Source organism: Ligilactobacillus aviarius subsp. aviarius DSM 20655, assembly GCF_001436315.1.
Lineage (GTDB): Bacteria > Bacillota > Bacilli > Lactobacillales > Lactobacillaceae > Ligilactobacillus > Ligilactobacillus aviarius.
Genome location: NZ_AYZA01000024.1, coordinates 203,747 through 261,417, shown reverse-complemented (window position 1 = coordinate 261,417; position 57,671 = coordinate 203,747). Strand labels below are relative to the sequence as shown.

Genomic DNA, 57,671 nt, shown 5'->3' with positions numbered 1-57,671 from the left:
GCAAGCGGAACGGATAATCTGCCTTATCCGTTTCTTCCTTAATGATTTCTTGTGCCCGTTTCATTGCCTTTTTCAATGAGCGAACCTTTTCAAAGGCGACGATCTTGTCACTTTCCTTATCAAAGTGAAGTAACGGTTTAATTTTTAAAACGGTTCCGATAAATGCTGAAGCGTTTGATAACCGGCCACCATGAGCCAAGTTTTTCAAATCGTCAACAACAAAGACCGCATCATATTGTTTTTTAAGCTGTTCAACGGCCGCAACGATCTTTTCGGCATCTTCATTTTGAGCCGCCATCCGTGCAGCTAACTTAACCATCCATCCCATTGGAACTTCAGTAATTGATGAGTCGATCGGGTAAAGTTTGATATTGTCAAGTTGACCCTTTAAGTTATTCAAAGTCGTCATCAAGCCGGAGATCGTTCCTGCAATGTGAATGCTAATAACTGCATCGTAACCTTCATCAGCTAATTGATTATACAAGTTAATCATTTCGCCAACTGGCGGTTGCGATGTGGTCGGAAAGTCCTTTGCATTCCGCATTTTTTCATAGAATTCAGGACGGGTAAGATCAACGCCGTCTTGATATTCGGTTCCATCAATAATGTAAGGAATCGGAACAACTTTAATTCCGTACTTATCAATCGTTTCTTGATCTAAATTTGCTGTACTGTCGGTTACAACAGCAGTTTTCATAAAACTACACCTACTTTATCAATTAATTTAATGTTACTTGACGCATACTTTGAGTCAGACGATTGATTAAAATCTTTAAAAAATTCTTCTCTTCGCCAGTCCACTGCGCAAATACTTTTTGTCCAAATTCTTTAAAATCCGTATTCATTTGTGAAAGAACACGTTGACCAATTTCACTGAGATGGTATTGATAGCTTTTCCGGGTTTTAACGTTGTTTTGATTTGCAACCTTACTGATCTTAACAAACGCCTTGGTCGTTAGTTTACTCAGTTGACGACTCAGCGTTGAAGTATCAAGTCGCAAATCTTCTGCAAGTAATTCTTGCGAATTTTTCCCGTCAGCGATCCGTTGAAGAAGCTGCCATTCGGCAATGGTCAGTTGATTATTCTTTGCCATTTTTTGAACAAACCGTTGATATTCACGTTGTAAATCAAGCAAATTGTCTAATGGTTCTTTCAAAAAGAAAATCACCCCTTCTTTCGTACCTTATTGCATAATACAATCTTTGTAAATATTTTTCAAGACTCTGAAGGCGATTTGTGGATTTTTCTTTGCTTTTTTTCATCAGAACTTTACAATAATAAGTAGCATATTATTATTTTCAGAAAGGATGAGATTTATGGCATTTGACGGAATGTTTACCCACGCAATGGTAAGTGAACTTCGCGAAAAGATCCTTAACGGACGGGTAATGAAGATCTCTCAACCATATCCGAACGAAGTGATTTTGACAATTCGGTTCAACCGGAAAAACTACCCGTTACTTTTATCAGCTCACCCCAACTACGCCCGGATGCAAATTACGCAAATTCCATATAAAAATCCGGCAGTTCCAACTAAATTTACAATGATGTTGCGCAAATATCTTGAAAACGCCAAGCTGACTGCCATTCAACAATTGGAAAATGACCGGGTCGTTTACTTTAGTTTTGAAACGCGAAATGAAATTGGCGACCGCTTACCGCTTTTGCTTTCAATCGAAATCATGAACCGGTATAGTAACGTCATTTTGATCAATCAGCAAAATCAAACGATCATTGATACCATTAAACACGTTGGAATGGATCAAAACCGGTACCGGACATTACTTCCAGGTGCAACTTACCGGCAACCGCCAAAACAGGAAAAACTTGATCCGCTTACTGCTGAAAATTCTCAACAATTGATTGCGCTTGGCCAACAATTTCCTAACCGCGAAGTCCTTGCGCAAAATATTCAAAAAGAATTTCAAGGATTCGGTAAAGTCAGCGCCCTTCAGCTTGCGGATGTTTTCCATCAAAACGATGGTCAAAATGATTCCGAACATTTAACGAGCTTTCTTAAAGCTGCGGATGGCCCAACCCCAAGTTTAACTACTGGTAAACGGCTTGATTTTACATTTACAGCACTTGGAAATGATATTCAAGATATGAGTGCTCAATTTAACTCTTTGAGTGAATTGCTTGATCATTTTTATCGTGAAAAGGCAACCCGTGATCGGGTCCGGCAACAAGGAGCCTTGCTGATCCACGTTGTAAACCAGGAATTGAAAAAGAACCGCAATAAACTGAAAAAACTGCAAAAAGAATTTGCCAATACCCAGCACGCGGATGAATACCGGATAAAAGGCGAATTGCTAACAACATACTTGTATCAGGTTAAACGCGGAATGACCGAAATCACGTTACCGAATTTTTATGATAATGAAAAGCCATTGAAAATTGCGTTATCGAACCAAATCGGTCCTTCGCAAAATGCCCAAAAATACTTTAAAAAATATCAAAAACTTAAAAACGCGATTTCATATTTGAAGGAGCAAATTAAGCTTACTGAAGACGAAATTTCCTATTTTGAAGAGATCCAAACCCAAATTGAGCTTGCTGAACCGCAAGATTTAACTGATATTCAAGTTGAACTTGAAAACGGTGGATACTTACGGAAAAACAATCACCATAAGAAAAATAAACGCCGGGTTAAGATCAACCAACCAGAAATATTCTGGTCAAGTGACGGAACAAGGATCAAGGTTGGGAAGAATAATCTTCAAAATGAAAAGTTGACCTTGCATACTGCTTCAAAGAATGATTACTGGCTTCACGTAAAAAACATTCCAGGATCCCATGTAATCGTTGAAAGCAGTGACCCAAGCGATGAAACGCTGGTTGAAGCCGCTGAATTAGCAGCATACTTCTCAAAATCACGAAACTCCGCCAACGTTCCAGTCGACTATGTGCAAGTTCGGCGAATTCGCAAGCCAAACGGGACCAAACCTGGGTTTGTGATCTATGAAGGTCAAAAAACATTGTATGTTACTCCGACTGAGGAAAAAGTTAATCAATTAAAAACGAAAAACGAGTAATTAAAAAGACTGAGATTTCAAAATCTCAGTCTTTTTATTTCTGATAAATCTGCGGATCGCCATCCTTAAATTTATGCGGTTTAAATTTTTCTGGATGCGCAATCTGAGTTTCACTATCTTCCAACTCTTCTTCAATCTCGTGACGTTCATCTGGCCGATATAGGGAAACAATTTGCTGTAACATCCGGTTAAATCGATCAGTATTGATTCCCTTCAATAACACATTACTGATTTCATAATCATAATCTTTACTGTCGATTTCCATTGAAATGCTATTCTTTCCTGAATACGTTGAAAGAGCTTGAAAATAAATAATTGCATTGATTCGATCATACGGAAAAACCTTTACGCGATGCATTGTTTCCCGAATATACAATGCATTTTGAGTAAAGACGAATCCTTCCTTGCCATTTTGAAAAAAGGAAGTATCAATCAACGCAAGAATCGAAGTCCGCTTCTCCTGCGGGCAAAAAGTCCGCCATGCCCGCGTCAATAATTGGCGTGGAATCTGTGGAACGAGATACGTTTTTACTCCTTGTCCTGAAAGAGCGATTTGTGAAATTGATTTCTGTAAAATTTGACTTAATTCCATATTGATCGCCCACCTCTTACTAAACTTATTCTAAATAAATTGTATCACATTTGAATCCCTAAAATCAGTAAGAAGTGCCGGATTTACAAAGTTTTCAATATTTATTCATTTTTATACATCGGCTCGAAAATTCTCTTCGGAGTTTTCAATATTTTTCCGTCCGCGTTGTAAGATGTAAACACCAATAATTACCAATACAATTCCGACAATTTCGACCCAATTCATACCCATCTTAAAGAAGATGATACTTAAAATTGAAGTTGTGATTGGTTGAACCGCATCCATAATACTGATAACGTCTGACGGAGCATAGTGCGTTGCATATAGTAATAACCCGAACGGGATGATCGTTCCAAGGAAGATAACCGTTAACATTGAAGCAATCAATGTTCCAGTAATCTTCGGTGTTCCGACCCAAACTGGTTGATGCAAGTTAAAGAAGAATCCAGCAATTAAAGTTCCCCATCCAAGAACGACCAATGGCGGGTTATCAGGATCTTTAACGATGTTCCGCGGTAAAACAACATAAAATGCGGCCGTTAACCCTGATCCTAAGCCCCACATCAATGAACTCGTTGAAATTGAAAGTTGGGAGAAGTCCCCCTTGGTTAATGCAAGGAAAACACCGACTAACGCGATAATAAACGCAAATACATCTGACTTATAAGGCATTTGCCGTCTGAAAATCACCGTTCCCAAAACAATAAATAACGGACTCAAATATTGCAAAATGGTTGCGGCTTCGGCATTTCCACCAAATTGAATTGATTTATAGAATGTAAAAAGATTTGCCATCAATCCAAGGATTGCATATGCAAACAGCCAACCGATATTCTTCCATGATTTGAAAACATGAAAGACTTTTCCGCGATACATAATTAAACTAATCAGTAGCAAAATCAGGCCTGCACCAAGTGTCCGTGCTGATAAGAACCAATTTTCAGGAATGTTTTGATTTTGTGAAATGAACTGCAAACACGTTCCTGAAATTCCCCACATCATTGAAGCTGCTGCCGCAATGACGATTCCGCGAGCAACTTTACTGGATTTTTTTGCCATTAACTTTCCCTCCAAATAAAAATAATAACGAATGTATTATAGCATAAAAAGAAATAAAATCTACATTTGATGTTACTTTTTGTTACATGATATTCAAATTTTTTACAAAAAAAGAAGATCACGTTCTTTTACGCGACCTTCAATTGATTTTTCAATAAATTTTAATCTAATTCTTCTTCAACAGCTGGTTCAATGTTGCGACTTGCATGCCGGTAGAAGATCCATCCAACAAGGGCAAAGAAAACTGGCCCAAATGCTGTCCAGAAAGCAGTATATGCATCATGTTGTAATACTGGTTGAATAATCGTAAAGACGATTCCGAAGAAAATCGTGATCCAGCTAACAACACAAATCGTATTCGTTAACTTCCGGTTCTTATAAACTTCGAATGACCGGTTTAAATTCTTGATCCGCTTGAAGAATGGGAATGCAAGAATTAAGAACAAGTACGGAACTGATGAAGTAATGTTATTCATATCTGTTAAAACCGTATAGAATTGTTGGGCACTCTTCCCGCCAAATGAAACGCCGAAGATAATAATTCCCATTACGATGGCTTGCATCCACATTGCAAATGCCGGCATCTTGCGGCTGTTCAACTTCGTAACCTTTTCTGGCCATAAGCGCTTTGGTGAACCAAATAAAATCGTCTTCAATGGGGAGTAAATCAAAACGGTCATTGAACCAAAGACTGACATCATTTCTTCAAATCCGATCAGCCGATCTGTCCATTGTCCCATGATCAATGCTTGGTGAACTGGCAAGTGAAGCACTTCACGTCCAATCGTATAACCTAAATTCTGCATCAAAACCAAAGTGATATTTCCAAGGTTAGTTGAATCGGTTCCCAATACCTTGTGCCAGTTGGCAGTTACTCCCCAAAGAAAAATCCCTAAAGCGTAAATCAAAATCATTCCAATTCCAGCAAGGATAATGCCCTTTGGGAAATTGCGTTCGGGCTTATCGACCCGGTCGATCGTTCCACCCATCGTTTCCATCCCAGCATATGCAAAAACGGCATAAACGAAGAATGAAAGAATCGCAATTGGTGACTTAAACTGCGGATTCGGTGATGAAACGATGGCGTGAGCTGACATTGGCTGAGCTAAGTGGCCATGATTTAAAACCAGCATCAAAATACTTGCGACAATAAATAATCCTGAGATTGCAATGATAACCGCCCCGCTGGCTGAAGCAACCTTTTCGATCTTATCGAATCCCCGAGTTGCCAGCCACGTAATCAAAACTAATAACACGATTCCAATTAATCCAAGGGTTTCCGTTGAATTCATTCCAAAAAGGTGCCAGCTTTGCGTCGTATCCTTTCCAAAGATCAATCCAGAAATTGGAATACAAATCGTTGAGAATTGGGTTACCAATGTAATTACCCATGCAGCATACCAAACAAATGCGCCGATAAAGGCCGGCTTTTCACCGATTGAAACTTCAAGCCATGAGTAGATTCCCCCCTGACTTTCCTTCAATGCTGATCCATATTCAGCAAACATCAATGATGACGGAATGAAGAATAACAATGCACCGGCAATGTACCAGATAATTGCACCGTATCCCATTTGGTAATATGCGGTTGTTACGTTTCCGAGGCCGAAGATCGATGCAAAGATCATCAATACTAAGGCCGTGACTGACATCTTCTTTTGGTTTTCCATAATAAAAAGACTCCTTATATTAAATTAATAATAAAGGCGTCACACTATCAACAAAATTGAGATAAATAAAAAGCCTTACTGCCGGCTGAGCTCACTTCCAACAATAAGACTTGATTTTATTTAATCCCGTGTTGAATAATAGCGCTCCGCAAACAATTGCGACAGTCCGTAATTTCTTAAACTACGTCCCAATGCATTCCCAGCTGTTATCCAACAATGCATTTCGGCAAAATCCCCTTTCAGCTATCTTCAACGTTTAACAGCCACTCAAATAGCTTACTGATGTCATCTGCAACCTCTATTATTTGATTTACTTTGAATTTTAAAACTACTTCCTAAAATTGTCAACCCTAAAAATCAGATTTTTCGTGAATTGCATGTTGGGCTTCATATTCCTTAGCTTCACGAAGATAACCATATTTATCATTCAACCGCGCTAACAACGGGTAATCATGCGTGTGAACTTCACCCGTTTCCATTTGCCGCTGGTAAAGTTCAATATACGGAATGTTCGCGTTTGCCGCCCGCAATAATTCATCGGGATGACTGTATGCGACTTTCCGAAAATCAATTCCACTTATTCCGTCATCATCAATCGTCACGATCAAATATTGCGCCCGTAAATCCTGTTGAAATTTAACGTGGCGGTTAAATGGTTGACCAACGGATCCGGGATTAAGGATGATCTGTTCTTCACTGCTGTACCGCATGATTGGATGGTGAACATGCGCATAAATTGCAAGGTCAAGGTCATCTTCCACAAACAATTTATTAAAGTTTTCCGTTGGCAATGTCGGATACAACTGTTGCCCAAAATTGATTTCAGGAAGATCATGCGTGATTGCGATCCGTACATTATTAATCTGCTTTACGACTCGCATCGGCCAGCGCTTCATGGTTGCCAAAACTTGAGGATCAACTTTTGCAGCCACATCCATTGCAAGCCGTTCCATATAAACTTTGCTTGGCTTTTCAAGTGCGATTTTCCCAGCGGCGCCCCGAATCATCAAGTCATCCCAATTTCCGCGGATATATACATCAGGATTAATTTTTTGCATTAAATCCCATAAATCTTGCGCACCGGACCCCGGAGCGAATAAATCACCTAAAAACCATGATTCAGTTACTCCTTGCTCCTGCATATCCTCATATACCGCTTTTAAAGCCGTATAATTCCCATGAACATCTGAAAAAACTGCTATTTTATGACGCATGATGATCCTCTTTCCTAAATTATTATCTTAGTTAATCATATCACAAACTCAACATTTTCCTTCATCCCTGATTGCGTTAAAATAAATTCAGAATCAATTATGAAGAAGGAATTTCAAATGGCATTACCGAAAAATCAACGTTATGTTCAACCGCAAAATGTACGCGAGGCAATGGAAGTCATTCAAGACCTGTTTAATCAATACCGGCATGAACCATTGACCCAACAGCTTTTAAATTATCATCTAGGATTGATCCAGCGTTTGCAAACTGACATTTATGTAACCGCAGTTAAAGAAAACGACCCCCAACAATTGAAGCAATTAGATGGAATGATCGAAGCCATGAAAACGTGGACGCAAATTCGAACAGCTAACCGACCGTTTAACGCTAAAATGAAGAATTTTAAATTGGTCTCAAGCAACCGGCCGAAATTTAAAAAACACTCGCATAAAATTAAAGGACAGCATAATTTTCATGCTGCCCGGCATTAAAGAGAGGTTGTGATACAAGTCACAGCCTCTTTGTTATGTACGCATAATCGGATTCCAAAACAAACGAGCTGAGTGGTGACGCGAAGCTAATTCGAAAACCTCTGAATCTATGCTCCGCGATTCGTTCGCTTTTCTGCTTCCATCACGCTCGTTTTTACTGTTTTGTCACACCTTCTTTTTATTTATCTTCCGTCTTAACACTTTTAGCTTGTTCATCCGTGACGATTTCTTCAAGATGATCCAGGTACCGTCCAAGGTTATCATATGTTTCGCGGATGACCTTCAATAACGTTGCATCTTGATTTCCAAGTGCACGTTCAGTCTTTAAAAATTGAATAAGCGCAATAATATCGGCAAGCTTAATAACGGTTCCAACAATATCGCCTTCTGCTTCATGCTTGCGTAAGCTTGTAAATTCATCTTTAATTTCAGGGAAATATTTGTTGATTGCAAAATCTTCGGCCTTATCAAGCATTTGCTTTAATCCCGGAACCTGATATTTAACATTGCTTGGAACATCTGATGAAGATGATTCTGCAATGTCGTGGATCAATGCTTGAATCGTGATTTCCCCTTTTAATTCATCATTCAGTTTTAACTTTTTCGCAATTTTAAGTGCGTAATATGCAACGAAAAAGCTGTGTTGCGCAATATTTTCCGCTTTGATCGTGGTGATCGTTGATTGACGGTGAACACTGTTCATGGTTGCTAACTTATCATTGACAATTGCTGCGACAAATTTTTGCATTTCTCCAATTTCCATTCTTTTCAGCCCTTTCTGTCTTTAATGATAGATACTACACATTATTAAATGCAAAATCAAGTGTAGACAAAAAATCGTGCGATCGCACGATTTTTCTATAAGTCATAATCATCTTGTTTATAACCAAATGCTGCAAGATCTGCTTTGCGATCCTTCCAGTTCGGTTGCACTTTAACCCATAATTCAAGGTAAACTTTATCACCAAGCATTAATTCAATATCTTTCCGTGCCCGGATTCCAATTTCTTTCAGCATCTTTCCGCCCTTACCGATAATAATTCCCTTTTGGCTTGGGCGTTCAACAATAATGGTTGCTTGAACGAGAACCTTTTCATCGGTTTCCCGCTTGATCCGATCAACCACGACTGCAACTGAATGCGGAACTTCTTCTCGGGTAAGTTGTAAAACTTTTTCCCGAATTAATTCGCCGGCAATAAACCGTTCAGGATGATCCGTAATCTGATCATCTGGATAATATTGCGGGCCTTCAGGAAGATCAGCCACTAAATTATCGATCAATTCCGGTACATTATTTCCTTGAAGTGCTGAAATTGGGTAAACTTCCTTATAATCAAGGGTGTCTTTATATTCAGTAATAATATCCAGCAGTTTATCCGGGTGAATCTTATCGATTTTATTGATCACTAAATAAATCGGCTTATGAACCTTTTTAAGCCGTTCAATAATGAAATCATCGCCCTTCCCGCGTTTTTGCGTTGCATTGACCATAAAAAGCACCGCGTCAACTTCATTTAACGTTGAAAGGGCTGATTGAACCATAAAATCTCCTAATTGACTATGCGGTTTATGGATCCCGGGAGTATCGATAAAGACAATTTGCGCGTCTTTCCGGGTATAGATCCCTTGAATTTTATTTCGTGTTGTCTGCGCCTTGTCGCTCATAATTGCAATTTTTTCACCAATCACCCGGTTTAAAAACGTTGACTTTCCAACATTTGGTCTTCCAATAATTGCAACAAATCCTGAATGAAATTCTTGATTTTCCATTTTATCCCTCATCTTTAATTAGAATAAAGCAATAATGCGGGGAATAAAAATCAATCCCGCAACGATCACTGCAAAGGCCGCTGCGAGTAAAACCATCCCGGCAGCAATATCCTTTGCCTTTTTTGCAAAGTCGTTTGAATGAAGATGACTTGCTAAATCTGTTAAGTTTTCAATGGCAGTATTCGCTGCCTCAGCAATTAAAACGATTGCTGAAGCCGCAATCAACCATAGCCATTCGCTAATTGGCAAGTGAAAGATCAATCCTGCAATAACGACCAATGATAAGCAGATCAATTCAAATCGAAAATTCCGCTCTTCTTTAAAAAGCGTTATTAAACCATCACATGCATGTCTTAATGAGTGCGAAAATTTTCGATTTTTCCAACTTGTCGCGAATTTATCTTTGAAGTCCATAACCATCCAAAATCTCGTCTTGTAAACTGAACATCTCTTTTTCGTCTTCAGCCTTCATGTGGTCGTATCCATTCAGGTGAAGGAAACCATGAACCGTTAAGAATCCAAGTTCACGATCTTGTGAATGTCCAAGATATTCAGCTTGTTCAGCGACCTTTTCCATTGAGATCATCAAGTCGCCTAAATTTTTTGGCATTTCAAATTCCATGTCAGATGGCAAAATAATATCATCTTCATCGCCATCTTCTTCCATTGCAAAACTGATAACATCTGTCGGCTTATCAATTCCGCGATATTTTTTATTGATTTCATGAATATGCTTATTGTCCATCAATGTCACTGACATTTCAGTGTTTTCAGGTAAGCTTAAATAATTTGCAGCATATTCAAGTACTCCACGGACAAGGTCTAATTGATGATCTGTCACGTGCTTGGTTTCATCAATAAGCTGTAGATCCATTAGTCTTCATCCTTATCATTTTCGTTTTCATCTAAAATCTTATCAGCAGCTAAATCGCCGCCATCTTCATAAGCTTTGATAATTTCAGACACAACTGGATGCCGAACAACATCTGCTGCATCAAAGTGAACAAATCCAATATGCGGCAAGTTTTGCAATAACCGTTCAGCATCAACTAATCCGCTTTGTTGGTGTCCCCGTGGTAAGTCAATTTGTGATTTATCACCATTAACGATCATCTTTGAACCAAAGCCTAACCGGGTTAAGAACATTTTCATTTGAGCGCGGGTCGCATTTTGAGCTTCATCCAAAATAACAAAAGCCTTTTCAAGCGTCCGGCCCCGCATGTATGCTAACGGCGCAATTTCAATTACTCCGCGTTCGATTAACCGTTCAGTATGTTCTGCACCTAAAATTGCATATAATGCATCATAGATTGGCCGTAAATATGGGTCGACCTTTTCTTTTAAATCACCCGGCAAGAACCCTAATGATTCACCTGCTTCAACGGCTGGCCGTGTTAAAATCAAACGTTCAACTTCCTTCTTCTTCAATGCCGCAACGGCCATCACAACCGCCAGGAATGTTTTCCCCGTTCCCGCAGGTCCAATTCCAAAGGTCAAATCATTGTTTTTGATCGTTTGGATATATTGCCGTTGACTAAAGTTTTTGGCCCGAATCGGCCGTCCTGTCCGGTCACGTAATAATGTTGTTGTATATAAATCAGAAAGATAACTTAAGGTCCCCCGTTCCTGCATTTTAACTGCTGAAACGATATCGGCTTCACTTATACTAATTCCGCTTTTCAAAAGTTCAATTAATTTTTCAATAATTTGAATTGTCGCCTTTACATCATCGGCTTGGCCATCAATTTTAATGTTATCGCCAAACGGACGAATCTCGACATTTTTACTTTCTTCAATCAAATGAAGGTAACCATCATTAATTCCAAATAATGCTGGTTCTAAATTAGGTTCAGAAATATGATATTCTTCTTCAACCTTTTGCTCTGCTGTCAATCAATTGACCTCCTATAATATAATCGTTAAATTAAAATTTAACCGTCTTTACAGAAATATTATACAACTTTCTGACTTCCAACAATATTGATTACTCTTTTACATCGGATAAAAGGTTGTTCGAACGATTTTCTTCGTTTCATCCAGCTCGTGGTCAATGATTTCATGATCGTCAGCTGAAATCTGGCCGCTTGCCTCCCAAAAGTCAGCCAATTCGCTAAGCATTTCAAACGCAACCGGCTCATCTAAAGGATTTTGCCGCTGAGCAGGCATAAATTCCGCAAAGTACGCCGGTAAAATTGATAGATCATGGATAAACGTTTGATGTAAAATCGTCAATAAAAATTGATCAAGGTAATCCCGCGCATAACTCATCATCAATGCGATTTTCCGCTGACTATATGAAGCTCCTTGAAGGTACCGCTTAAAGCGGGCAAGCATGATTGAGTTATTTTTTTCAACTGAAAGCCGAAAACGATCCATTTCATCTGGATCATTACTAATTTTGCCATCCATTTCTTCCCATTGAGAATATGGATCCCACGTTGGCTTAATTTTGACATCATCAAAATTATCGGCAACGTCCGCTGGAAACAAATACTTTGCCGTGATCTCAAATTTAAAAGCAGCCAGTGGATTCCGGTAATCATTCAATTTGCTTGGAAAATCACGGCCGATTCGAACCGCCGCCATTACATTTTGCGGATCATTTGGCCGATCCAATAAATTTGCATTTTGACTCAGCTTTTCTTTATAAACTTCCAGTAACCCGGCTGCTTTACTATGGTTACTCATTTGCATGATCGTTTTATGGTCGATTTTAATGTCATTCAGGTAAGCTTCGATTTTAATGAAACTGATATCCATTGATTCGCAAACGGACATTAAAGTTAGACTAAAAGCCTCAAAAAAGTCATTAAATGACTTGAATGGTCTTGTTTGCGGAATGATCACCGCAAAGTTTGTATAGTCATTCAAAGCAAGCATCCCTTGATGACCATCGATTTCATATGGCAAAATTGACCAATTTAAAATTTCAGTGTGATCATCGGTTTCAGTCAAATCCACTTCATGGGTCGGATTCTTAAACTGTGAAAGTGCCTTTTTTGTTGTATGAATAAGCATTCAATCAACCCCTAGTTTTTATTGTTGACAACATCCGTTAAAACTTGACCATCTTTTGCGGCATAAATTACTTGATTGCTATTCGGCTTCGTCAATTGTAATGTATAACCTTTTCCAAGCGGCTTCATCAATTGCTTTGAGGTGCTTAAAATTCCGCTCGTTAAATTATTATAGCCGCTTTGTTGCGCCTTTTGCGGATTGGCCAAAACGTAGTTAATTGCTTTTACGTCCTGGTCCGTTGTTGGTGTGACCGTAAACGTCTTGCTTTGCTGATCAAACGTTACGGTTCCAACTTTCGCAAAGCTTTGCTGCAAATCTTTCAAAACCTGCTGTTGATCCTTATCTTCTTGGATTCCGTTATTGATCACTTGCAAGCCGTTTTCAACCATTCCGCCCTGGGATGATGCTTCCGCTGATAACGTTGTCCGCATTGGATTTGCCTTTTGGTCTTCTTGGTAAAGATGATAAGCATTTAAACCGCATCCAACACATCCGATCAGACTTACGATCATTAAAATGGTTGGTGCGAGCCACTTTCCATAACGGTGAACTGAATTAATCAAATAGAAAACTCCGAGAATAAAAATTATTCCGGCTAATAATGCGATTGCAAACCAAATTGCCACTCTTTTTCGTCCTTTCTCATGGGTCTAATATGTTAATTATGCCCTATCATTAACCGAAGTTCAAACGATTTAATGAAGAATTTGGTCAATCGGCATATCTGTTGGTTCAATTTGCCAATCAGCACTGAAAGCCACTTGTTCGGGCAGCGCTAACGTTACAGTGTGTCCGTTAAATTTTTTCAAAAAGCGATCATAGAAACCGCCGCCGAACCCAACCCGCTGATGAGTATCTAAAGCGTACTTAATTCCGGGAACAATTAAGATATCGGGTTGATTGTTGACCTTTTCCTTTTTCCATTCAGGTTCCCAAATTCCAAAATTACTCTTCTTAAAATTTGTATTTGGATTGATTTCAATAAACTCCATTTGGTGATGCGGAAGCGTGATTGGACAACAGACTTTCTTTTGATCTTTCAAAATTTGCTTGATCAGTTGATGCGTATCTAATTCAGGAAAATTACTGATTGTAATTCCAATCGACGTTGCATTTTGATATTCGTCAAGATTTAAAAACTGCTCCATCAATTTCTGCGTTTCACTTTGCCGTTCACTTTCCGGCTTGACCGTTAATTGATGCAACACATTTTTGCGAATTTCTGCTTTATTTTCCAAGACCTTGCTCCTTTATTTGGGCTTTTTTAGTAATTAATTTATCAATGAAGTACAACGCAATCCCGCAAATCAATGCGATAATTCCAAAAAGAATTACCTTCAGTTTGAGGTTTACTAAAATGTAGACACATACCAGCAATGAAAGCACTGGAACTAAAATTCCGCCCCGTAAATTAAAGGCACCTTGCGGTAATTGTTCTTGATGCCGTTGCCGCCGCCACTGTTTAACAAACATTACCAGTGAAGTTGAAAAGTACTGAACAAGCGAGATGATAATTGTACATGGAACTAAGAAAAGGTAGCCCCCGCTTAAAATCAACAACGCACATAATCCGGCAGTAATAATAATGGCAACATACGGCGCCCCGCTTTTCGACTTTTTTCCAAAAAATTGCGGTAATAATTGATGTTCATTTGCAAGCGATGATGCAACGTATGGGGTACTGTATGATAGTGAAATTGCAACGCCTAAAACTGACCCAACCGTTCCAACTGTAATAATGATTTTTCCAAGATTACCAAAGTGCTTTGCAAATGCAATTGCAAGAGGCAAACTGCTGTGCGCAATCGAAGGTCCAACCGTCCCAATTGCAACAACAACCGTTGCGATATACAACAACGTTACTGAAATAATTACGGCAAGTAACTCCCGCGGCAAATTCTTCCGCGGGTTCCGCATTTGAGCAGCCGCAACCGGCAAAAAGGCAAATCCGGTAAACATGTAAAATGCATTACTAAACGCATTATTTACCGAATGAAAACTGTAATGAGCATTTGAAACAAAATTAATTCGGTGAATAAACCAGATTCCAGCTAAAACGAAAATCAGCAAAACCCCAATTTTCAGAAACGTTGCGATATTATCGGCAATACTTGAAACGCGATCACCCATCAGACCGATGATTGCAATTATGAGAACAATCGCAATTCCCGCAATGTCATAAACCAATTTGTCTGAAAGCTGCGGAATAAATAATTTTAATGAAGTCAGGAAAGCGGCAATTTCAGTTGTAATCGTAATTACACCCTGAAACCATGTAAAAAAGCCAACTTCAAATCCGGCAAACCGGCCGAATTCCTTATATGCATATAACCACGCAGCCCCATTTTGTTTCGTTTCGCTTGATAATGCAGCATAACATAAAGCCAGCAATAATGCTGATACCCCTGAAACAAATAAAATTCCAATTAAACTGTTTCCTGCCTTGGCATACAAACTGCCGGGTAAAAGAAAAATTGCTGACCCAACCATTCCATCAACGCCAAGTAAAAAAGCTGAAAATGAACTGATTTTTTTATCTTTTGCCATTTAAATTCCTCCCCTGAAAATGTTTTAAATCTAAATTCAGTTTACCATTTTAGCCGCTGAATTCATTTTAAAAACCAATAATTCCCATAACCATTGCGTCTAATTCGTATACCGCCACTTCGAATCCGTCAGCAGCCGCGCAACCATTAGTCCTAACGGCAGGAACATCGCAATCAAGCATGCCTTAACTAACCAATTAGCGCCATCTTGCAGCGTTAAGTTTCCAATTTCATAGACTGCACGATAGAAGTAAAGCCCTGGAACCATGATAACGATCGATGGGACCGTGATTGCAATTCGCGGATAACCACTTCGTTTTTGAACCAATGAAGCTAAAATTCCGGCAGTAAAGGCACCAAAGAAGGCCGCTGCTCCAGCTGGAATGGCAGTTAAATCAACTAATTCAAGCCGCAAAGTATTTGCAATGGCACCAACAAAGCCTGCAATTACCGCCATTCGCGGCGTACTGTTGAACATCATCGAGAAACCATACACCCCAACAAAGCTGGCCGGTAACCGCAAAAGCATTAATTCAATCGGTGTAAGATGCAATGCAATAAAGTTTTCCGGTTTTAAATGAACAAGCAGTGCAACCAACCAGCCAACAAGCGTTGCGACGACAATTATTGTTAATGCATACGCCAGCCGTTCAAGACCTGAACGCATATCAGTCTTCGCAATATCCAATCCGCTTGTAATAAACGGGAATCCTGGAATCACAAAAAGCATTGCCCCAATGTACCCTGCCTCATGACCAGAAGCAACCTGAAAAATCATTTTTAAAACGTCAAAAATCATTGCGTATGACAAACATGAAACAGCTACACTAGCCGCAACGCCGGCTAACGCCGTAATGTGTTTCGTTCCCATGATCTTGCGCACATAACTTCCAAGAGACGCCGCAATCAAGCAGCAAAACATTTCAATCAATCCGCCGCCAAGTAAAAATACAAAGGCGCTGCAGGCAAATCCTGCAGCAAGTGCAATTGTGACATTTGAATAGTTATTTGATTTTTGCTTGATTTTATCTAGCGCCTGATTAATTTGTTTAGTCGTTAAAAACTGCCCATCTGCCTGAAAAGCGGCCACAAAATTTTCCAATTCACTTAACTGGATCGTGTTGATTCCGGCTGCCGGCAAAGATAGCGCCTGGGTCGTACTATGACCATTTTCATAACAGGTAAATTCAATTGATACCAATCCAATATCAGCTGAGCACCGCACACCCATCACCCGGGCCATTGAATTCATTGATTCGCGCACCCGCCATGCTCCGGTTCCGCAAGCAAGCATCATAATGCCGACCCGCCCGATAATCGTGGTTTTGGTTTGTAAGTCAGCATGCAGAATATTCTGATTCTCATCTTCGAAATCATGCCATGGAATATTCATGTGATGCTGTTCAATTTGTCCGTTCAATGTAATAAACTCCCTTAAAATATTTAATTAATTCAATTATATCACGGGTTTCAAAATCATAATTGGTAAATTTGAGTACAAAAAAACGTCTCATTTCTAAGACTGATGTGCCATCGGAATCATCTAAAAATCCGTTAACTTTAAATATTTATTTTTGAGAACGATTTATATATAATGATGCATTTTCTCCCTAATAAAATTAGCTATTGCATTATCAAAATTTTAATGACGTTAAAAGTTAATAAATTAGAAAGGCCATAAAAGGTATGCATAATGGCAAATTACAATCGAAAATTTAACTTTGATGAAAAGCATGGCATGTCACCAGCGGCGTAATAAGATAGAACAGGGAATTGAATGACTCTATATAAAGACTTTTAGCATTGGTGAAAATGTTGCCAGTGCTATTTTTTTAGACAGATTTGAGAAGTGTGCTCGAAAATTCTCAAAACATGTAAAAACATATGGTTTATAAAAAAATAAAAACGCCTATTCCAAGGCGTTTCTCGTGGTTTCAATAAACCATATGATTCATAAAAAAGGAGGATGGGAGATTCGAACTCCCGCGCCGAGTTGCCCCGACCTGACGGTTTTCAAGACCGTTCCCTTCAGCCAGACTTGGGTAATCCTCCATGTCTTTCAAACAACAGTACTAAGTTTATTAAATCTGATTAAGTTTGTCAACAACTTTTTTCAAAAATTTTTAGCAAAACAAAAAGACTGCCCTTCAACAGTCTTTTAAATTCTATTTATTGGGATTCTTTAATCCATGACGGCAAATGTAAACAACCGTCAAGATGATCAAGAGTACTGCTCCCACAGATACTGAGACCCGCGTATCCGGATTAATGAACATGAAGATTACAATAATCAACATTGAAATCAATGCCAAGTAATTTGAAAGCGGATATAGCGGTAACTTAAACGGATGGTCCTTCATAATATCTGGACTATTCTTTCTGAACCGCAATTCAGCAAGTAAAATTACTAACCACGGAACCATTCCGGGAAGAACACTTGAACTAAAGATAATTACAAAAAGGTTTGCCGTTGACTTGTTCAAAGCTGCCATGATTGTGTTTAACACGAATCCGAGCAAGATTCCGCCTGAAATTGCTAAAATTGCAAGGTTCGGCACTTTCCGCTTTGATAATTTACCTAATACCTTTGGCGCATCACCTTCATGGGATAACTTAAACAACATCCGGCTTGAACTATAAATTCCGGAGTTCGCCCCCGACATTGCCGCTGTTAATACAACGAAGTTAATGATTCCGGCAGCACTCGTAATTCCAATCTTCGCAAAAGTCTCAACGAATGGTGATCCGATCGAACCTAACTTATTCCACGGATAAATCGTAACAATTACAAAAATTGCGCCAACGTAAAAAATTAAGATTCGCCAGATAACCGACTTAACTGATTTAACAATTGCCTTTTGCGGTTCCTTGGCTTCACCAGCTGAAATTCCCAGTAATTCGATTCCTTGGTACGAACCAACAACGATTGCCAGGGCAAACATAAATCCTTTAAATCCACCCGTAAAGAAACCGCCATTGCTCCATAAATTATGGAACCCAATCGGAATTCCGTGATGACCAATTCCAAAGACAATGATCAAAAGGCCCAGAATAATCATTAAAATAATGGTTACAACTTTAATCATTGAGAAATAGAATTCCAATGTCCCGTATGTTTTAGCTGAAACCAAATTAGCTAAAGTAAGGAAAGCAATGACAACCAACCCGGCGATCCAGTCTGGCAAATGCGGCCACCAGTAATTTAAGTATTCCGTCGCCGCAACTACTTCACTCATTCCAACAATGATATATTCAATTACGTTTGACCACTCTGCCAAATAACCGGCAAGCGGATGAACATATTCCGTTGCAAAGCTTGCAAATGATCCGGTCCCCGGGTTAACATATAACATTTCCCCTAAGGCCCGCATAATAACGTATAACAATACCCCCACCAGGGCATAGGCTAAAATAACTGACGGTCCTGTCCACTTGATCGTTGAAGTTGAACCCATAAACAATCCAACCCCAATGGCTCCACCTAATGAAATCATTTCAAGTTGGCCAGCAGACATGGAACGTTTTAACTTAATGTTTTTATCCTTTGACTCCATTTTGCTACTCCTTACTTTATCAAAACTAATAATTATAGTATACCGTATAACTAAATTTAAGACACCATTTATTTTTCAATTAGTTTTCATTATTAGATTTTCATTTACGTTCCATTTATAAAAATTTAATTCGACTATTATCTAAAAGATTAGAATTGGACTCTTTTCAAAACTAAAATTGCTTACAATTCTTAATTAAAACAAAAATGGTCGAGAAAAATCTCGACCATTTTTTAAGCTTGATCCCACATATGACGTAACCGCAATCCATCGTCACTTATCTTTCCCGATGAATCAGTTGCACTTGCAATCTCATATGTGAATCGATTCCATAATTCCCGATATTCATCTTCCGAGCCGCTGCGCCATACTTGATGGCTTCCATCATAATCTGCTAATTTTGACCCAAGCAGCCCATAAATTCCGGGATACTGTTTTTTAAGAAATTCAAGATCATCATTCTTGAATACTAAACATTTTAATTCAGCCATTTTTAAACCCTCCGATTTACTAAACCAACCGACAAAAAACTCCGCTTCATTATTGGAGCGAAGAATCATCAATTTTTACTTTTATAGACTTATAGAAAAGCTTTTATTCATCATCTATTCTTATGATAGATTTATTTTAATTGGAATTCAAATAATACGACTTAAAAAAGGAGTTGTGACTTACACCGCAACTCCTTTAAATCCCCGTTTTAGAGGTTCTTATCCATGTTAAATGTGAGTTTCGAAAGTTCAATTCCCTTCATGATCAGCTTGTTCATGTGATCCTTGGTCATGGCCTTCATCTTTGCAACCATTTCGTAATTCTTTTGGGTCAAGAATTCAGTTAATTCTTCACCATGCAATTTGGCTGCTTCTTGGTCAAATTGCCATAACATCCGTCGTTGAACCCGCCGACATTCTTTCAAATAATCGCGGTTGTCTTGAACAAAATTGCTGTAGTGGCTTTCAACCAACATTGACATGTGACGGTACATCCAGTAAGCAGAATCTGAATCAACATCCATTTCCATTGGTGTTTCTGAGAAACTTGGATCTGTATCATTTGCATTTGTGTAGAATGGAATGTATGGTGCAAATTCTGGGAATCCAATACATAACCACATTACTGCTTGTTGTTCTTCGGGAACGTCATTCCGCAATTGAAGAACGTGTGAGTTTTGAGTCCGGTTCAAACCGATTGGACGGTAACGGTACATGTCAGCTTCCGTTGAGTCCTTGCTGTATGGATCATATGGAGTTTCATTGTAGTGTGAACCAAGGTATTGTTCAATGTCATCCGGCGTAAACTTATGGTTTGTCCGCATGATGAATGGTAATTCACCTGATTCAGGGTCTTCTTCGATTTCAGGATTGAACAAATGGTGACCGTACCATACCCGTGGTGTATTGTAGTGGCGATCTTTTTCGTCAAATGAACCAAAGATGTGCCGGAAGTTCCAGCCTTCCTTATCAGGATTCAAGTGATGTTCTTCAACGAATTCTTGAATGCCATCAGCCCATTGGAAGTTTTCAGTATCATCAAAGTCAACTTGTTGGATTGCAACTTCGTTAGCAACAACGGCATAGGCATCATCCGGAATCCGTTGAGCTAACCATAAGTGACCCGTAACGATTTCCATGTACCATGCTTCGTTCTTATCAGCAAACAAAACTGAGTTTCCAGCTGGTGAACCATACTTGCTAATGATCTTTCCTAAAAATTGAACCGCTTGACGGGCTGATTCAATAAATGGAAGCGTAACATTGACGATACAGTCTTCATCTAATCCATCCTTAACAAGCGGGTCGAATGCAAGGGCGCGTTCGTTGCCGTAAGTTGATTCAGTTGCCGACATGGCAACGTTCTTTTCATTAATTCCGCTTTCTTCATAATAACCGTGATTTTTGTAATCCACGTTTGGAACGGCATTGTAACGGTAACCATTTTCTGGCAATTCCATTTCAAAACCGTTTAACCATGACTTAATCTTCTTACCTTTTTCACCATGCCATGCGGGATGCATGTAAAAACGTTGAGGTGTCAATGGCAAGAATGTATCGTCATTCCGAGCGATCATTACTGAACCATCAGCACTTGCATCTTTACCTACAAGCATTGATGTACAAGCACGTTCGATTTGTTCCATAATAATGCCTCATTTCTATCTAAACTACCGTTATTTTAGCATATTCATCGAATTGCATTCAATGTTTACCATCAAATTGCAAAGATCATCAGCCAAACAAAAAAACTGTGGCGTTAAACCACAGTTCTTCCCTCTTAACTGAGCAATGACTTTACTGTTTCGTTGACTAACTTACCGTCAGCCTTGCCTTTTAATTTCGGCATTACAGCGCCCATTACTTTACCAAAATCAGCTTTGGATGTTGCGCCAACTTCATTGATTGTTTCTTGAACAATGTCCTTCACTTCATCTTCGCTTAATTGTTTTGGCAAGTAACTTTGAACAACTTCGATTTCCTTTTCAAGTTGCTTAACTGAGTCTTCCCGGCCAGCATTCTTGAATTCTTCAAGGGAATCTTTCCGTTGTTTCAATTCACGGGACAAAACAGCAATTTCTTCTTCTGGAGATAAGTCATGACCAGCATTGATTTTTTCGTTAGCTACCGCTGCCTTCAGCATCCGGACAGTACTTAACTTTTCCTTATCCTTTGCCTTCATTGCAGCAATCATGTCTTTTTGTAATGAATCAGCTAAACTCATCACAATTGCCTCCTTAAGCTAACCAAGCCTAAAATTAGAAACGACGCTTGTTTTTACGCTTGCGTGCAGCTTCTGACTTCTTTTTACGCTTTACACTTGGCTTTTCATAGAATTCACGTTTGCGATATTCTTGCAAAGTACCTGTTTTTGAAACGGAACGTTTGAAGCGACGAAGAGCGTCATCAAGAGATTCGTTTTTACGAACGACTGTTTTTGACATGGTGTTTCCCTCCCTCCGAGCTTTAAAGTAACCGTCTTAATCCGTACCTAAGTACTTCATCTTAACAGTTCGCGTTTATTATACAATATTTTATTAAAGACTATCAAGATGATAATGCAATTTTTTATTGAAATATATGATTGTTTTTTCATCAAATTACAGATCGATCTGTTTCCGTTTATTGACGGAATACAAAACGCAGTGATGAACCGCTTTGCCGGTGATTTGCTGCAGGGCAATCGCATATAAATTGATTTGACCCCTGTATTCCTTTTCAATTTGTTTCAGCGACGCATGGTCGGTCTTATAATCAAATAGATAAACTTCACCTGTTTCCTGATCTTCAAAATACCCATCAATGATTCCGTGAATCAAAACCGGTTTATCTGTTTTTTCACTGATCGATGGCAGCATTTCCGCAGGCAAAAGCATTGAAAACGGGACTTCCCGTTTAACCTGCTGGGCATTGGTGCAAGCTTTCTTCCCCACTTCAGTTTGGTAAAATGCTAAAATTCCATCAATATCAATTTTGGCGGCAACCTCTTTTGTAATCGACCCTTCAAGGATCAATTGATCAATCAACCGTTGAATCGTTGCCGTTGAAATCGGCTGAGTCAGATCTAACTTTTGAAAAATCAAGTGCGTTGCCGTCCCAATTTTGGCCGGTGAAGCAATGACTTCCGTTGTCATAAAGTTCGGTTGCCGAAATGCATGGACCTTAGTGGTGACCACTAGCGTTTCATCAACCACGTTTAATTCAACTTGAGCTGAATCATCGGAGTTTTCTGCTTGCAAGTGATCCATTAAATTATTATCCGGATCATCAAAAAGACGCTTAATATCCGTTACTGCTTGATATGCCGATTCACGGGTCAATTCAAGGTGCGGATATTGAAAGTCTAAAATCGACTGGATTGCTGGGTCCATTGGCTGACTGATTGCGTCGCGTAAAATTGACTGGTCATCCTTGGCTACTTCGTTTTCAAAAGTTTGATTCCGTAAAGCGGCAACTGCACCCTTGCTCCACAGTTCAACTTCAAAGTTCAATGCATTTTCACGAATCGCTTGTGGTATCCGCTCAGCATTAAAGTACTTTTTCCAGTCTGTAAATTGATTTGCTGCGCGTTGCTGTGTGACCTGCTGCTGGTCATCAAGCGTGATCCAGGTTGTATGGTCCGCGAGGTTCGGCATTCGTCCAAGCGCCATTCCGATCCAATCCATAAAGTTACCTTTACTAAACCGTTGATTTTCCGGCAAAAGAACGGCTTCACTTTCAGTTTGACTCCAAGCCGTTGCCCATTTCTCAATATCAGCATACGTTCCGACCAAATAAATTCGTTGTTCAGCCCGGGTCAATGCAACGTAAAGTTTCCGCATTTCTTCAGCTAAAGCCTTGCGTTTGATTCGTTCCTTGATTGCAATGCTGACTGGCGTTGTTTCTTGAATTTCGATGGCATCGTCTTCACTAAGTTCAACATCATGGTCCCGTTTTAAAGTCTGCTTTGAAGATTCAACGATATCTAACCCAATTCCAAATTGATCATCCAAAACATACTTATGATTCAAATCCTGCATGTTGAACCGTTTGCTTAAATCCGTCACAAACACAACCGGGTATTCCAATCCCTTACTTTTATGGATCGTCATAAACTTAACGGTATCCTCATTGACCTGCATCTTCATTTCTGGAAGATCGCGTTGCTGCTGATCCATCCGTTCAACAAACCGAATGAATTGGAACAAGCCCTTAAAACTTGTCTTTTCATATGCCGTTGCCCGTTGGTACAACGCATGCAGGTTTGCTTGCCGTTGGGCTCCGCCAGGTAAGCCGCCAACATAGTCCAAAAATCCGGTTGTTGTGTAAATGTTCCAAATCAATGCCGCAATTTCACTTCGTTTGGCTTGCACCCGGAACGTTGATAAGTCCTGATTAAATTGTTGAACCTTTGTATTCAAGGCTTGCCGCCGGGTTTCATCCCATGCCTTTAATTTTTCCGGATGATCGCTCATTTGAGTTGAATAATCAGTGATCGTGCTGTAAAAATCGCCATGCGGGTGATTGATCCGCAAATATGCCAATTCATCTTCATCAAACTGATACATTGGTGAACGCAAAACCGCAACCAGGGGAATATCCTGATGCGGATTATCGATGGTCTTCAAATACGAAATCATAATTTGAATTTCGGTCGTCTTAAAGTAATTATTAGTTTCATCAACATCCGTTGGAATCCCCAGCCGCTTAAATTCTTCATTAACCAATAAACTATCCTGATGAGATGACGATAAAATCGCAATATCAGAATACTGCAACGGCCGCATTTGATCCTGATCACGATCAAAAATTTGGGTCTGGTTATCCATTAATTTCTTGATCTCATTCGCAATCATCACGAATTGGGCTTGCGTTTGGCTATCCAATTCAAAAGCGGGCGCGTTTTCCGAACCATTTTCAGTCTTTGAATCTTGCAAATAAATCAATGCCTTTGCTGGAATATTGTTAACCAGTTGTTCCTTCTTGTATGCCGGATTTTCTGCCTTCAAAAAGGCTTGTTGATCGTAATCGATTTCGCCTAAGTTTTGATCCATAATCTGCGTAAAGATCAAATTCGTCAAATCTGCAATATTCTTGATCGATCGGAAGTTTTCCTGCAAAACGATCAGTTCACCGTTTGAAAAGTCGTTTGACATGTCTTCAGTCTGGAAAGTTTGATACTTATGCATAAATAAACTTGGATCAGCTTGCCGGAAACGATAAATCGACTGCTTAACATCCCCTACCATAAACAAATTATGGTTGGCGATTGCTTGAACGATTGCTTCCTGAACACCATTTGTATCTTGGTATTCATCAAGCATGATTTCCGTATAATGCTGCTGCAATTCTTCGCGAATTTTTTGTTGAATATCATCATTACCACGCAAAATCTTAAGCGTTAAGTATTCCAGATCACTGAATTCTAAAGCATGGCGCTGCAACTTCACCTGCAAATACCGTTGCCGAAACTTTTGAACAAGATCAACCACAAGTTCAACGACTCCTTGAGCCCGTTTCAAAATTTCCTTTAACTGTGAATCTGAATAGAACAACTCGGCGTTCAATAATCCTTTAACGCCTTGATTAGCAGCATCCTTGAATTGCTTAATTGCATCGATTTGATTCAATAAATCATCGTCATCTGCTGCAAAATCGCGGTTTTTGGCATACATTTTGGCCTTAAATTCCAATTGCTTGACCTGCTTGCGTAAATCATCCCATGAAAGGGTTTCATGGTCGATTTGTTCAAGCATGCTCTGAATCTGTCCCCTAATCTGATCAATTGAAGTTAAATCCTCATCCGTTTTAGTCGCCAATTTCTTCAATGGCTTTTCTTTCATGTTATAAAATTCCTGCATTGCTGGAATCTGAATCGTTTGAAATGCTTTCCGGTATTGTTGCAGGTTATCCGTAATCGTTTGAAGCTTATTGACCACATCATCTTTTAAAATTTGTTTCCAAACCGGTGTTTTGGTAAATGTTTCTTCCGTAAATTCATAATTCTGTGGTGCTGCAGCCAGCCACTGATCCGGATTTTCATTCGCACTGGCAAAATCATTTAACCGGTATACAACATCCGTTAAATCGTCATCCCGACGATCCTGAACAAAGACTTGCAAAAAGTCATTGTATTTTTCAAGCAATTCTTGTTGGTCATCCGTTAATGACGATTTCTGATTCAAATCCTCATATGCTTGATAAAAATTTTCGCGAACTTCTTGCCAAACATCTTCGCGCAATACGTTCCGTTCTGATTCATCCGCCAGCACCCGGAAATTCGGATCAAGGTCAATCGCATAGTAATATTTTTTCAAAAGCCGTAAGCAAAATGAGTCAATTGTACTAATATCAGCAACGTTAACCGCTGTTAATTGCCTTTGCAAGTGACTAATTAATTGCGGCGTTCCATGATTTTGAATCTGCTTTTGCAATTCCGCATTTAAAATCTTGGTCAACCGATCTTTCATTTCCTTGGCTGCCGCATTCGTAAATGTCATGATCAGCATCCGCGAAATATTCGCATTTTCATTTAGAATTTCATCCTTGATCCGTTCAACTAAAACCTTTGTTTTCCCTGAACCGGCCGAGGCAGATACTAAAATGTCATGTCCACGGTGTTCAACTGCTTTAATTTGATTCGGAGTTGCATAATCTTTAAATTCCGCCATTTTAATCCTCCTCAACCTGTTTTTTAATTGACTGCCACAATTCACTTTCCGCTTCGATCTGTTGCCATAATTCATCCGCAGAAATGTGGGTTAGATCATTAAGATCACGGTACTGATTTCCAATCATCGGATCAAATGTCATGATCGGCAAGTAATCAGAAAAATCCAGTCCCGTTGAATTTGCAAGCTTATATGGCGCAAGATCAATAACTCCACTGAAAATATCGTTGGTTGCCTGACTGATCTTATATAAATCCAAGTCAAGTAATGCGTTAAAGTGATCCAGGTCATACATTTTCTTTAAACTTGCCTTGCTCAATTTACCGCTTTTAAGCAGACCGAGTTTATAATTATCGAGATTTAATTCAACGTCCCGATTATCATAAATCGTTCCTAAAGCCCTCACGTAATCTTCGGGCGCTTCTTTTCCGCTTCGGAAAATTCCATCATAAACAAACTTTGAATCCGCATGACTGATGGCCTGTTTCGCTGACATGACCCTTTGATAATTTGTTTGTTTTTCCTGCGGGGTCCCCAAGTGGAAGTAAACCGCACTTCCAAGTGAAATTTCATGCTGATCGGCATCTGCGATTTGGGATTGAATCGCCTCATTTTGGCGAAGCATCTGCAATAATTGCGGTTGGTTATCCCGTAAAACTGCAAGGTATGTTAAGAGTTGCAATGAAATTCCACTGAAGGATTTAACAAGGAACTTATCCAACTTGGCATTAATGCTGCCGGACTTATAGTCAGCGACATTATAGTAAAGATGGTGCTTTAAGTCTTCGATCACATCGATACGGTCAAGCCGCCCCTGCAGGTTCATTTGCGGAGTTGGGGTTCGTTGAACGTCAACCGCCTTAAACCGTTTGCCGGCCAAGACTGCGTCATTGCCAAACCCAAACGTTGCTTCCGTCTTCAGTGAAAAGACTTTCCGTTTCCGATGCTGCCGGTAAATTGCCTGCGAAACTTTCCGGGTCGATTGAACTAACCGCCGTTGTAAATAACGGTTCCGCGCAGTTTGCTTAAAGACATCGAATTCATCAAGCGCACTGATCTCACCCAATACTTGACCAAGCAATTGATCAAAATCATCAGACTTCAACGTTGATAAGGTTGCCCCATCCTGTTGCAAATGATCGATCAGAGCTGCCATGACATCATGGAAGAAATCGCCGACATTGGCACTCGTTGGTTCAAAAATCGTCCGCGGCTTCAACGCTAACCCGTACTTCAAGAAATATTCGTATGGATTCTTAAAGTAGGTTTCAAGCCGGGAAATCGAACCAAAGATCTCATTGCCGTAAAGTTCCTTAACCAAGGATTCATCAAGCTTTTTATGCCCGTTTTCATCAACTGGCGTTCCTGGTAAAACATCATTTGAATAATTCAAACTGTTAAAGATTCGCAATACACGTTGCGGATCCTGCTGCTTGACGTAATTATAAATTGTCGACCATTCCGGTGATAATTGTTCCTTTTGCCGTTGCAAATTCCGACTCAGTCGTAACAATTCATTAATCGTCGTCATCGGGGTCCCGATATACTGAATAATTTCCGGGCCGTAATTGGGCGCGATCAATCCCAACTTGTTAATCGGAATATTGAGATCGTCCTTAATCTTTTCAACGTAACCTGATAATTTCAGTTCTGCCCCGTCAGAATCGTTGATCGGATATGAAAAATGCAACTGCTCGCTTGGGCTCATGAATGCAATGTAATTCGTAAATGGTTCTTCTGCCATCCGCATTTCGCATGTTTCTGGCAAAAACTTGTCATCATCTGCCGGAGAGTCCCAAATGTCATTTAAAACATTCCGATCATCTTCTGAAAGCAATTTTTGATCTTCAACTTTCGCCGGCATTACATCATCAGTCGCGCCGATTACAAACGCAATTTTACGATTCTGCATTTGAGCATTCCCGCTTTGTGAAAAAATCACCTGGTCAAGTGTTGATGGAACCCGTTTATATGATGCAGTTTCAAACCCGCTTTGGAAGACATTGATAAACAGTTCCCGATCAAATGGTTCATCCCCCAGAGCAAGAACATATTCATCCATCAACTGACAAAAGACATTCCAAACCTGTTCCGGTCGGGTAGGATCAACCGCATTTCCATGCAGTGTTGCATCCGTTGCTTGGTGCTTTTCGCTTAAGATCTGGTGAGCCCCTTGTTGCCATTGCCGCAACGTTTCGGCAACTTCCGCCTTTTCAAGGGTCTGGTACAACACAACTGCAAAATCGCGGCCAGTTTTAACGCTCTTTAATGCCTGCTGATAACTTTCAAATAACTCTAAAACCTGTTCCCGCAACAAATTAGCATTTCGATTGATCGTCAGTTGCCGTTCACGTTCAAGTAACTCTTCCGTCGTTTCCTTTTCATTCCGTGGCAATTCCTGCACGATCCATTCTTTTTGCCAGGCGGCCTTCGTTTGAATTCCATGCGCCAACAGATAGTTTTCAACCACATCAAGCGTATTCCGGTACGTTGCTGCTCTTCGAAGTTCAACTTCTTCGGTATCGGTTGGAATCATCGGCTTACTATTCGGATGATCTTGCAGCCATTGTTGCTCGCGTTTCCGCATTAATTCTAAGGTCCGCCCCTTAATAATTTGCTTCGGAATAAACAGTTCCGTCTTCAAGAACCGCATGATCGCCTGGTAATTAAACCCATGTTGTTGAACATCAAATAATGCAAGGATGAATTCAACTAACGGATGCGAGGCCATCGTCTGGGTCAGATCCGTAAATAGTGGAATTTGAAACTGTTCAAAAACCGGTTCGATCAGGTTTTGATATTTCGATGTGTCGGGGGTCAAAACCAAAAAGTCGCGGTATTCATATGGGTGATCCGTTTGCTGGCTTTCAGCGACCATTCGCCGAATTTTGCCAGCGACCCATTTGACTTCACTAATTCGGTCAACTGTCTGGGTAATTGAAATTTGCTGTTTTTCATCTTTGGAAAGTTCAACGTTTGGTTGGGCGCCGATTCGATGACTGGCGATCCAATCGTCTTCAAGCTTTTGCAAACTTGAGTTTACCCGGGGAGTTAATGCCCACCGGATTTTGATATTTTGGGCTGGAACTAAGTGGCGTAATTGCTGGTAAAGCTTAGCCGGACGGTAAAAAAGTTCATTCGGTCGCGGTAATTTTTTAGATGCTAAATCGTCAAGCGGCAAGCTGATCATCACGTCATGGGCATTCTGCATTAAGTGCTTTAAAATTTTAATTTCACGGGCATTAAATTGGTCAAAACCACTGATCAAAAAATATTGATGACTTAAATCAAGGCGTTGTAATTCTTCAAATAGAAAATCCATCAACTTGGCTGGATCAAGGAATTGGTCAAGCAACAACTGACCATTGACCTTCGCGTTTAAAAATTCTTGATAGATGACTGCAAGATCACCTAGCTTGTCTGCCAAATTTGATTGGTGCTGGTCGATTGCAGCCTTTTGCATTTCAAGTAAATCTTCCGGTTCAAACCCGCTTAATCGAAATTCAATCAGTTGGTCAGCTAATTTGGCAGCAAATCCCGCCTGATTTTGTTCACTGCTAAAAATCGTTAAATCTTGTTTTTGAATCTTATTCACTAGGTGCGTGACCAACATTGCTAAGCCTGTTTGACTTAAATTTTGGCGGTTTAAGACCGCTGAATTGCGCAAAAAGAACCATGCAAACCGGGTGAATGATAAAACCTGCACGTTTGCACTGGCGAAAAATTGCGTTTGTTTTTCCTTTCGCAAATAATCAAGGACGTTAACTTCTGATTCGAATTTGATATGTTCTGGAACTAAATAAAAGAATTGCGCATCCGGATCTGCTTGCAGCCAAGCTGAAAGTTGCTGGTGCATTACCGCTTCATGATCCATCGATGCCTTACCCAAGACAAATTGAACTCCCATAAAATAAATCCTCTCTATGTAAATCTTATTTAGATTATATCATTTCACCGAGCATAACACTTTTTAAAAACTTCCATATTAATTACTTTAAATCTAGACAAATAATGCGAATAAACATTATAATATAAGTAAATAAAGCGCTTTTATACAAGGAGGATTTTCATGGAGTCAAATGTTAAAATTTACGTCGTATCAGATTCAATCGGGGCAACGGCGCTCAGCCTTGCGCAGGCGGTCACTGTTCAATTTCCCAAAACCAAGTTTGAAATCAAACGTTTCCCATTTATCACAACCGTCTCGATCTTACAAGGAATCTTAAATTCTGCTAACCGTGATCATGCATTCATCATTCATACGTTCATTACGAAAGACTTAACCGAGCATACAAACGAATTTTGCACGGCAAATAACTTAAATCACTATGATGCGGTGGGCGATTTACTAACCGAACTTGAAAAGCAAACGAATGAAAAACCGCTTCGCAAGCCGGGAATCAACCACGAAACGGATAAAGATTACTTCAAGAGAATTGAAGCAATCGAATTTGCTGTAAATTACGATGACGGTAAAGATCCATCGGGCTTTACGAAAGCGGACATCGTGCTTCTAGGTGTTTCGCGAACTTCCAAGACACCGCTTTCGCTTTACCTTGCCAACTTAGGTTATAAGGTTGCCAACTTACCGTTAGTTCCGCACACTAAGATTCCAGATGAACTTTTCAAGGTCGATAAAAATAAGATCTTTGGGTTAACGAATGATCCTGAAATTTTAAATGATATTCGCAAACAACGGATGATTGCTTACGGGCTTGATCCGAATACCCAATACTCAGACCTTGGAAACATCGAAAGCGAACTGAGTGCTGCCAACGAACTTTATCGTAAATTAGGGTGCCTTGTAATCAACGTTGCTCATAAATCAATTGAAGAAACTGCAACGTTGATCATTGAAAGCTTGCCAGAACAAAAATAACAAAAAACAGGTTGAAACATCGGTTTCAACCTGTTTTTGTTAAATTACATTTTTAAATAAATATTCCACTGAAAATCCAAAAAGGAATTCAAGAATAATCACAACCGTTGTTAGCCGTTGCAACTTAATCCAGTATTCCGGATTCGTTTTAATTTTAACTAACCCGTAAATTGCATAGATCACAAGCAGTGCTGTAACGATTCCAAATAATTTAATATTTAGAATGCATAAAATAATTTGGATTACAACCGCAACGATCATTCCCATTTGGGCATTTCGAATTTGATTATTTTGCATCGCTTTCATCATCCGTCTTTAAAACTGCCATAAAGGCTTGTTGCGGCACTTCAACCTTTCCTAAAGCCTTCATCCGCTTCTTCCCGCGTTTCTGCTTATCAAGCAATTTTGCCCGCCGGTCGGGATCCCCAGTATGGATCCGAGCAGTGACATCTTTCCGGTAAGCCTTAATATTGGTCCGCGCAATAATCTTGGCCCCAATTGCGGCTTGAATCGGAATTTCGAAGTTTTGCCGCGGAATAATCTTCTTCAGCTTCTCAACGATCGAACGGGCCCGTTTTTCAGCAAATTCCTTGTGAGAAATGAAACTCAAGGCATCAACCTTGTCCCCATTCAACAGGATATCGATTTTTGCTAATTCACTTGGCTGAGTCCCGTCTAATTCATAATCAAGTGAAGCATACCCCCGCGTGCTTGACTTCAATTTATCAAAGAAATCAAAGATGATTTCGGCAAGCGGCATTTGGTAAATAACGTTTACCCGGTTGTCATCTAGGTATTCCATGGTGACGAATTGTCCGCGTTTGCGCTGACAAAGTTCCATTACGGCTCCGACATAATCATTTGGAACCATAATTTCAGCCCGGACATATGGTTCGTTGATCTGCTTGATCATCGTTGTTTCAGGCATTTCAGCCGGGTTCGTAACTGCCACGTGACTGCCATCAGTCAATTCAACATCATATGTTACGGATGGCGCCGTTGTAATCAGTTCCAGATTAAATTCGCGTTCAAGCCGCTCTTGAATGACATCCATGTGAAGCAATCCCAAGAAACCGCACCGGAAACCGAATCCAAGAGCTTGCGATGTTTCAGGTTCAAATTCAAGAGCCGCATCATTGAGTTTTAACTTTTCAAGTGCTTCGCGCAAATCATTATATTTAGCATTATCGGTTGGATAAAGCCCAGAATAAACCATCGGACTCATTTCACGGTAACCAGCAAGCGGTTCATCCGTTGGGTCATCGGCATTGGTAACCGTATCCCCAACACGCGTATCTTGAATATCTTTGATCGAAGCAGTAATGTAACCAACATCGCCGGCAATCAACATGTCACGCTTCAATGGTTTCGGGGAGTTTACCCCCACTTCAGTAACTTCATACTTCGCACCGCTGTTCATCAGTAAGATCTTATCTCCCGGCTTAACGGTTCCTTCTTTGACACGGACACTTAAAACAACGCCACGATAATCATCGTAAACCGAGTCAAAAATCAACGCCTTCAATGGCTTTTCAAGGTCGCCATCTGGTGCCGGGAACTTGTTGACGATGTCTTCAAGAACCTGATCAACACCAAGCCCTGTTTTTGCAGAAATCAAATCAGCGTCTGAAGCATCTAACCCAATGTCATTTTCAATTTCTTCTTTAACTTTATCAGGCTGAGCTGATGGCAAATCGATCTTATTAATGACCGGTAAAATTTCTAGGTCATCATCAAGTGCCAGGTAAACGTTTGCTAACGTTTGAGCTTCAACTCCCTGCGTAGCATCAACAACTAACACGGCTCCTTCACAAGCAGCAAGTGATCGTGAAACTTCGTAAGAAAAGTCAACGTGCCCCGGGGTGTCGATCAGGTGAAAAATATACGTTTCTCCGTCCTTGGCCTTATAATGCAATTCAACCGCATTCAGCTTAATCGTAATTCCCCGTTCACGTTCAAGATCCATTGTATCAAGCAATTGATCCTGCATTTCACGTTTTGAAACCGTATCGGTCATTTCAAGGATTCGATCGGCAAGCGTTGATTTCCCATGGTCAATATGCGCAACAATTGAAAAATTGCGAATATGCCGCTGACGCTCTTTCATTTCTTCCAAATCCATTCGTGCGTCCCCACTTTCGTCCAATAATGTCTAACTTTTATTATATCAAGATATAGGACGATACAAAAGTGAATTTGTGACAAAAAAGGAGGTTGTGACACAAGTCGCAACCTCTTTGTTATATTCGCATAATCGGGTTCCAAAACAAACGAGCTGAGTGGTGACGCGAAGCTAATTCGAAAACCTCCGAATCTATGCTGACGCGATTCGTTCGTTTTTCTGCTTCCATCACGCTCGTTTTTACTGTTTTGTCGCACCTTCTTTTTACTACCAAATCTATTTTTGGTTAACATCTTTCCAACGCCATTCCGTAACTTCCGGCATGTCTTTGCCGTTATCCCGAATGTATTGGTGATGTTTGTTGATCATGTCATCCATCTTCTGAACAAATAATGCTGCCTTTTTCTTGTATCCTGGGACATGCATAATTGCGTCTTTTGCTAAATGGAACCGGTCAAGGTGATTCAAGACCCGCATATCGAACGGGGTGGTGATGTCGCCTTCTTCACGGTATCCATGGGCGTGTAAATTATGGTTATGCCGGTTGAAAAACATGCTTTGTAATAAATCTTCAAAGCCGTGGAATGCAAAGATTACGGGCTTGTCTTTTGTAAAGTAGCCATCAAATTCTTCATCTGATAATCCCCGCGGATCGATTTCCGGTGAACGTAACCGCAAAATATCGACCACGTTGATCGTCCGAATCTTCAATTCAGGAAATGCTTCATGCAAAATACTTACAGCCGCCATGGCTTCCGTTGTCGGTTCGGTCCCAGCACTGGCAATTACCACATCCGGTTCGGCATTTTGATCCGTTGATGCCCAGTCAACATACTTCAACCCGTTCGTGACTAATTCACGGGCTTCATCGACCGTGAACCATTGGAACCGTGGATGCTTTGAAGTGACCATCAAATTAATGACATTCCGTTCGGTGAATGCTTTGTCGCCAACGGCAAGTAATGTGTTCGTATCACATGGGGTGTATTCACGAACGTACTTGCCTTTCTTTTCGGCCATATGCGTCAACATTCCCGGATCTTGGTGCGTATAACCATTGTGATCTTGTTGGAATGAATTTGAAGCATTCACAATATTCAATGACGGATAATCATGGTGCCAGTCAAGTTCGTCGGCTTTCCGGATCCACTTAAAGTGTTGGGTCAACATTGAATCAATGACCCGTGTGAAAGCTTCATATGATGCAAACATTCCGTGCCGGCCAGTCAAAACATAACCTTCAAGCCAACCTTCACATTGATGTTCTGAAAGCTGAGAATCAATGTTCCGACCTGCATGCGCCATATTTTCATCATTTGGTTCGTGAATTTCTTCCATCCACTGCCGCTTACCATCATCTAACATTTGGAATAACTTATTTGACTTCGTTTCGTCCGGTCCAAATGACCGGAAGTTAGTTGGATTCAGCTTCTCAACTTCAGCTAAATATTTGCCCCACGTAAACATGTCTTCGGCCTTAAATTGACCACGCCCTTGTTTTTCAACGTCTAGGGCAAAATCACGGTAATCTGGCAGATTCAAGGTCTTCGGGTGAATGCCACCATTTGTGATTGGGTTCGTTGACATCCGGTGTTGTTCGTCAGGGATATTTTGCCGCACGATTTCGGTTGGATAGCCATCTTCGTCAAACAATTCTTCCGGTTTGTATGATTCCATCCAGTTGATCAATAAATCTTTATGTTCCATTTGATCTTGACTGACTGGAATTGGAACTTGGTGAGCCCGGAATGAATTTTCAATCGGATTACCGTCAAGATCCTTCTTCGGACCTGTCCAACCCTTTGGTGCCCGCAAAATGATCATTGGCCAGATTGGCAATGAATCATCATCATTTTCACGCGCATTCTTTTGGATGGCTTTGATCTTTTCGATACAGTCATCCATCGCAGCGGCCATGATTTGGTGGGCTTCCATCGTTTTTTTGCCATGCACATTGACAATCTGCGGTTCCCAACCCATGCCTTCAAAGTATTTCGTCAAATCTTCATCGCTCATCCGCGATAAGACCGTTGGGTTTGAAATCTTGAACCCGTTGATTTGCAGGATCGGCAATACCGCACCATCATGGATTGGATTAATAAATTTATCTGAAAACCATGAAGCTGCCAACGGACCGGTTTCGGCTTCTCCATCACCAATTTCAACGGCCGCAATCACATCTGGATTATCCAAAATTGCTCCGGTTCCATGCGAGATCGAATATCCTAATTCGCCGCCTTCATGAATTGACCCGGGAGTTTCTGGAGCGGCATGCGAAGCTACTCCGCCTGGAAATGAAAATTGCTTGAACAGCCGCTGCATTCCTTGTTCATCCTGCGTGATCCGTGGATAAATTTCTGAGTAGCTACCATCCAAATATGAATTTGAAACCATGACTTGGCCACCGTGACCGGAACCTTCAATATAAAACATGTTCAAATCATACTTTTGGATTACCCGGTTCAAGTGCGCATAAATAAAGTTTTGCGGCGCAATCGTTCCCCAGTGACCGATTGGCTTCGGCTTAACATCCGTTGCCTTTAATTCTCGGCGTAACAATGGATTATCCATTAAGAATAATTGGCCGACTGAAAGATAAGTAGCTGCTCTCCAATAAGCATCAACACTTTTTAAATATTCGGTTGTATCATATTTCGTTTTTGTCATGTTGCTTTTCCCCTTCAATTAAGATTTCTAAACTGCTTTTAATTTTTGAATTTGAATTGCAGGTGTTTCATGATTATAAACAAACGATCCTGCAACGGCAATCGTCGCTCCTGCTTGTTTGCATTGCGCGATTGTCTGATCATTGATTCCGCCATCGACTTCAATTTCAAAGGCGAATCCTTCTTGAGCTTTAATTTCTGCAAGCTGTTTGATTTTATGCGTCATGGACGGCAGAAAATGTTGACCGCCAAATCCTGGGTCAACGGTCATCACTAAAACCTGATCAACATCTGAAAGCAAATCAGTGATCATCGCAACCGATGTTCCCGGACAAATTACCAGTTCAGCCTTTTTCCCTGCTTCATGAATCATCCTTAATGCGCGATGGATGTGCGGCGTAGCTTCGTAATGAACGCCGATGATATCCGCTCCGGCAGCGGCAAATTCACTGATCCATTTCTCAGGATGTTCAACCATTAAGTGAACATCAAACGTCAAATCTGACTGTCCGCGTAACCGCTGGACAACATTTGCTCCAAAGGAAAGATTCGGAACAAAATTGCCATCCATCACATCAATATGCAGGTAATCTGCGCCAGCTTGCTCAACACGCTTCACATCTCTTCCTAAGTTGGAAATATCTGCACTTAAAATTGAAGGTGCAATTTTCATTTTATTTCACCCCTGTCAAATCGTCTTAAACAATTACCGTAATTGCTGCGGCTCCGATAATAATTACCAAACCTAAGATCGTAACCAGCATTTCCTTATGCGTTTTCTTCTGACCTAAGAACCAGATTCCCGTTAACGTTGCTAGGACCACTGATGTTTGTGACAAGATAAATCCGGTTGCCAAGCCATTCATATTTGGTTGAGCAGAAATCAAGTAAGTCAAAGCTGCAAATGCAAAGAAGAAACCAGAAATGATTTGTTTGTAAGTTACCTTTTCTGTAAACGGTGATTGTTCTTTGTTTTTAATCGTCGCAATTACACCATAAACAATTCCAACAATTACCATTCCGATTGCTTGCGGCAAGAAGGCATGCATCCCGTTAATATGGGCTGCTTGTGGGGCCGCTGAATATGCCCAGTATCCGATTTCACCAAACAATAAAACAAGGACTGCCTTCTTCAATGCTCCTTGACCTTCTGTCGTTTTCTTTTCTGACCAAACCGTCATCCATGCGCCGAGAATGATCAAGGCTAAGGCAATAAATCCTACAACCTTATCCATTCCAGTTGGCCAATCACCCAACGCAACGACGCCCCATAATGAGGCTCCTAACAATTGGAAAGCGGTCGTAACCGGCATTGCCCGTGACGATCCAATTAATGTAAATGAATAAAATGTTACAATCTGCGCACATGCCCAACCGACTCCCGAAAGAATCGCCAGTAATAAATCCATTCCGTGCGGAAATCCTAAATGTTCGATTTGGTTGTAAACAATCGCAAAAATCAACGTCCCCAGAGTTGATCCTAAAATTTGGTTAACGGGTTTCCCGCCAAATTTCGATGCAATCGTTGGATAAATTCCCCAACCGATCAACGGTCCGAGGCCAATTAAAATCGCAACCATATTCATATAAACTACCCCTTCTTTTTAGAAAACAACGCCGCTTTCAAGCATAATATTTGAGTACGGTGTCATTTCATCGGTCCGAATAAACGCTTTACAATCACTTAAGTCCTTCTTCATTTCATCGTGCGGAATGAAAACGATCGGTATATCTGGCAGCCGTTTCTTAATATTTTCCAGCATTGCCGGATTTTGTGTTTTGATTTCTTCTGCAAGAAAGATCCGCTGAACTTCAAGTTCTTCCAAAACGTTATTTAAAACATCCATAAAACTTGGAATTCCTTGTGTAACTGCCAAATCAATTTTTTCAGTTCCAGCTGGAACCGGCATCCCAGCATCACCGATTGCTAACTTGTCAAAGTGTCCCATTTGAGCAATTACCCGTGACATATCTGAATTAATGACCTTTGTTTTTTTCATGATTGATTCCTCCCCAAAATGATCTTGATCTACATTTCCTTTAAATATGGAATTGAAGGCTGCGCACCGAAGCGTTGAACCGTAATTGATGATGCTTTATTACTGAATTTGATTGCATCTTCTAAATTACTGAAATCTTTATTCAAAACGCTGCTTAATGCTCCAATAAAGGTATCGCCGGCAGCCGTCGTATCAACTGCGTTGACCTTTAACGCTGGAATGATTGCGGTCTTTCCGGCATAACTATAAAAAGTTCCTTGACTTCCAAGCGTGATCAAAACGGCTTTAATTCCTAAAGCATGGAATTTTTCAGCTGCGTTGATCATTGAAGCTTGATCCGTAATTTTAATTCCGGTAATCACTTCGGTTTCCGTTTCATTTGGAACGATCATATCGGTTACTTTAAGTAATTCTTCTGGAATTTGATCAATTGCCGGTGCGGGATTTAAAATCGTTACAACGCCGTTTTGACGCGCGATTTTAAATGCTTCCGTTGTACAATCGATTGGAGTTTCGAATTGAGCAACTACGAAGTCGCTTTGAGTGATCAAGTCGCGATTCTGATCAACGTGTTCCGGTTTAAATGCCATATTGGCGCCACCATGAACGTAGATTAAGTTTTCACTATCATCGTCAACGATCACGAATGCTTGACCTGTTTTATGATTGGATAACGTTGCGATCCCCTGGCAGTTGATTCCATCTTCATGTAAAAGCTCCAGCATTGTTTGACTTACTTCCCGGTCTTCTCCCATAGCACCAATGAAGGAAGTGTCAGCCCCCAAGCGTTGCGCAGCAATCGCCTGGTTGGCACCTTTTCCGCCACCGGCTGTAAAAATTTCTTTCGTATGCAAGGTTTCCCCTGGCTTTGCCATCCTTGCAACCCGAATTGTCCGGTCAAGATTGATGCTTCCAATAACGGTTACTTTATTCATAAAATATCACTCCAATTTAATTGACTCAGAGTGAAGCGCTTTACCCTGTAGTTATAATATACCTGATTCCGTAACCGATTTCAATAACCAATTTAATTTTTGGTAGGTACCAATTAAAGTACAAATAAACATTGAGATTATCAGCTTTTTGGTAAAATTTTTTTGATTTAAATGGTTCCTAATTGGTAAATTAACTTGAAAATGCTATCATGAAAGTTGAGGGAAATCCTTAAAAAAATTTGGTATATGGAGAGGAGTATTTGTTATGGAATTTGACGAACTCACACCCCAAGAACAAGAAATTTTTATGGAGGTTGCCAAAAGCAAAATTGAAGATGAAGTCTTCATGGCTGATGGAAAGAATTATTTCTCATTAGTAACGAAAGGATTAGTTAAGGAAATTCCAAATGCAAACTTTCTTGCTGCATCCGTTATTTTAACTAAGGAAGGCAAAAAACTCCGCGATAAAGTTTTAAAAAAGGAAAATAATTAGCCGTTAAAGGTATTTGAAAGCTGCGACTTTGATCGCAGCTTTTTCTTATTGAAAAAATCCTTATCCTCTTCACAAAACTTCACGTTTCTTGTTGCTTAAAGGATAAGGACCTTATTAATTAACCACTATCTGTATCATAGTAAGATTTTAAAAGTTATTCAAAAATTTTGCTTAGTAACTCCACGTAACCTTGGTTTGATCTTCAACCGTTGCGTGAACCGGGCATGCCGTTACACATTCTTGGAAAAACCGTTCTTCCTCTGTTCGCGGCAAATCAGATTCCATTTCAAACTTAATTTGAATGTCTGAAATTCGATCTTTGATTCGGGGGTCAACAATCCCATGGGTCTCAACATTTCCTGTAACCGTTACTACTAACTTATTAATCTTGATTCCTTTTTGTTTGGCCAATGAACGTGCTGTAATATTTAAGCATGAACCAAGAGCGCCAAAAAAGTAATCAGTTGGACGCGGATATTTACCACTTCCACCTACCCGTGCTGGCTCATCACACTTAAAGACCAGTTCGCCTGTATCATTAGTAACTTCATAACCGTCATCGCTTTTCGTCGAAACAACTTTCATTGAACGCATCGCAATCCCTCCTTCATTTTTATTTTAGCGCTTTAGATATTAATTATCTTTCATTAAGCTCTATGATAAACTGAAACTAAGAATCATTTAGAAAGGATCAGTTCAATGTCAGAAAATTCTAACACATCCCTTAACCATCAGTTATCGCAATATGTTTTTCGCAGCATTTTAAGTACCGTTGGTGCTTCCATTTATGTACTTGCTGATAGCTTTTTTGTTGCTCAAAAAATGGGCGTTTTAGGCGTTGCCGTAATGAATCTTTCAATGCCGCTGTTTAACGTAATGGATGGGCTTGGTTTTCTTCTCGGAATGGGCGGTGGAACATTGTTTACAATTTATCAAATTCAAGACCGCAAACGTTCAACGAAAACATACACGCAAACGGTGATCATGGGATTGATTATCGGACTTGTCTTTACTTTACTCGGAATTTCATGGGCCTCGCAAATTTCACATTTACTCGGAGCCGATCAAACCACTTTTAAAATGACCTTCCAGTACGTTCAAACCGTCCTCCTGTTTGGTCCTGGATTTATCTTTAATAATCTTTTACTCGGATTTATTCGCAATGATCATGGAACCAAAACCGCGATGTTTGCAATGACGATTTCAAGTCTTGCCAACATTTTCCTTGATTGGCTTTTCATTTTACGACTAGACATGGGAATGGTTGGTGCCGGATTAGCAACGAGTTTTTCTCCGATCATCAGTATTTTAATCATCCTGACCCATTTTAGAAAAAAGGAAAATCACTTGAAACTCGTAAGTCATCCCTTCATTTTAAGTGATCTTCGCCAAACCTTTTCAATTGGGTTGCCATCATTTTTAACAGAAATGAGTACTGGGTTTGGAATCTTTATTTATAACTGGGTATTTCTTAAAGTCAGTGGTAATAATGCCGTTGCCGCTTACGGCATCGCGGCCAATGTTCTCCTAGTTGCATTAGCTTTATTTACGGGAGTTGCTCAGGGAATCCAACCAATCGTCAGTCAAGAATATGCGCATCGGAATTTCAAAACGATTAAACACGGATTGCACTTTGGATTGATAATTGCTGAACTGCTTGGAATTGTCTGCTTGGCATTTGTATGTTTTAACAGTCACCTAATTATTGATTTCTTCAATGCCGCATCGAATCTCAAAGTCATCAACCTTGCAAATTCGGGAATGAAGTTGTTATTAATCAGTCTTTTGTTTTCAAGTTTAAACGTTGTCTTTAACATTTTCTTCTCAGCTATCAGCAATTCGTATATCTCGATTGCAATGGTTATTCTGCGAGGATATATTTTCCCGTTGATCCTCGTTCCTCTTTCAGCCAAAATATATGGGATTAACGGCGTATGGCTTAGCTTGGCAATAATTGAAGGAATTACCTTGATTGCCGAATTAATTACATGGGGATTCACTCAAAGAAAATTAAAAGAAAATGATTTCTCATTTTAATAAAAAAACGGGCATGCTGTAAATGAAACTCTTCTTACAACATGCCCATTTCTATTGCATTTTTATAACTTTTTAATCAACACATAAGCGCTTAACGGCTTCAGCATAAATATCCATCGCTTTGTTAAAATCAGCAACTGACCATTGTTCATTGGTTTGATGCATATAGTCAGGAGTTGACGGCAACATTGCTCCAAAAGCAACACAATTATTCATTGTCCGCGCAAAAGTTGCTCCTCCTGAAATTTGCGGTTGAGCATCCTCATCGCCAGTCTTATCACGATAGGCATCCATTAATGTTTGAACCAACCTCGAATCTGCAGGAACATGAAGCGGAGCAAGATAATCATAATGCTTGTTTCTTAACTGTTTCGCTCAATTTTTCAATCAATTTATCATGATCAATCGTTGATGGAATTCGCATATCAAGTTGCATCCGCGTTTTATTCTTATTGATTTCCAAACTTGAAATATTAAACGTCAAGTCTCCTGTTTCATCCGAAACTTTACCGAGAATATTTGCCCCTGTTGCATCTTCTTTCAATTCCCCGATAAAGTTAAGCGGTGTGAAATCAAATACCTTATTTAATGCTATCCCTAGCCGAGTAACCGCATTAATTCCTTGATGCGCAAGCATTGCATGAACCGCCTTTCCTAAAACAAGAATTCCGTCACCTTGTTCTTTATATTCAAAGCCAAATTGATCTAATGCAGCCTTAACTTTATCAAGTTTTGGTCCGTTATAAAATGCTTGTGCAGGAACCGCATTAAATGCACCTTTATCTTCAACTTTTAATTGATCAGTTCCAGGTCCAATTAAATATGCTTGTTGCAACCCTTTTTCTGCATATGTAACTGGGAATTCTGCATCTGGCGAAAATCCTAAGTCGATTTGAGATTCCTTTTCATTGTATTTTTCAATTCCGCGCCATAAGATTTCTTCATCAGTTCCAAAAATGAAACGAATTTTTTTATTAAATTTGTAACCATCTTTCATTAATGCCTTAACAGCAAACAAAGCAGCAATTGTTGGCCCTTTATCATCCTGAGCACCACGTCCATAAATTATATCATTTTCAATTATCCCTTTATATGGTTCGTGATTCCATTCATCAACGTTTTCAGCAGGAACTGTATCTCTAAATGTCCAATAATCCCTAACGTTTCTAAACCTTCACCAATTTCGGCATAACCGTAGTATCCCTCGGGATCTTCGTATGTAATAAATCCTAAATCTTTGCAAATTTTCATCATTTTATCCCAAGCTAACCGAATATTCTTTCCAAAAGGAGCATTCTTTTCAGCTTCTTGATTAAAAGATGGTTGTGAAATCATTGTCTTAAGTGCTTCAAGTGCCTGTTTGCGAATTGCATTACTAATTAAATCTCTCATTTTAAATCCTCCTTAAGCACGATTCGAATTACAATACTGCTAAAATTCCAAGGTAAATACATGCAACAACAAACAAAATTACCATCAATTTAGAAATCCATTTCCACCATTTGCTTATGTCTACACGTGCAATCGCTAAAGCACCCATGATAACTGCTGATGTTGGCGTAATTAAGTTTACCCAGCCCGATGCAGCTTGGAAAGCAGTGACTATCCAATTAATTTGATAATTATGAGAAAATAATTTTTGTTTTCTTTCCTTATCAATGATTAATTGTTGATATTCCAACTAATTTTTACTTTACCCCTTAATTAACATAAAATTAGATTTTTTATAATTATTTCAATTAACCATAAAAAAATCGAAAGTTGTTTAAAAACAACTTTCGATCTGCTTAAAGACTTGATTTCTAATCATCTAAGTGTGTTTTAAGATTTTGTTGATTAATTTCGTCCGGAACCATCGAACCCCCTGTAGCCCATGCAAGATGAACGATATTATCTTGAATTTGATCCAATCCATTATCCTTCATGAATTGCTTAGCATATTTGTTTTCAAATAATTTAACTGGGCCTTCAAACGTTGCGCATGATGATGGTTCGATCGTCATCTCTTCTGAAGAATGAAGTTCACGTAAATAGTCAAATAATGCGCCATCGCGAACCGTAAATTCACCGTCAAGCATTGGTTTCATGTAATCACCGGAGAACGTTGATGGGCTTGGGCATGCCAAGCCATCAGCTTCAGTCTTACCGTCAAGCCCAATATCCATTACCGAAACATCATTATTCAAACCCGTTACCATCCCTAATGGAATACTTGGACAATGAGTTGGTTGAATAAGGAAGACCCGCGCAGCTTCACCAAAAACAGCCTTCATTCCAAATAACGTACCGCCGGATGAACCGCCAACGCCAGCTGGACTGTATACAAAGACTGGATGATCTTTATCAACTTTGATTCCTTGCTTTTCAAATTGTTTCTTTACCCGTAAGGCAGAAGTGGCATAGCCTAAGAACAAAATCCGTGATTTAACATCATCAACAAAGTAACTCTTCGGATCAGCATCGGATTCAGCCCGCCCTTTCTTCAAAGCAATGTTAAAATCTGTATCATATTCAATGACCTTTGCACCTTTTTCACGCAATAAGTCTTTCTTCCATTGCTTAGCATCATAACTCATGTGAACAATGGCATTGAATCCAAGCGCAGCCGCCGTGACCCCAATTGAAATTCCAAGATTTCCGGTTGAACCAACTTGGACTTTATATTGGCTGAAAAGTTTCTTAGCTTCTGGAGTAACTAATTTTGTATAGTCATCTTCCTTTGATTTCAATAAGCCTTCTTGCAATGCAATGTCTTCGGCGTGTTTCAAAACTTCATAAATGCCACCCCGAGCTTTAATCGAACCAACAACCGGTAAATCAGAGTCCATTTTCATGTATAACTGGCCATGAAACTCATGTTTTTTTTCAATTTCAGCTTGCATTTTATCCAACTTTTCAAGCTTAGATTCAATAATTCCATCGGTCGCTGCCGTTTCCGGGAAAAGTTTGGCAATCATTGGAGCATAACGTTCCAAATCGGCTTCAGCGGCTTCAATATCTGCTAAGCCAAGCTCTTCATGATTCCAAATTTCATCTTCCGCAACTTTGTACGGGTTTACCCAAAAAGTTGGTTTTTGATTTTTAATATCTTCCAATGCAGGTTGTTCAGCAATATACTTGTCAATATTGATCTTCATTTTTGGACCTCCAATTACCTGGTTTGTGTTTGTATTCACACTACGATTATCATACCATACTCTTACTAGTGAACCCAGTAAAATTCAAGATTTTCGCTCTCGATTTCAATTAAATATGATACGATAAAACTATGATTATTTAACGAGGAGTTTGAAAACGATGCATCACATTTTAGCGACCATTTTGGCATTTCTGATTTTAGTTGAAATTCTCTATTTTCTTTACTTCTGGATGGGAAAATTCTTCAACTTTGGAAAAACATACTTTTACATTACTTTTTACCGGAAATTTTATCCAAAGAAAATTCTGATTTGGTCTGTTATTCTTGACCTGATTCTTTTCTGCGGTGTTTTGTTCATCTAAAAAATCGGCTCTCTTTCTGAGAAGCCGATTTTTCTTAATCTTCTAGTTTTCCTTTACTCTCCAAAACCTTATCCTGCATTTCAGGGTCAAACTGATTATCCTTAAGCATCCGAATTTCATATCCATACGGGGCATACTTGTGATTTTTATCTGGTCCGATAAATGGAGTTTCAAGAATCTTTGGAATTTCCTTTAAATCTTCAAAATGGGCGATTTTACTCAATGCATCAAATCCAATCTCGCCAAATCCAATGTTAGCGTGGCGATCTTTGTGACTACCCTGCGGATTCTTTGAATCATTTAAATGAATAACTTTCAACCGGTCAAGGCCGATCACATGGTCAAATTCATTTAAGACCCCTTCAAAATCGTCTTTGATTGCATAACCCGCATCACTTGCATGGCAGGTATCCAATGTAACTGACAACTTTTCATTCAGTTGAACCTGATCGATCATTGACGCGATTTCTTCAAATGACCGGCCAACTTCAGTTCCCTTACCGGCCATTGTTTCGATCGCAATTTGAACATGTTGGTCAGGAGTCAGCACTTCATTTAATCCTTTAGCAATATTCGCAATTGCAGCTTCCGCACCGGCGCCGACGTGAGCGCCAGGATGCAACGTCATTTGATCTGCTCCGAGAGCATCAGCCCGTTCAATTTCTTTCCGCAAAAAATCAACGGCAAATGCAAATTTGTCAGGTTTCTTAGTGTTTCCCAAATTAATGATGTATGGCGCATGTACGACGATGTGGGACATTCCATGGTCTTTGATATATGCTTGGCCTGCAGGAATATTCATTTCATCAATTGGTTTGCGGCGCGTATTTTGAGGCGCTCCCGTATAGATCATAAACGTGTTTTCGCCATAACCGAAAGCTTCCTCAGCTGATCCCAGCAACATCTTTTTTCCGCTCATACTTACATGTGATCCAATCAGCATTTTACTTTCCTCTTTTCTCGTTTAAATCCGTTTTAATTTGCGTGGTGCTAATTTCAGGAGTCCGTGGAAGGTAAACCACGTCAACTCCTTCATCTTTCAGATAATCAAACTTGCCTTTCCAATCATCACCCATCACGAAGGTGTCGATCTTATATTTCTTCATGTCGGTCTTCTTTTGTTCCCAGCTTTCTTCTGGAATTACCAAATCGACATAGCGAATCGCTTCGAGCAGCTGCTTACGTTTCGCATAATCAAAATATGCTTTTTTATGTTTTGATTTCCAATTAAATTCATCCGTTGAAAGGCCAACGATTAAATAATCACCATATTCTTTAGCCCGTCGCAGTAAATTAACATGACCATAGTGGAGCAAGTCAAATGTTCCGTATGTAATTACCCGTTTCATTTTGTCTTCACTCCATTCTGATCAATGATTTCTTCGGCTTGATGAATCGCATTCTTGATCATCATTCCATTTCGCAATTTTGCAGCTAGTTTTTGCGCATTGGCTTGCAATTCAAAATATTCATCTGCACTAATATTTTGCAGGGTTTCGTCAAGATTTTCAAGGCTTTCAACCGCAATTCCGACATGCTCATCGAGAACAAACTTACTGATTGCCGCCTGGCTCCAAACAATGACTGGCATTCCAGAGCTCAGGTACAAAGATGTCTTATGCGGCGCATTATAGTGCTGGTAATCCGCATAAATTCCGCCATTTCCGTCAAGCGATGTACCATCCCAAACCAATCCGAAATCACCCTTTAAATATTTCGGCAATTCTTCCGCTTGGTAAAGGCCCTCATACGAGATATTTGACGGATATTGCGGGGCCGGATCCATTCCAAAAAGATATGCATGACTGTGTTGTAACTTTAACTTGGTAAGGAAAGAAGACTTTTCAAGGTTGCCGGCAAAACAAATCGACCGGTGATATTCATGATTTTCAACCAGTTTTTGCGGATTGTAATAGTCGAAAGCCCCGAGGATTACCATGGGCGTTGTCACTCCGTTTTGGCGCATCTTGTCCTTCATTGCCTGACTATGAACAATGAGGCAATCAGCTGCATTAAAAATTGCCACCTCATCCTTAAAGAATTTTTGGTCGCCCTTATATTTCCGAATGGCTTCGTAATCGTGAATTACAAAAATTAATTTAGCATTCGTTTGTCGCCGAACCTCTTTAATGATCGCTTTTGTCAGAAAAACCGTATACATCGGATACTGAAAAATAATCTTATCCGCATCCTTATTTTTAAATAAATGCGGCAGTTTAAAGATCCGATACCCCAATTTCTGAATTCGCTTGATCGGCAGATCCAAGTCTAAAATTTGATAACCAACTTCACCAAGAAACTGGTTAATATCCGCCTTGGCTTTTGGGCCGGCATGCTTATAGCCCTTATAAATATCAGAGGTCAACACATAGTTTGTCATAAAAATCTTCTTTCTTACTTAACTTTTTTCTTCACCCGTTGGAAAAAGCGCAATCCAAAAATCTTCTTAAAAATCGGCGCTTTGATCATCCGGTAATATATCCGCCGGGTCAATCCGGGATTTAATGGTCCAAGCTTATTTTCAATTGTTTGCTGAATTTGAAGTTTATTTTTATCCGTCAACGATTGAAGATTAAATTCCAGATTTTCAAATTGTTGGGTCCGGTCAACAAACTTTGAATAATAGTCTGCTGCCATTGCTTTTAATGCTGCTTGGGACTGTTCAAACTCATCGGTCGTGACCGCATGCTGACTGATTGCAATCATTTTGTCAGCATCCTCAGCCAGACTATGCTTTTCGATCCAATGAACCATCGGCACATCCTTAAAATTCTCGTAAACCACATCATCATCGCCCAGATAGGCCAATACTTGATGTCCCTGCGCAACCGTTTCCGCAATCGAATATCCAAGGGTTTCAAATTTCGACGTTGAAAGGTATGTATAATGCCGTGGAAGCGGCCGATTGATGGAAACCATTGAGCGTAAATGATTCCCGTCAATGTAACTGCGATAATCAAATTCATCCGCACCGGTTCCTTGAATATACAAATGAAAATCAGTTTTGCCGTGCTGCTTCAAATCGTTGATCAGCCGCAAACTATACATAATGTCTTTTTGCTTTTCAAAAAAGCGGCTTTGAACGACAAAGTTCTTGCTTAGTTGGTCATCAATTCTACCCCATTTTAAATGGTCAAGGCCGACCGTTTGCACATAAATTCGTTTGAAATTATATCGTTCTTCAAACTCATCTTTGATTGATGTCGTCGCAACCCGGACACACGATAAATCATTCAGTCTCGGAAGATCGTCATCAAGAAGCGCTAACGGCGTATGAACCTCGCCGACGATCAACGCTTGTGGATTAGCGTTACGCAAAAGTGCACTTAACGGAAAAAGATCTTCCCGCGTGATCAAAATAACATCATACGGTTCTAACCATTGGCTTTGATTTTCAAACAGATCTTTGATCAATGCAAATTGTGTCTTTGCAAGTCCGTGATGCCGTCTTTTCAATTGATGAACATCCGTTGCATTAAACGGTAAATAATTAAAGTAAACTGTTGAAGCGTAATGCTGGTTTAACGTTGTTAATAAATTCAAATTACTTTGCGTCGTGCCGCCAACTGCAAAAATGTTATATCCAATAACTGCTGCCCGCATCTTTAATAATCATCCTCCAATTGAGGTTTGCCATAAAGTTTTCGTAATAACTTTGTTGAAGTTGAGATCGTGTACCCCTTTTCAATCAGTTCGTTCATTGTGTTGTAGCTCTGTTCAAACCGGTTATTTGTTTCTAAGCTCAATGAGTGAAATTCATCTGCCCAACTTTGCGGATTATCGATTGAAAGCGCCGTTACTGCCCCCAACGTTTGCACTTCTGCCGGTTGCCGTTGCGAAACAACCGCTTTCGCTCCATTGGCAAGGCTGTGTAATAACGCTAATGATAATCCGCCCGATTCAGCCGGATAAGCAAAAACATCAAAAATATTTTGAACTTCTTCCGTATTTTCAAGGTAGCCGGTAAAGATCACGCGACCTTCTAAATGTAATTGATAGACCTTCTGCCGTACTTCTTCCAGTTTTGGTCCATCGCCAATCAAAACTAACTTCGCGTTCGGATTGATCTTTTGAAATAGATTGAAACTGTCAATCAAAAATGATTGATTTTTAACATCAATAAACCGCCCGATGTTTCCAATTACAAAATCATTTTCATTAATATCATACCGTTTGCGATAATAAATGTTCTGTTCTTCATGATACCGTTGTTTCCGCACCGCAATCCCATCCGGAAGCAACTTAAAGCGCGGACTACGTTGAATACGTGACGAGAAGAAAAAGTCCGCTGCGCCTTGCGTAACTGCCAGAAAGTCGGTCCCGTAAACTTCAGCCATTCGGCGACCAACCTTTTGCAACTGCCGGCTGGTCAGGTTCATCGTTCCTTCAAGGTTCGAGTATGCGTGGACGATTACCCGGTCAAATCCCAACCGGCGCGCATAAACGATTGAGACCGGATCACACAGCATATTCAAATAAAGGTGAATTACATCACTGTTTAACAAGCATTCGCGGTAAACCTGATGAAGCTGGTGATTAAATGCCCGCCGTTTCCTCAAAAAATGCTTATCTTTGATATCAGTAAAGTAAAATGGAACTTCATAGTAGTTTCCAAAATGTTTCAATTCCCGTGCTGGGCGATAGTTTGCGATATTAATAATATTAAATTCATACCCGTCAGCTAATAATGCCCGGTAATTCGTTTTGAAAAAACACGTTAATCCAATATCTTCACTAAAAAATCCCAGAACTGTAATTCGCTTCCGCATTTTGGAGATCTCCTTCTTTAAAATTATTTTTGAATGTATTTCAGTTCAGTCTGTAAAACCCGCTCAGTTGCATGGCCGTCATTGGCCGTATTCCATAGTTGATTAAACTCCGTAAAGTCAGTTGCTTCCAACGGTTGCTGGACTTCCTTAATCAAATCTGACGTAGTCGTCACCATCTTACCGGGAATCCACGACTTAAAATCGGCTTGAATCCCGACCCGCTGAGCATATTGATCATAGTCATAGCAATAAAACAGAATTTGTTTTGCATTTGGCAACAAGGAATAGTCAAAAATCACCGATGAATAATCCGTGATCAACCGGTCAGCGACCAACAATAAGTCATTGGTACTAAAATCATCGACCCAAATGACCTTATCCGAGTCCAGCTGCTGTTTGAATTGCTTTTCAAATGACTTTACATGCGGATGAAACTTAATAATTAGTCGCTGATTACCGGATAATTGATTGACAAATTGACCAAAATCTTCAGAAAAGTTCATCACCGGTTTGCCGACCTCATTTTCCCTGTAAGTTGGTGTATACAAGATAATCTCTTTGCCGATAATATCAGGATGTTTTCGTTTAATATTTTGAGAAACTTGCATTTGCCAATTTTTGTTAAACAACTCATCTGTTCGAGGATAACCAATCACATTCATTCGAGTTTGCGGAACGTGATAACTTTGGACAAATACCTGCGCCATTTTCTTTGATCCGATCAAATATTCATCAAACTGATCGTAAACTTTTTGAAAACGGCGCTTATCTGCTGCCGAACGTCGAGCCGTGGTTAATTCTTCCCACCCAAACGTCTTGATTGCACCGTTTGCATGCCAGAGTTGAACGATATGGGTTTGTTGGTGATCAAAGGCACATCCGCTTAAAAAGGCATAGTAATTGTCGCACAACAGTAACCGTGCTTGCATCACAAGCTGTAATTTATGAAAGACAAAGTCAAATCCGTCCGTAAACTCAACGGTCTGAATTCCTTCAGCTGCAAGTCGTGTTGCTGCCGCCTGACATTGCGGTAAATATAAAACGGTAAAATTTCTTCCCAACTGCTTGGCTAAATCGGCAAATGCCTTGATCAAATGTTCATTTCCCGCAAAACTCATTAAGTATACAATGTCCTGCGGATTTTTCACCCGTTTCCACCGTGAAACCAGTTTAACGAGCCAAATATAAATTACTTTTTTCAAAATAATCCCTCATCCAACTTACGGTTCCGGTTCATAGAAGTGGCCAATCGTATGAACATTTTCGGTAATACTTACAAACGCCTTCGGATCAGATTCCCTGAGGGCTTCATGCAAGTCTGGAATTTCATACCGCGAAATAATCGTAAAGAGGATCGTCTTCGCGTCATGCCGGTAAGCCCCTTCAGCTCCATGAACAATGGTAATTCCGCGCCGCAAATGACTTTGAATACAATCAACCACGCTATTCGGTTTGGTCGTTACGATCATGACCTGCATCTTTTGTTGCCGCGTATAAACGGCATCCATTACTTGGGCATTAATAAACAACCCGATTGCGGAATAGAAGGCGTACGGCCAACCATAAACTAATCCAGCGGCCAAAACGATAAACGTGTTGAAGATAATGTTAACGGTTCCGACTGATTTACCGGTCAGTTTTCGAACCGTCAAGCTGATAATATCCAGTCCACCGGTTGAAATGCCGCTCTTCAAGGCATACCCAGTTCCGTAGCCGTTAAGAATTGCCCCGAAGATCGCACAAATCAATGGATCCTTAGTTAAAACGGTTGGATGAAGCAGCTTGATCATTACACTTGAGCACACAACCGCGATAACCGTGAAAACGGTAAAACGGTGGCCAATCTGTTTCCATGCCAACACAATTAACGGCAAGTTCAGCAAAAAAATCCACGTTCCGGTTGTAATCGGAACCGGCGTGTGCTTAAATAATGAATTCAGGAGCTGAGCTAGCCCAGTGATTCCCGATGAATAAATATGGCCGGGATCCCAGAAAAAGTTCATCGCAACTGACACCAACAACCCGTAAATCAATGCTGCCGATGCCCGTGATAAGTAAATGTGTTTCTTCCACATTTTCTGAAGTTCATTCATGTTTATTCTTTACCCACTTTTCTTTTATCAATAATATTTCCTATCATTATATACATTCATTCCTAATTTTATCAATGTTTAAAAGGGACTGTAAAGGAATAAAAAAGAATTGTGATAAAAGTCACAATTCCGTAATTTTTTACCTCAAATTCTTTTGAATAAATTGAATTTCATCATCAAGTGCCTGATCAGCAAGTTTATCTTTCTGACTGATCATAAAATCATGCTGCCGGGGATGCTGATCATCACCATAGACCTTTGCGACGTGCGGATGATGATGCGCCATCAAAAAGCCGGCAAACTTCATCGAATCATCCCGTAAAAAGTCTTGATTGGCCGTGGCAACATACAATGGTGGCAATGAATCCGTGAAACTTTCCTCAGTTGCCATCATTACTTTCTTTTCGGTCATCACTTGATCCGTGAAATAAGCCCTCGTTGCCGGCCATAACTTCTGAGTCAGCATAAAGTACGGCGCACAGTTCAAAATGCCTGCCCGAAAAGTAATTGCCGGCCGCGAATAACCAAATAGTTTCCGATATGCTGGATTTGCCCACGTGGTTAAATACTGTAATGCCATTTGTCCGCCAGCGCTATCCCCTGATAAGACGGCATTTTCTAAATCAAAATCAAATTCATTTGCATGCGCAACCGTCCAATGAATAAATCGGTCAACATCATCCAATTCACCTGGAAAAACAACGTCGGGCGCAAGGCGGTAACTTGCATTCACAACCACAAAACCACGTTGAGCAAGCCGCATCCCATAATACTGATATGTCTCCTTTGATCCATAACACCAATTGCCGCCATGAATCAAAATAATGACCGGTAATTTTCCGTTTCGTTTTTGCGGACGGTAAACATCGAGTAGATTCCATTGCGGATCATCGCCATATTGAAAGTCATTGGTGCGTTCAACGCCGTCAAAAATCTTTGGAAGATCGTTATCCCGCTGATCATCTTCCGCCTGCCATTCTCTTCTGATTTTCATAATTGCCTGAATTTGTTCTTTGGTTGCCATAATATTCCTCCGAAAAGTTTGGAATTTTCTTTTGCGGATATTATAGCATGAATATCAAAAAGCAGTTCCACTGGATAATGAAACTGCCAATTTTTATTGAATCAATTCAATTTCTTTATAATCCTGAGAATTCTCAGCTTCTGCATTCCGAATATCAATATCATTTTGCAAATTCAAAAAGTACTTGTCTGAGACACCGAAAAATTTTGTTAACCGGATTGACGTATCAACAGTTACTCCTTATCTTTCTTCCAATGGCGTCCCTTATTATATTCGAGCTTTGCCTTCATCACATCAACTGGATCTATCTTTAACTGGTCACACATGTAAAACAGGTAAATCAATGTGTCGGCAATTTCATACTTTAAGTGTGTCTTTTCCTCATCAGTTAGTTGATCAGTCGTTCCTTTCCACTGGAAAATCTTCATAATTTCGGCTGCTTCAATATTAACTGACTCGGCCAAATTCTTCAAATTATGATATTCCCCATCCCCGTGAATGTCTAAACTCGACAAGTTCCTGCATTAATTTTTGGTGATCCATCGTAATTACTCCTTAATGTCTTAGTAATGTCATTATTATACTGTAATAAGAAAACAGTCTCTCTCGAAAATTAGAAAGACTGTTAACCACACATTAATTCAAAATATCTTGAGGATTACTAATTAATTCTTCAAACGAAGCTAATTTTTCAGTATCACTATCTAGTTTCTTAAACTTTAATTGATGACTTCTAACCTCATTTTTCCCAATTACTACATAATAGTCAGCATTTCTTCTTGAAGCATCCTTAATCTGTTTTCCTACCTTAGCATTAGAATATGATTTCTCAACATACACGCCTTTTTTTCGAAGCTTATCCATTAATTCAAATGCTAATTTATCTCCCTGACTATCAGCAGAAACAATATACAACTTAGGACCTTTTGCATTTAGAAAATCAGGATTTTCCTGTTTAAGAAGCAAAATTAGCCTTTCTACTCCCATTCCAAAACCAATTCCACCCTTATCCGGTCCTCCAAGTTGAGAAATTAATCCATTATATCTACCACCTGCGCAAACCGTAGTCCACTTTCCACCGAAAGCTTTTGAATCAGACATTATTTCAAAAATCGTGTGCGTATAATAATCTAAGCCGCGAACCATCTCGTTATCAATTTCATATTTGATTTCCAAATCAGAAAGCAACTTCTTTACCTTTTCAAAGTATTTAGTCGAATAATCATCTAAATAATCCAAAATTGAAGGAGCATTGGCCACTATTTTTTTATCTTGCTCATCTTTACTATCTAAAACTCGCAAAGGATTTTTATATAATCGTTTCTTTGAATCTTCACTTAAGTTATCATAGTATGGTTCAAGATACTCAATTAATGCCTTCCGATATTTTTCTCTTGAATCGTCATTTCCTAATGAATTAATTACTAATTTAACGTTGTGTACCCCTAATTTGTTCAATAATAATATAGCCATTGAAATAACTTCAACATCAATTTCAGGAGATTCACTATTTAATGCTTCAACACCGATCTGATTAAATTGACGTTGCCGTCCTGATTGAGGCCGTTCATAACGGAACATTGGACCCATATAATATACCTTATATGGTTTAGGATATTCAGGACCATAAAGTTTATTCTCTACATATGCTCTAACTGTCCCTGCAGTTCCTTCAGGTCTTAAAGCCAAAAGACGATTTCCTTTATCATGAAAATCGTACATTTCTTTTGTAACAATATCTGATGTATCACCTACATTTCTTGCAAAAACATTATAGTCTTCAAAAATTGGCGTCCGAATTTCTTGATATCCAAATACTTTAAAAGTTTCACGCGATATTTTCTCAATCTTTTCCCATACTTCAGATTCTCCTGGTAAAATATCTGCTGTTCCTTTTGGTTTTTGATAAATCATATTAATTTTCCTTTCTATAAAAAAAACACCCTCAAAGGCTTTTGCCTTTGAGGGCGAAAATACGCTGTCCCACCTCATTTTATAGTAATCTCACAATTACTATCTCACTAAGTTATAAACTTAAAACCATAACGTAGTTTTTACGGAACAGACTACTTTTTACTTCGCCTGATCAATTCACAAGAGTGTAACATGCAAACAACCAAATTTCATCTTACAATGGATCTCTGTACAATTACGTTTACACTTTTTTCTTGATCATTATTTTTACTTTCCAGCTTTAGGATAAACAGGATTACAATCATCATATTCATAATGGCTTAAATTACCATCTTGCATATATCTCCTAAGTCGATCAATTTCTTCCGCATGATCTAAATCAAGCAATTGAGGAAATTCACCGCGAATTGTATTATCATATCCCGCTAAATTAATCTTTTGTGGCTTTAACTCTTGAATAAAGTCAAATACCCTTCCTTGAGTTATGTCTTTTGCAGACCATTTTTCTCCATTTGAAAATGTAATTTCAAAAGCTCCGTTAGGGACTCCCTTTATAAACTTTACATTTGAAATTAAATCACGTTTTCTAATGTTAATTTCATTTTCATTTATTCGATACAACTTGGATTTCCCAATTGCATAAATTATTTTTGAATCTTCTTCATTAACCACATATTGATTAATCTTATCATCAAGCCGTTCAATTTTCTTTTTGAGATTGTCCATATTTTCCTCTAGTAAGTTACATTATTTTTCTTTACTAAAGATTCATATCCCATTTTATCCAACCATTCAGGAAGTGAAAGATTTTCCATAATCTCCATGTCCTTATCTGGTGTAAGAATTGATCCATTTGGAATTGAATCAACAGGTAATGAGAAATATGGTCCAACTGTAATAGCATTTCCGATTTGTCCTGGTTTCATCATTACATGTGCAAAACCAATCCAAGAACTTTCAAATGCTGTATCAGCATCCTGACCGCATTCAGCAATTGACTTAGCAATTGCTTTACGACGACCGTTCAAGTATTCAATTAATTCATCTTCATTTGGAGTTTCCCAAACACCAGCATCTTCAATGAACATGCTCGAATTCTTTGAAGGATCCTTAGCAAATGAAATTGCGATTGCTGACCAAACACCATATCCCTGACCTGGTTTCAACGGTTCATCAGCTTTAGGACGTTCAGCTGTAACTCCTTTATTTGCGCAAACAATAAAACTTCCTGGAGCAGGATAATGTCGACGTTCTTGTTCCATTCCAAAATACTCTACTAAAGCATCTTGCAATGGTTTAGCATCATAAATTGGAAGATCACTTCCATCCCATTGCTTTTCTACAAATAAAGGCTTTACTTTATCAACTTCTGGATTTCGTAAAATATCGTATCCAACCACATGACCTTGGGGACCAGTAAAACTTGATGCAGTTGTCATATTAATTTGTCCAATGTAAGCGTTTTTTGTTTCTGCACGATCGTAGGAAACAATCCCATCAAGGACATCGTCATCGGTTTTATCACGAACTCCCGCATCAACTTTCAAACCTGTAACATAACCATTTCCAATATTACCAGGTTCCATATATCCACGAGAATATTGCTTATAGGGGCTGATTGCAATTCTATCAATACCTTGTTTATTTAAATTTAAATCTAATTTAGCCATTTTTATTCCTCCCCTAACTAAAATTATTTAATTAATACATAAAGACCAGCAATTGCAACAACAACAATAATAATTGCAAAAATTAATTCGCCAATTTTAAAGATATGTTTTTCATGCCGTTCTTTTCTTGCCCAAATATATACTGGAATTCCAATTGCATAGATAATGAATGAAATTGCGATGTATCTTACACCTGCTGCTAACCCCATTATTACTGTGTACAAAAATGCAAGAATTCCAATAATTAAACCATTAATTCGCTTATGCTTTGTATTTGTTGGAAACAAATCTTCTTTTGCACCAATCTTGATTAAATACATTGCACTTACCATGTAAGGCGCTACCGTCATTGTTCCGGTAATTGTTAACAACATCTGATATGCATTATTGTCAAAATGAGCAAAAATGATAATAATTTGCATAATAACTGTCGCTACTAATACTGAAACAATTGGAACATTTCTCTTCGACTTCTTAGCAAAGACCTGAGGAAATGCATGATCTTCTTCGGCAGCATGTTGTGGCAATTCAGACAACATTTGTACCCATGAAATCCAACTTGAAAATACTGCTACTAAAAGTCCAAATGTAATAATGTCACGTCCTAAATTGTTGTGCCATAACGAAATCAAAATATAAGCCGTTGATGGAGAAGTCATCTTAGCTAATTGGCCATATGAAAATGCTCCTAATGAAAGAATGCCCGTTGCAGCAAACAATACTAAACAGACAATAAATCCAATAACAGTTGCTTTAGGAACTTGTTTAGGATCACGTGCCTTCCCAGACATTACAACGGCACCTTCAATTCCACCAAACAACCATAAAGTGATCATCATTGTATTGAGCAACTGATGACCAATACTTCCTAAAGGATGATCACTTACAGATGCAACTGAATGAGTTGCTGTGGCATTCATTGTAAATGTATGCGCATTAAAATGTACGGCTACTGTTGCAAGGAAAATAACCATAACTGCTAACATAATCGCTGTAGCAACTTTTTGGACTGTACTTGAAACTTCAACCCCACGTAATACTAATGCTGTAATAAGCCATGTAATAATTGATGCACCAATTACAGACGGCCAATTACTACCTCCAGTAAATGTACCTGGGAAGAAATAGTCCAAAGTACTCATAACTAAAACTGCATAGGCAACATTTGCAAAACATTCACAAACAAAATATCCCCAAGCAGTAAAGAACCCCACAAAAGGCCCGAAACCAACTTCACCATATTTATAGAGTCCTGCTTGTAATTCCGGATGAACGTCGCTTAAGATCACAAACATTTCTGCAATAAACCAAATACCAATTCCAGTTGTTATCCAGGCCAATACTTGAGCATCAAGCCCAGCAACTTGCGACATATTCTTTGGAAGATCAAATACACCACTACCGACCATTGCACTTACAGAAAGTGCAATCAACCCAATCAGACCTAGTTTACCTGCATCTTTTTTTGAAGCTTTT

General features: G+C 39.5%; 51 protein-coding genes, 1 tRNA gene, 3 pseudogenes and 1 riboswitch (1 of these 56 cut by a window edge). Of the genes and pseudogenes, 6 read left to right on the top strand and 49 right to left on the bottom strand.

The window, feature by feature from the left end:
- A protein-coding gene (locus FC33_RS08005) for a DegV family protein (RefSeq protein WP_057828067.1) crosses the window boundary here: on the bottom strand, positions 1 to 697 show its 5' portion. 170 nt of this gene lie to the left of the window's left edge; the window shows 697 of its 867 coding nt (coding positions 1-697); the start codon lies at positions 695 to 697; its stop codon lies off the left edge, out of view.
- 22 nt (positions 698 to 719) lie between these two features.
- The gene (locus FC33_RS08000) at positions 720 to 1,157 is read right to left on the bottom strand and encodes a MarR family winged helix-turn-helix transcriptional regulator (RefSeq protein ID WP_057828066.1); all 438 of its coding nucleotides are present in this window, start codon (positions 1,155 to 1,157) and stop codon (positions 720 to 722) included.
- A gap of 160 nt (positions 1,158 to 1,317) precedes the next feature.
- Here FC33_RS08000 and FC33_RS07995 point away from each other — a divergent pair, with 160 nt between their 5' ends.
- Positions 1,318 to 3,036, top strand: coding sequence for an NFACT RNA binding domain-containing protein (locus FC33_RS07995; protein ID WP_057828065.1), 1,719 nt, complete (start codon positions 1,318 to 1,320; stop codon positions 3,034 to 3,036).
- Between the two features lie 34 nt (positions 3,037 to 3,070).
- On the opposite strand, the gene FC33_RS07990 is transcribed toward FC33_RS07995, so the two are convergent.
- The 4 genes from FC33_RS07990 to FC33_RS07975 all read right to left on the bottom strand — a co-directional run bounded on the left by FC33_RS07990 (position 3,071) and on the right by FC33_RS07975 (position 7,571).
- Complete coding sequence (locus FC33_RS07990) at positions 3,071 to 3,628, bottom strand: hypothetical protein (protein ID WP_057828064.1); 558 nt, start codon at positions 3,626 to 3,628, stop codon at positions 3,071 to 3,073.
- 111 nt (positions 3,629 to 3,739) lie between these two features.
- On the bottom strand, positions 3,740 to 4,687 hold the full coding sequence (locus FC33_RS07985; protein ID WP_057828063.1) for a DMT family transporter: 948 nt from the start codon (positions 4,685 to 4,687) through the stop codon (positions 3,740 to 3,742).
- Between the two features lie 161 nt (positions 4,688 to 4,848).
- Positions 4,849 to 6,357 (bottom strand): glutamate/gamma-aminobutyrate family transporter YjeM, encoded by a 1,509-nt coding sequence (gene yjeM / locus FC33_RS07980; RefSeq protein WP_057828062.1) that lies wholly within the window; start codon positions 6,355 to 6,357, stop codon positions 4,849 to 4,851.
- Positions 6,358 to 6,488: 131 nt separating this feature from the next.
- Positions 6,489 to 6,666, bottom strand: a riboswitch (Lysine riboswitch).
- 41 nt (positions 6,667 to 6,707) lie between these two features.
- The gene (locus tag FC33_RS07975) at positions 6,708 to 7,571 is read right to left on the bottom strand and encodes a metallophosphoesterase family protein (protein WP_057828061.1); all 864 of its coding nucleotides are present in this window, start codon (positions 7,569 to 7,571) and stop codon (positions 6,708 to 6,710) included.
- A gap of 117 nt (positions 7,572 to 7,688) precedes the next feature.
- Here FC33_RS07975 and FC33_RS07970 point away from each other — a divergent pair, with 117 nt between their 5' ends.
- On the top strand, positions 7,689 to 8,063 hold the full coding sequence (locus tag FC33_RS07970) for a hypothetical protein (RefSeq protein WP_057828060.1): 375 nt from the start codon (positions 7,689 to 7,691) through the stop codon (positions 8,061 to 8,063).
- A 178-nt stretch (positions 8,064 to 8,241) separates the two neighbouring features.
- Here the strand turns inward: FC33_RS07970 and FC33_RS07965 are convergent, their stop codons facing one another.
- From FC33_RS07965 to FC33_RS07880, 18 genes are all read right to left on the bottom strand, one after another.
- Complete coding sequence (locus tag FC33_RS07965) at positions 8,242 to 8,826, bottom strand: YfbR-like 5'-deoxynucleotidase (protein WP_057828059.1); 585 nt, start codon at positions 8,824 to 8,826, stop codon at positions 8,242 to 8,244.
- Positions 8,827 to 8,921: 95 nt separating this feature from the next.
- A complete protein-coding gene (gene era / locus FC33_RS07960) occupies positions 8,922 to 9,833 on the bottom strand; it encodes a GTPase Era (RefSeq protein ID WP_057828058.1) in 912 nt (303 codons plus the stop codon).
- An 18-nt stretch (positions 9,834 to 9,851) separates the two neighbouring features.
- Positions 9,852 to 10,247, bottom strand: a complete 396-nt coding sequence (locus FC33_RS07955) for a diacylglycerol kinase family protein (protein ID WP_057828100.1) — start codon at positions 10,245 to 10,247, stop codon at positions 9,852 to 9,854.
- Complete coding sequence (gene ybeY / locus FC33_RS07950) at positions 10,231 to 10,707, bottom strand: rRNA maturation RNase YbeY (protein WP_057828057.1); 477 nt, start codon at positions 10,705 to 10,707, stop codon at positions 10,231 to 10,233. Before ybeY ends, FC33_RS07955 begins: the two co-directional genes overlap by 17 nt.
- Positions 10,707 to 11,726: a PhoH family protein gene (locus FC33_RS07945; protein WP_057828056.1), complete on the bottom strand. Its 1,020-nt coding sequence runs from the start codon at positions 11,724 to 11,726 to the stop codon at positions 10,707 to 10,709. The genes ybeY and FC33_RS07945 overlap by 1 nt, the downstream gene beginning before the upstream one ends.
- A 99-nt stretch (positions 11,727 to 11,825) precedes the next feature.
- Complete coding sequence (locus FC33_RS07940; RefSeq protein WP_057828055.1) at positions 11,826 to 12,851, bottom strand: DUF6933 domain-containing protein; 1,026 nt, start codon at positions 12,849 to 12,851, stop codon at positions 11,826 to 11,828.
- An 11-nt stretch (positions 12,852 to 12,862) separates the two neighbouring features.
- The gene (locus FC33_RS07935; RefSeq protein WP_057828054.1) at positions 12,863 to 13,477 is read right to left on the bottom strand and encodes a hypothetical protein; all 615 of its coding nucleotides are present in this window, start codon (positions 13,475 to 13,477) and stop codon (positions 12,863 to 12,865) included.
- A gap of 69 nt (positions 13,478 to 13,546) precedes the next feature.
- Positions 13,547 to 14,089: a 5-formyltetrahydrofolate cyclo-ligase gene (locus tag FC33_RS07930; protein ID WP_057828053.1), complete on the bottom strand. Its 543-nt coding sequence runs from the start codon at positions 14,087 to 14,089 to the stop codon at positions 13,547 to 13,549.
- Positions 14,079 to 15,398 (bottom strand): APC family permease, encoded by a 1,320-nt coding sequence (locus tag FC33_RS07925; protein ID WP_057828052.1) that lies wholly within the window; start codon positions 15,396 to 15,398, stop codon positions 14,079 to 14,081. The genes FC33_RS07930 and FC33_RS07925 overlap by 11 nt, the downstream gene beginning before the upstream one ends.
- 99 nt (positions 15,399 to 15,497) lie before the next feature.
- Positions 15,498 to 16,790: a threonine/serine exporter family protein gene (locus FC33_RS07920; protein WP_081037089.1), complete on the bottom strand. Its 1,293-nt coding sequence runs from the start codon at positions 16,788 to 16,790 to the stop codon at positions 15,498 to 15,500.
- Between the two features lie 567 nt (positions 16,791 to 17,357).
- Positions 17,358 to 17,449: transfer RNA gene (locus tag FC33_RS07915), tRNA-Ser, on the bottom strand.
- Positions 17,450 to 17,562: 113 nt separating this feature from the next.
- Positions 17,563 to 18,951 carry an amino acid permease gene (locus FC33_RS07910; protein ID WP_057828050.1) on the bottom strand — a complete coding sequence of 463 codons (1,389 nt, stop codon included), beginning with the start codon at positions 18,949 to 18,951 and terminating at the stop codon, positions 17,563 to 17,565.
- 233 nt (positions 18,952 to 19,184) lie between these two features.
- A complete protein-coding gene (locus tag FC33_RS07905) occupies positions 19,185 to 19,442 on the bottom strand; it encodes a hypothetical protein (protein WP_057828049.1) in 258 nt (85 codons plus the stop codon).
- A 209-nt stretch (positions 19,443 to 19,651) separates the two neighbouring features.
- Complete coding sequence (locus FC33_RS07900; protein WP_057828048.1) at positions 19,652 to 21,088, bottom strand: C69 family dipeptidase; 1,437 nt, start codon at positions 21,086 to 21,088, stop codon at positions 19,652 to 19,654.
- A gap of 134 nt (positions 21,089 to 21,222) precedes the next feature.
- Positions 21,223 to 21,666, bottom strand: coding sequence for a GatB/YqeY domain-containing protein (locus tag FC33_RS07895; RefSeq protein ID WP_057828047.1), 444 nt, complete (start codon positions 21,664 to 21,666; stop codon positions 21,223 to 21,225).
- 34 nt (positions 21,667 to 21,700) lie between these two features.
- Positions 21,701 to 21,886, bottom strand: a complete 186-nt coding sequence (gene rpsU, locus FC33_RS07890; protein ID WP_003694124.1) for a 30S ribosomal protein S21 — start codon at positions 21,884 to 21,886, stop codon at positions 21,701 to 21,703.
- 156 nt (positions 21,887 to 22,042) lie between these two features.
- The gene (gene addA, locus FC33_RS07885) at positions 22,043 to 26,092 is read right to left on the bottom strand and encodes a helicase-exonuclease AddAB subunit AddA (RefSeq protein ID WP_057828046.1); all 4,050 of its coding nucleotides are present in this window, start codon (positions 26,090 to 26,092) and stop codon (positions 22,043 to 22,045) included.
- A 1-nt stretch (position 26,093) separates the two neighbouring features.
- Positions 26,094 to 29,999, bottom strand: a complete 3,906-nt coding sequence (locus FC33_RS07880) for a PD-(D/E)XK nuclease family protein (protein ID WP_057828045.1) — start codon at positions 29,997 to 29,999, stop codon at positions 26,094 to 26,096.
- Between the two features lie 162 nt (positions 30,000 to 30,161).
- Here FC33_RS07880 and FC33_RS07875 point away from each other — a divergent pair, with 162 nt between their 5' ends.
- Positions 30,162 to 30,971, top strand: a complete 810-nt coding sequence (locus FC33_RS07875; protein WP_057828044.1) for a pyruvate, water dikinase regulatory protein — start codon at positions 30,162 to 30,164, stop codon at positions 30,969 to 30,971.
- A 39-nt stretch (positions 30,972 to 31,010) separates the two neighbouring features.
- Here FC33_RS07875 and FC33_RS07870 read toward each other — a convergent pair whose 3' ends face one another.
- The 7 genes from FC33_RS07870 to rbsK all read right to left on the bottom strand — a co-directional run bounded on the left by FC33_RS07870 (position 31,011) and on the right by rbsK (position 38,694).
- Positions 31,011 to 31,268, bottom strand: coding sequence for a hypothetical protein (locus FC33_RS07870; RefSeq protein ID WP_146993399.1), 258 nt, complete (start codon positions 31,266 to 31,268; stop codon positions 31,011 to 31,013).
- Complete coding sequence (gene lepA, locus FC33_RS07865) at positions 31,258 to 33,093, bottom strand: translation elongation factor 4 (RefSeq protein WP_057828042.1); 1,836 nt, start codon at positions 33,091 to 33,093, stop codon at positions 31,258 to 31,260. The genes FC33_RS07870 and lepA overlap by 11 nt, the downstream gene beginning before the upstream one ends.
- A 276-nt stretch (positions 33,094 to 33,369) precedes the next feature.
- Positions 33,370 to 35,760, bottom strand: coding sequence for a phosphoketolase family protein (locus FC33_RS07855; protein ID WP_057828040.1), 2,391 nt, complete (start codon positions 35,758 to 35,760; stop codon positions 33,370 to 33,372).
- Positions 35,761 to 35,787: 27 nt separating this feature from the next.
- Positions 35,788 to 36,432, bottom strand: coding sequence for a ribulose-phosphate 3-epimerase (gene rpe, locus FC33_RS07850; RefSeq protein WP_057828039.1), 645 nt, complete (start codon positions 36,430 to 36,432; stop codon positions 35,788 to 35,790).
- A gap of 25 nt (positions 36,433 to 36,457) precedes the next feature.
- Positions 36,458 to 37,345, bottom strand: coding sequence for a ribose/proton symporter RbsU (gene rbsU / locus FC33_RS07845; protein ID WP_057828038.1), 888 nt, complete (start codon positions 37,343 to 37,345; stop codon positions 36,458 to 36,460).
- A gap of 18 nt (positions 37,346 to 37,363) precedes the next feature.
- Positions 37,364 to 37,759, bottom strand: coding sequence for a D-ribose pyranase (gene rbsD, locus FC33_RS07840; RefSeq protein WP_057828037.1), 396 nt, complete (start codon positions 37,757 to 37,759; stop codon positions 37,364 to 37,366).
- A gap of 29 nt (positions 37,760 to 37,788) precedes the next feature.
- Entirely contained in the window at positions 37,789 to 38,694 is a 906-nt protein-coding gene (gene rbsK / locus FC33_RS07835; RefSeq protein WP_057828036.1) for a ribokinase, read from the bottom strand.
- 265 nt (positions 38,695 to 38,959) lie between these two features.
- On the opposite strand from rbsK, the gene FC33_RS07830 reads away from it, so the two are divergent.
- Complete coding sequence (locus FC33_RS07830; RefSeq protein WP_057828035.1) at positions 38,960 to 39,187, top strand: hypothetical protein; 228 nt, start codon at positions 38,960 to 38,962, stop codon at positions 39,185 to 39,187.
- A 171-nt stretch (positions 39,188 to 39,358) separates the two neighbouring features.
- Here FC33_RS07830 and FC33_RS07825 read toward each other — a convergent pair whose 3' ends face one another.
- Complete coding sequence (locus FC33_RS07825; RefSeq protein ID WP_057828034.1) at positions 39,359 to 39,781, bottom strand: OsmC family protein; 423 nt, start codon at positions 39,779 to 39,781, stop codon at positions 39,359 to 39,361.
- Positions 39,782 to 39,886: 105 nt separating this feature from the next.
- Between FC33_RS07825 and FC33_RS07820 the strand changes: the two genes are divergently transcribed.
- Positions 39,887 to 41,224, top strand: a complete 1,338-nt coding sequence (locus FC33_RS07820) for an MATE family efflux transporter (protein WP_057828033.1) — start codon at positions 39,887 to 39,889, stop codon at positions 41,222 to 41,224.
- 72 nt (positions 41,225 to 41,296) lie between these two features.
- Here FC33_RS07820 and FC33_RS07815 read toward each other — a convergent pair.
- The 3 genes and pseudogenes from FC33_RS07815 to FC33_RS07805 all read right to left on the bottom strand — a co-directional run bounded on the left by FC33_RS07815 (position 41,297) and on the right by FC33_RS07805 (position 44,361).
- Positions 41,297 to 42,616 (bottom strand): annotated as a pseudogene (locus FC33_RS07815) (M20 family metallopeptidase).
- 28 nt (positions 42,617 to 42,644) lie between these two features.
- Positions 42,645 to 42,830: pseudogene (locus tag FC33_RS07810) on the bottom strand (YfcC family protein); the annotation flags it as partial.
- A gap of 196 nt (positions 42,831 to 43,026) precedes the next feature.
- A complete protein-coding gene (locus FC33_RS07805; protein ID WP_146993397.1) occupies positions 43,027 to 44,361 on the bottom strand; it encodes a D-serine ammonia-lyase in 1,335 nt (444 codons plus the stop codon).
- A gap of 160 nt (positions 44,362 to 44,521) precedes the next feature.
- On the opposite strand from FC33_RS07805, the gene FC33_RS07800 reads away from it, so the two are divergent.
- Positions 44,522 to 44,725: a hypothetical protein gene (locus FC33_RS07800; protein WP_057828031.1), complete on the top strand. Its 204-nt coding sequence runs from the start codon at positions 44,522 to 44,524 to the stop codon at positions 44,723 to 44,725.
- 34 nt (positions 44,726 to 44,759) lie between these two features.
- Here the strand turns inward: FC33_RS07800 and FC33_RS07795 are convergent, their stop codons facing one another.
- The 14 genes and pseudogenes from FC33_RS07795 to hdcC all read right to left on the bottom strand — a co-directional run.
- Positions 44,760 to 45,668, bottom strand: coding sequence for a deoxyribonuclease IV (locus FC33_RS07795; RefSeq protein ID WP_057828030.1), 909 nt, complete (start codon positions 45,666 to 45,668; stop codon positions 44,760 to 44,762).
- A 1-nt stretch (position 45,669) separates the two neighbouring features.
- The gene (gene tagD, locus FC33_RS07790) at positions 45,670 to 46,074 is read right to left on the bottom strand and encodes a glycerol-3-phosphate cytidylyltransferase (RefSeq protein ID WP_057828029.1); all 405 of its coding nucleotides are present in this window, start codon (positions 46,072 to 46,074) and stop codon (positions 45,670 to 45,672) included.
- The gene (locus FC33_RS07785) at positions 46,071 to 47,105 is read right to left on the bottom strand and encodes a glycosyltransferase (protein WP_057828028.1); all 1,035 of its coding nucleotides are present in this window, start codon (positions 47,103 to 47,105) and stop codon (positions 46,071 to 46,073) included. The genes tagD and FC33_RS07785 overlap by 4 nt, the downstream gene beginning before the upstream one ends.
- Before the next feature lie 14 nt (positions 47,106 to 47,119).
- On the bottom strand, positions 47,120 to 48,328 hold the full coding sequence (locus FC33_RS07780; RefSeq protein WP_057828027.1) for a glycosyltransferase family protein: 1,209 nt from the start codon (positions 48,326 to 48,328) through the stop codon (positions 47,120 to 47,122).
- A 2-nt stretch (positions 48,329 to 48,330) separates the two neighbouring features.
- Complete coding sequence (locus tag FC33_RS07775) at positions 48,331 to 49,494, bottom strand: glycosyltransferase (RefSeq protein WP_057828026.1); 1,164 nt, start codon at positions 49,492 to 49,494, stop codon at positions 48,331 to 48,333.
- Between the two features lie 23 nt (positions 49,495 to 49,517).
- A complete protein-coding gene (locus FC33_RS07770) occupies positions 49,518 to 50,696 on the bottom strand; it encodes a CDP-glycerol glycerophosphotransferase family protein (RefSeq protein ID WP_235803907.1) in 1,179 nt (392 codons plus the stop codon).
- Positions 50,697 to 50,714: 18 nt separating this feature from the next.
- Complete coding sequence (locus FC33_RS07765; RefSeq protein WP_057828025.1) at positions 50,715 to 51,587, bottom strand: YitT family protein; 873 nt, start codon at positions 51,585 to 51,587, stop codon at positions 50,715 to 50,717.
- Between the two features lie 139 nt (positions 51,588 to 51,726).
- Positions 51,727 to 52,611: an alpha/beta hydrolase gene (locus tag FC33_RS07760; protein ID WP_057828024.1), complete on the bottom strand. Its 885-nt coding sequence runs from the start codon at positions 52,609 to 52,611 to the stop codon at positions 51,727 to 51,729.
- Positions 52,612 to 52,704: 93 nt separating this feature from the next.
- Positions 52,705 to 52,848, bottom strand: a pseudogene (locus tag FC33_RS08585) (helix-turn-helix domain-containing protein); the annotation flags it as partial.
- Positions 52,845 to 53,039, bottom strand: a complete 195-nt coding sequence (locus tag FC33_RS08560) for a MazG-like family protein (RefSeq protein WP_338033112.1) — start codon at positions 53,037 to 53,039, stop codon at positions 52,845 to 52,847. The pseudogene FC33_RS08585 and the gene FC33_RS08560, both read right to left, overlap by 4 nt.
- Positions 53,040 to 53,247: 208 nt before the next feature.
- Positions 53,248 to 54,525, bottom strand: coding sequence for a histidine--tRNA ligase (hisS, locus tag FC33_RS07750; protein ID WP_057828023.1), 1,278 nt, complete (start codon positions 54,523 to 54,525; stop codon positions 53,248 to 53,250).
- A gap of 267 nt (positions 54,526 to 54,792) precedes the next feature.
- Positions 54,793 to 55,251 carry a histidine decarboxylase maturation protein HdcB gene (hdcB, locus tag FC33_RS07745; protein ID WP_057828022.1) on the bottom strand — a complete coding sequence of 153 codons (459 nt, stop codon included), beginning with the start codon at positions 55,249 to 55,251 and terminating at the stop codon, positions 54,793 to 54,795.
- 8 nt (positions 55,252 to 55,259) lie between these two features.
- Positions 55,260 to 56,195 (bottom strand): histidine decarboxylase, pyruvoyl type, encoded by a 936-nt coding sequence (gene hdcA / locus FC33_RS07740; RefSeq protein ID WP_057828021.1) that lies wholly within the window; start codon positions 56,193 to 56,195, stop codon positions 55,260 to 55,262.
- A 23-nt stretch (positions 56,196 to 56,218) separates the two neighbouring features.
- Positions 56,219 to 57,671, bottom strand: a 1,453-nt coding sequence (hdcC, locus tag FC33_RS07735) for a histidine-histamine antiporter (protein ID WP_057828020.1), incomplete at its 5' end; no start/stop codon positions are given.

Coding starts and splice junctions, on each gene's coding strand:
- FC33_RS07995 (WP_057828065.1), top strand. CDS start 1,318: ATGGCATTTGACGGAATGTTTACCCACGCAATGGTAAGTGAACTTCGC.
- FC33_RS07990 (WP_057828064.1), bottom strand. CDS start 3,628: ATGGAATTAAGTCAAATTTTACAGAAATCAATTTCACAAATCGCTCTT.
- FC33_RS07985 (WP_057828063.1), bottom strand. CDS start 4,687: ATGGCAAAAAAATCCAGTAAAGTTGCTCGCGGAATCGTCATTGCGGCA.
- yjeM (WP_057828062.1), bottom strand. CDS start 6,357: ATGGAAAACCAAAAGAAGATGTCAGTCACGGCCTTAGTATTGATGATC.
- FC33_RS07975 (WP_057828061.1), bottom strand. CDS start 7,571: ATGCGTCATAAAATAGCAGTTTTTTCAGATGTTCATGGGAATTATACG.
- FC33_RS07970 (WP_057828060.1), top strand. CDS start 7,689: ATGGCATTACCGAAAAATCAACGTTATGTTCAACCGCAAAATGTACGC.
- FC33_RS07965 (WP_057828059.1), bottom strand. CDS start 8,826: ATGGAAATTGGAGAAATGCAAAAATTTGTCGCAGCAATTGTCAATGAT.
- era (WP_057828058.1), bottom strand. CDS start 9,833: ATGGAAAATCAAGAATTTCATTCAGGATTTGTTGCAATTATTGGAAGA.
- FC33_RS07955 (WP_057828100.1), bottom strand. CDS start 10,247: ATGGACTTCAAAGATAAATTCGCGACAAGTTGGAAAAATCGAAAATTT.
- ybeY (WP_057828057.1), bottom strand. CDS start 10,707: ATGGATCTACAGCTTATTGATGAAACCAAGCACGTGACAGATCATCAA.
- FC33_RS07940 (WP_057828055.1), bottom strand. CDS start 12,851: ATGCTTATTCATACAACAAAAAAGGCACTTTCACAGTTTAAGAATCCG.
- FC33_RS07925 (WP_057828052.1), bottom strand. CDS start 15,398: ATGGCAAAAGATAAAAAAATCAGTTCATTTTCAGCTTTTTTACTTGGC.
- FC33_RS07920 (WP_081037089.1), bottom strand. CDS start 16,790: ATGAATATTCCATGGCATGATTTCGAAGATGAGAATCAGAATATTCTG.
- FC33_RS07910 (WP_057828050.1), bottom strand. CDS start 18,951: ATGGAGTCAAAGGATAAAAACATTAAGTTAAAACGTTCCATGTCTGCT.
- FC33_RS07905 (WP_057828049.1), bottom strand. CDS start 19,442: ATGGCTGAATTAAAATGTTTAGTATTCAAGAATGATGATCTTGAATTT.
- FC33_RS07900 (WP_057828048.1), bottom strand. CDS start 21,088: ATGGAACAAATCGAACGTGCTTGTACATCAATGCTTGTAGGTAAAGAT.
- FC33_RS07895 (WP_057828047.1), bottom strand. CDS start 21,666: ATGAGTTTAGCTGATTCATTACAAAAAGACATGATTGCTGCAATGAAG.
- rpsU (WP_003694124.1), bottom strand. CDS start 21,886: ATGTCAAAAACAGTCGTTCGTAAAAACGAATCTCTTGATGACGCTCTT.
- addA (WP_057828046.1), bottom strand. CDS start 26,092: ATGGCGGAATTTAAAGATTATGCAACTCCGAATCAAATTAAAGCAGTT.
- FC33_RS07880 (WP_057828045.1), bottom strand. CDS start 29,999: ATGGGAGTTCAATTTGTCTTGGGTAAGGCATCGATGGATCATGAAGCG.
- FC33_RS07875 (WP_057828044.1), top strand. CDS start 30,162: ATGGAGTCAAATGTTAAAATTTACGTCGTATCAGATTCAATCGGGGCA.
- FC33_RS07870 (WP_146993399.1), bottom strand. CDS start 31,268: ATGCAAAATAATCAAATTCGAAATGCCCAAATGGGAATGATCGTTGCG.
- lepA (WP_057828042.1), bottom strand. CDS start 33,093: ATGGATTTGGAAGAAATGAAAGAGCGTCAGCGGCATATTCGCAATTTT.
- FC33_RS07855 (WP_057828040.1), bottom strand. CDS start 35,760: ATGACAAAAACGAAATATGATACAACCGAATATTTAAAAAGTGTTGAT.
- rpe (WP_057828039.1), bottom strand. CDS start 36,432: ATGAAAATTGCACCTTCAATTTTAAGTGCAGATATTTCCAACTTAGGA.
- rbsU (WP_057828038.1), bottom strand. CDS start 37,345: ATGAATATGGTTGCGATTTTAATTGGCCTCGGACCGTTGATCGGTTGG.
- rbsD (WP_057828037.1), bottom strand. CDS start 37,759: ATGAAAAAAACAAAGGTCATTAATTCAGATATGTCACGGGTAATTGCT.
- rbsK (WP_057828036.1), bottom strand. CDS start 38,694: ATGAATAAAGTAACCGTTATTGGAAGCATCAATCTTGACCGGACAATT.
- FC33_RS07830 (WP_057828035.1), top strand. CDS start 38,960: ATGGAATTTGACGAACTCACACCCCAAGAACAAGAAATTTTTATGGAG.
- FC33_RS07825 (WP_057828034.1), bottom strand. CDS start 39,781: ATGCGTTCAATGAAAGTTGTTTCGACGAAAAGCGATGACGGTTATGAA.
- FC33_RS07820 (WP_057828033.1), top strand. CDS start 39,887: ATGTCAGAAAATTCTAACACATCCCTTAACCATCAGTTATCGCAATAT.
- FC33_RS07805 (WP_146993397.1), bottom strand. CDS start 44,361: ATGAAGATCAATATTGACAAGTATATTGCTGAACAACCTGCATTGGAA.
- FC33_RS07800 (WP_057828031.1), top strand. CDS start 44,522: ATGCATCACATTTTAGCGACCATTTTGGCATTTCTGATTTTAGTTGAA.
- FC33_RS07795 (WP_057828030.1), bottom strand. CDS start 45,668: ATGCTGATTGGATCACATGTAAGTATGAGCGGAAAAAAGATGTTGCTG.
- tagD (WP_057828029.1), bottom strand. CDS start 46,074: ATGAAACGGGTAATTACATACGGAACATTTGACTTGCTCCACTATGGT.
- FC33_RS07785 (WP_057828028.1), bottom strand. CDS start 47,105: ATGACAAACTATGTGTTGACCTCTGATATTTATAAGGGCTATAAGCAT.
- FC33_RS07780 (WP_057828027.1), bottom strand. CDS start 48,328: ATGCGGGCAGCAGTTATTGGATATAACATTTTTGCAGTTGGCGGCACG.
- FC33_RS07775 (WP_057828026.1), bottom strand. CDS start 49,494: ATGCGGAAGCGAATTACAGTTCTGGGATTTTTTAGTGAAGATATTGGA.
- FC33_RS07765 (WP_057828025.1), bottom strand. CDS start 51,587: ATGAATGAACTTCAGAAAATGTGGAAGAAACACATTTACTTATCACGG.
- FC33_RS07760 (WP_057828024.1), bottom strand. CDS start 52,611: ATGGCAACCAAAGAACAAATTCAGGCAATTATGAAAATCAGAAGAGAA.
- FC33_RS08560 (WP_338033112.1), bottom strand. CDS start 53,039: ATGAAGATTTTCCAGTGGAAAGGAACGACTGATCAACTAACTGATGAG.
- hisS (WP_057828023.1), bottom strand. CDS start 54,525: ATGATTTATCAAAAACCAAAAGGAACAGCAGATATTTTACCAGGAGAA.
- hdcB (WP_057828022.1), bottom strand. CDS start 55,251: ATGGACAATCTCAAAAAGAAAATTGAACGGCTTGATGATAAGATTAAT.
- hdcA (WP_057828021.1), bottom strand. CDS start 56,195: ATGGCTAAATTAGATTTAAATTTAAATAAACAAGGTATTGATAGAATT.